General features: G+C 40.3%; 50 protein-coding genes and 1 pseudogene (1 of these 51 running past the window's edge). 24 read left to right on the top strand and 27 right to left on the bottom strand.

The window, feature by feature from the left end:
- Both ANA_RS19095 and hisIE read right to left on the bottom strand, forming a co-directional pair.
- Positions 1-1,525: the 5' portion of a DEAD/DEAH box helicase gene (locus ANA_RS19095; RefSeq protein ID WP_015083068.1), read on the bottom strand. It extends 3,371 nt beyond the left edge of the window; the window shows 1,525 of its 4,896 coding nt (coding positions 1-1,525); its start codon is at positions 1,523-1,525; the stop codon falls past the left edge of the window.
- A 591-nt stretch (positions 1,526-2,116) separates the two neighbouring features.
- Positions 2,117-2,767 (bottom strand): bifunctional phosphoribosyl-AMP cyclohydrolase/phosphoribosyl-ATP diphosphatase HisIE, encoded by a 651-nt coding sequence (hisIE, locus tag ANA_RS19090; RefSeq protein WP_015083067.1) that lies wholly within the window; start codon positions 2,765-2,767, stop codon positions 2,117-2,119.
- Between the two features lie 137 nt (positions 2,768-2,904).
- Between hisIE and hemL the strand changes: the two genes are divergently transcribed.
- On the top strand, positions 2,905-4,203 hold the full coding sequence (gene hemL / locus ANA_RS19085; RefSeq protein ID WP_015083066.1) for a glutamate-1-semialdehyde 2,1-aminomutase: 1,299 nt from the start codon (positions 2,905-2,907) through the stop codon (positions 4,201-4,203).
- Positions 4,204-4,402: 199 nt separating this feature from the next.
- Here hemL and ANA_RS19080 read toward each other — a convergent pair whose 3' ends face one another.
- Positions 4,403-4,648 (bottom strand): hypothetical protein, encoded by a 246-nt coding sequence (locus ANA_RS19080; protein ID WP_041458561.1) that lies wholly within the window; start codon positions 4,646-4,648, stop codon positions 4,403-4,405.
- A gap of 209 nt (positions 4,649-4,857) precedes the next feature.
- Here ANA_RS19080 and ANA_RS19075 point away from each other — a divergent pair, with 209 nt between their 5' ends.
- The 5 genes from ANA_RS19075 to ANA_RS19055 all read left to right on the top strand — a co-directional run bounded on the left by ANA_RS19075 (position 4,858) and on the right by ANA_RS19055 (position 9,514).
- Positions 4,858-6,054 carry an ABC exporter membrane fusion protein gene (locus tag ANA_RS19075; protein WP_015083065.1) on the top strand — a complete coding sequence of 399 codons (1,197 nt, stop codon included), beginning with the start codon at positions 4,858-4,860 and terminating at the stop codon, positions 6,052-6,054.
- A gap of 75 nt (positions 6,055-6,129) precedes the next feature.
- Positions 6,130-6,510 carry a hypothetical protein gene (locus ANA_RS19070; protein WP_041458560.1) on the top strand — a complete coding sequence of 127 codons (381 nt, stop codon included), beginning with the start codon at positions 6,130-6,132 and terminating at the stop codon, positions 6,508-6,510.
- Positions 6,503-7,678, top strand: coding sequence for an ABC transporter permease DevC (devC, locus tag ANA_RS19065; RefSeq protein ID WP_015083063.1), 1,176 nt, complete (start codon positions 6,503-6,505; stop codon positions 7,676-7,678). Before ANA_RS19070 ends, devC begins: the two co-directional genes overlap by 8 nt.
- A 380-nt stretch (positions 7,679-8,058) precedes the next feature.
- The gene (locus ANA_RS19060) at positions 8,059-8,562 is read left to right on the top strand and encodes a DUF4112 domain-containing protein (protein ID WP_015083062.1); all 504 of its coding nucleotides are present in this window, start codon (positions 8,059-8,061) and stop codon (positions 8,560-8,562) included.
- A gap of 16 nt (positions 8,563-8,578) precedes the next feature.
- On the top strand, positions 8,579-9,514 hold the full coding sequence (locus ANA_RS19055; RefSeq protein ID WP_015083061.1) for an alpha/beta fold hydrolase: 936 nt from the start codon (positions 8,579-8,581) through the stop codon (positions 9,512-9,514).
- Here the strand turns inward: ANA_RS19055 and ANA_RS19050 are convergent.
- Positions 9,511-10,311: a transposase gene (locus ANA_RS19050; RefSeq protein ID WP_015083060.1), complete on the bottom strand. Its 801-nt coding sequence runs from the start codon at positions 10,309-10,311 to the stop codon at positions 9,511-9,513. The genes ANA_RS19055 and ANA_RS19050 overlap by 4 nt on opposite strands.
- 11 nt (positions 10,312-10,322) lie before the next feature.
- Between ANA_RS19050 and ANA_RS19045 the strand changes: the two genes are divergently transcribed.
- On the top strand, positions 10,323-10,658 hold the full coding sequence (locus ANA_RS19045; RefSeq protein WP_041458559.1) for a hypothetical protein: 336 nt from the start codon (positions 10,323-10,325) through the stop codon (positions 10,656-10,658).
- 289 nt (positions 10,659-10,947) lie between these two features.
- Here the strand turns inward: ANA_RS19045 and ANA_RS23745 are convergent, their stop codons facing one another.
- The 3 genes from ANA_RS23745 to ANA_RS19030 form a co-directional block, all read right to left on the bottom strand.
- A complete protein-coding gene (locus ANA_RS23745) occupies positions 10,948-11,484 on the bottom strand; it encodes a hypothetical protein (RefSeq protein ID WP_015083058.1) in 537 nt (178 codons plus the stop codon).
- A 69-nt stretch (positions 11,485-11,553) separates the two neighbouring features.
- On the bottom strand, positions 11,554-12,615 hold the full coding sequence (locus ANA_RS19035; RefSeq protein ID WP_015083057.1) for a D-alanine--D-alanine ligase family protein: 1,062 nt from the start codon (positions 12,613-12,615) through the stop codon (positions 11,554-11,556).
- A gap of 167 nt (positions 12,616-12,782) precedes the next feature.
- On the bottom strand, positions 12,783-13,883 hold the full coding sequence (locus tag ANA_RS19030; RefSeq protein WP_015083056.1) for a hybrid sensor histidine kinase/response regulator: 1,101 nt from the start codon (positions 13,881-13,883) through the stop codon (positions 12,783-12,785).
- A gap of 239 nt (positions 13,884-14,122) precedes the next feature.
- On the opposite strand from ANA_RS19030, the gene rpsB reads away from it, so the two are divergent.
- Both rpsB and tsf read left to right on the top strand, forming a co-directional pair.
- Complete coding sequence (gene rpsB / locus ANA_RS19025) at positions 14,123-14,896, top strand: 30S ribosomal protein S2 (protein WP_015083055.1); 774 nt, start codon at positions 14,123-14,125, stop codon at positions 14,894-14,896.
- Between the two features lie 381 nt (positions 14,897-15,277).
- Positions 15,278-16,222, top strand: a complete 945-nt coding sequence (gene tsf / locus ANA_RS19020) for a translation elongation factor Ts (RefSeq protein WP_015083054.1) — start codon at positions 15,278-15,280, stop codon at positions 16,220-16,222.
- A gap of 198 nt (positions 16,223-16,420) precedes the next feature.
- On the opposite strand, the gene ANA_RS24955 is transcribed toward tsf, so the two are convergent.
- Positions 16,421-16,624 carry a hypothetical protein gene (locus ANA_RS24955; protein WP_083881533.1) on the bottom strand — a complete coding sequence of 68 codons (204 nt, stop codon included), beginning with the start codon at positions 16,622-16,624 and terminating at the stop codon, positions 16,421-16,423.
- A 45-nt stretch (positions 16,625-16,669) separates the two neighbouring features.
- Here ANA_RS24955 and ANA_RS19015 point away from each other — a divergent pair, with 45 nt between their 5' ends.
- Positions 16,670-17,506, top strand: coding sequence for a hypothetical protein (locus ANA_RS19015; protein ID WP_015083052.1), 837 nt, complete (start codon positions 16,670-16,672; stop codon positions 17,504-17,506).
- Positions 17,507-17,535: 29 nt separating this feature from the next.
- Here the strand turns inward: ANA_RS19015 and ANA_RS27850 are convergent, their stop codons facing one another.
- Positions 17,536-17,691: a hypothetical protein gene (locus ANA_RS27850; protein WP_235082108.1), complete on the bottom strand. Its 156-nt coding sequence runs from the start codon at positions 17,689-17,691 to the stop codon at positions 17,536-17,538.
- A 204-nt stretch (positions 17,692-17,895) separates the two neighbouring features.
- Here ANA_RS27850 and recG point away from each other — a divergent pair, with 204 nt between their 5' ends.
- On the top strand, positions 17,896-20,361 hold the full coding sequence (recG, locus tag ANA_RS19010) for an ATP-dependent DNA helicase RecG (RefSeq protein WP_015083051.1): 2,466 nt from the start codon (positions 17,896-17,898) through the stop codon (positions 20,359-20,361).
- Here recG and pabB read toward each other — a convergent pair.
- Together pabB and ANA_RS19000 are read right to left on the bottom strand one after the other, a co-directional pair.
- Positions 20,335-22,611, bottom strand: coding sequence for an aminodeoxychorismate synthase component I (gene pabB / locus ANA_RS19005; RefSeq protein ID WP_015083050.1), 2,277 nt, complete (start codon positions 22,609-22,611; stop codon positions 20,335-20,337). The genes recG and pabB overlap by 27 nt on opposite strands.
- A gap of 758 nt (positions 22,612-23,369) precedes the next feature.
- Positions 23,370-23,855 (bottom strand): allophycocyanin subunit alpha-B, encoded by a 486-nt coding sequence (locus tag ANA_RS19000; protein WP_015083049.1) that lies wholly within the window; start codon positions 23,853-23,855, stop codon positions 23,370-23,372.
- A 160-nt stretch (positions 23,856-24,015) separates the two neighbouring features.
- On the opposite strand from ANA_RS19000, the gene rlmD reads away from it, so the two are divergent.
- Both rlmD and ANA_RS18990 read left to right on the top strand, forming a co-directional pair.
- Positions 24,016-25,398: a 23S rRNA (uracil(1939)-C(5))-methyltransferase RlmD gene (gene rlmD / locus ANA_RS18995; protein ID WP_015083048.1), complete on the top strand. Its 1,383-nt coding sequence runs from the start codon at positions 24,016-24,018 to the stop codon at positions 25,396-25,398.
- Positions 25,399-25,811: 413 nt separating this feature from the next.
- Positions 25,812-26,261, top strand: coding sequence for an ATP-binding protein (locus ANA_RS18990; RefSeq protein WP_015083047.1), 450 nt, complete (start codon positions 25,812-25,814; stop codon positions 26,259-26,261).
- 122 nt (positions 26,262-26,383) lie between these two features.
- Here ANA_RS18990 and ANA_RS18985 read toward each other — a convergent pair whose 3' ends face one another.
- The gene (locus ANA_RS18985; protein ID WP_015083046.1) at positions 26,384-26,662 is read right to left on the bottom strand and encodes a DUF6439 family protein; all 279 of its coding nucleotides are present in this window, start codon (positions 26,660-26,662) and stop codon (positions 26,384-26,386) included.
- Between the two features lie 66 nt (positions 26,663-26,728).
- Between ANA_RS18985 and ANA_RS18980 the strand changes: the two genes are divergently transcribed.
- The gene (locus tag ANA_RS18980; protein WP_015083045.1) at positions 26,729-27,073 is read left to right on the top strand and encodes a hypothetical protein; all 345 of its coding nucleotides are present in this window, start codon (positions 26,729-26,731) and stop codon (positions 27,071-27,073) included.
- A gap of 84 nt (positions 27,074-27,157) precedes the next feature.
- Entirely contained in the window at positions 27,158-28,549 is a 1,392-nt protein-coding gene (gene asnS, locus ANA_RS18975) for an asparagine--tRNA ligase (RefSeq protein ID WP_015083044.1), read from the top strand.
- 49 nt (positions 28,550-28,598) lie between these two features.
- On the opposite strand, the pseudogene ANA_RS18970 reads toward asnS, so the two are convergent.
- From ANA_RS18970 to groES, 5 genes and pseudogenes are all read right to left on the bottom strand, one after another.
- Positions 28,599-28,895 (bottom strand): annotated as a pseudogene (locus ANA_RS18970) (DUF4351 domain-containing protein); the annotation flags it as partial.
- 18 nt (positions 28,896-28,913) lie between these two features.
- Positions 28,914-31,589, bottom strand: coding sequence for a MinD/ParA family ATP-binding protein (locus ANA_RS18965; RefSeq protein WP_015083042.1), 2,676 nt, complete (start codon positions 31,587-31,589; stop codon positions 28,914-28,916).
- A gap of 12 nt (positions 31,590-31,601) precedes the next feature.
- Positions 31,602-32,009: a hypothetical protein gene (locus ANA_RS18960; protein ID WP_235082105.1), complete on the bottom strand. Its 408-nt coding sequence runs from the start codon at positions 32,007-32,009 to the stop codon at positions 31,602-31,604.
- Between the two features lie 168 nt (positions 32,010-32,177).
- Positions 32,178-33,812, bottom strand: coding sequence for a chaperonin GroEL (groL, locus tag ANA_RS18955; protein ID WP_015083040.1), 1,635 nt, complete (start codon positions 33,810-33,812; stop codon positions 32,178-32,180).
- A gap of 107 nt (positions 33,813-33,919) precedes the next feature.
- Positions 33,920-34,231 carry a co-chaperone GroES gene (gene groES, locus ANA_RS18950; RefSeq protein WP_015083039.1) on the bottom strand — a complete coding sequence of 104 codons (312 nt, stop codon included), beginning with the start codon at positions 34,229-34,231 and terminating at the stop codon, positions 33,920-33,922.
- Positions 34,232-35,276: 1,045 nt separating this feature from the next.
- Between groES and ANA_RS18945 the strand changes: the two genes are divergently transcribed.
- Entirely contained in the window at positions 35,277-35,954 is a 678-nt protein-coding gene (locus ANA_RS18945; protein ID WP_015083038.1) for a response regulator transcription factor, read from the top strand.
- A gap of 84 nt (positions 35,955-36,038) precedes the next feature.
- On the opposite strand, the gene ANA_RS18940 is transcribed toward ANA_RS18945, so the two are convergent.
- Together ANA_RS18940 and ANA_RS18935 are read right to left on the bottom strand one after the other, a co-directional pair.
- Positions 36,039-36,329: a Uma2 family endonuclease gene (locus tag ANA_RS18940; RefSeq protein ID WP_015083037.1), complete on the bottom strand. Its 291-nt coding sequence runs from the start codon at positions 36,327-36,329 to the stop codon at positions 36,039-36,041.
- 48 nt (positions 36,330-36,377) lie between these two features.
- Positions 36,378-37,250 carry a ParA family protein gene (locus ANA_RS18935; RefSeq protein WP_015083036.1) on the bottom strand — a complete coding sequence of 291 codons (873 nt, stop codon included), beginning with the start codon at positions 37,248-37,250 and terminating at the stop codon, positions 36,378-36,380.
- A gap of 298 nt (positions 37,251-37,548) precedes the next feature.
- Here ANA_RS18935 and ANA_RS18930 point away from each other — a divergent pair, with 298 nt between their 5' ends.
- Genes ANA_RS18930 through ureC form a run of 4 tightly spaced genes read left to right on the top strand, consistent with a single transcriptional unit; the run spans position 37,549 to position 40,816 of the window.
- Entirely contained in the window at positions 37,549-38,388 is an 840-nt protein-coding gene (locus ANA_RS18930; protein ID WP_015083035.1) for an urease accessory protein UreD, read from the top strand.
- A gap of 39 nt (positions 38,389-38,427) precedes the next feature.
- Positions 38,428-38,730: an urease subunit gamma gene (gene ureA, locus ANA_RS18925; protein WP_015083034.1), complete on the top strand. Its 303-nt coding sequence runs from the start codon at positions 38,428-38,430 to the stop codon at positions 38,728-38,730.
- Between the two features lie 22 nt (positions 38,731-38,752).
- A complete protein-coding gene (locus tag ANA_RS18920; protein ID WP_015083033.1) occupies positions 38,753-39,058 on the top strand; it encodes an urease subunit beta in 306 nt (101 codons plus the stop codon).
- Positions 39,059-39,109: 51 nt separating this feature from the next.
- A complete protein-coding gene (gene ureC, locus ANA_RS18915; RefSeq protein ID WP_015083032.1) occupies positions 39,110-40,816 on the top strand; it encodes an urease subunit alpha in 1,707 nt (568 codons plus the stop codon).
- Between the two features lie 109 nt (positions 40,817-40,925).
- On the opposite strand, the gene ANA_RS18910 is transcribed toward ureC, so the two are convergent.
- The gene (locus tag ANA_RS18910) at positions 40,926-41,642 is read right to left on the bottom strand and encodes a pirin family protein (RefSeq protein WP_015083031.1); all 717 of its coding nucleotides are present in this window, start codon (positions 41,640-41,642) and stop codon (positions 40,926-40,928) included.
- Between the two features lie 321 nt (positions 41,643-41,963).
- Here ANA_RS18910 and ANA_RS18905 point away from each other — a divergent pair, with 321 nt between their 5' ends.
- Entirely contained in the window at positions 41,964-42,374 is a 411-nt protein-coding gene (locus ANA_RS18905) for a thiol-disulfide oxidoreductase DCC family protein (protein ID WP_015083030.1), read from the top strand.
- Here the strand turns inward: ANA_RS18905 and ANA_RS18900 are convergent.
- Positions 42,371-42,793, bottom strand: a complete 423-nt coding sequence (locus ANA_RS18900; protein WP_015083029.1) for a hypothetical protein — start codon at positions 42,791-42,793, stop codon at positions 42,371-42,373. The genes ANA_RS18905 and ANA_RS18900 overlap by 4 nt on opposite strands.
- Before the next feature lie 138 nt (positions 42,794-42,931).
- On the opposite strand from ANA_RS18900, the gene psbQ reads away from it, so the two are divergent.
- Entirely contained in the window at positions 42,932-43,384 is a 453-nt protein-coding gene (gene psbQ / locus ANA_RS18895; protein ID WP_015083028.1) for a photosystem II protein PsbQ, read from the top strand.
- Between the two features lie 199 nt (positions 43,385-43,583).
- Positions 43,584-44,741 carry an NAD(P)/FAD-dependent oxidoreductase gene (locus ANA_RS18890; protein WP_015083027.1) on the top strand — a complete coding sequence of 386 codons (1,158 nt, stop codon included), beginning with the start codon at positions 43,584-43,586 and terminating at the stop codon, positions 44,739-44,741.
- Positions 44,742-44,789: 48 nt separating this feature from the next.
- Here ANA_RS18890 and ANA_RS18885 read toward each other — a convergent pair whose 3' ends face one another.
- The 3 genes from ANA_RS18885 to ANA_RS18875 all read right to left on the bottom strand — a co-directional run bounded on the left by ANA_RS18885 (position 44,790) and on the right by ANA_RS18875 (position 51,444).
- On the bottom strand, positions 44,790-45,074 hold the full coding sequence (locus ANA_RS18885) for a hypothetical protein (protein ID WP_015083026.1): 285 nt from the start codon (positions 45,072-45,074) through the stop codon (positions 44,790-44,792).
- A gap of 138 nt (positions 45,075-45,212) precedes the next feature.
- Positions 45,213-49,391 (bottom strand): DNA-directed RNA polymerase subunit beta'', encoded by a 4,179-nt coding sequence (locus ANA_RS18880; RefSeq protein WP_015083025.1) that lies wholly within the window; start codon positions 49,389-49,391, stop codon positions 45,213-45,215.
- A 160-nt stretch (positions 49,392-49,551) separates the two neighbouring features.
- Entirely contained in the window at positions 49,552-51,444 is a 1,893-nt protein-coding gene (locus ANA_RS18875) for a DNA-directed RNA polymerase subunit gamma (protein ID WP_015083024.1), read from the bottom strand.
- 11 nt (positions 51,445-51,455) lie between these two features.
- Between ANA_RS18875 and ANA_RS18870 the strand changes: the two genes are divergently transcribed.
- Positions 51,456-51,698 carry a hypothetical protein gene (locus ANA_RS18870; RefSeq protein WP_051155245.1) on the top strand — a complete coding sequence of 81 codons (243 nt, stop codon included), beginning with the start codon at positions 51,456-51,458 and terminating at the stop codon, positions 51,696-51,698.
- A 162-nt stretch (positions 51,699-51,860) separates the two neighbouring features.
- Here the strand turns inward: ANA_RS18870 and rpoB are convergent, their stop codons facing one another.
- From rpoB to rpsT, 3 genes are all read right to left on the bottom strand, one after another.
- A complete protein-coding gene (gene rpoB / locus ANA_RS18865; protein WP_015083023.1) occupies positions 51,861-55,199 on the bottom strand; it encodes a DNA-directed RNA polymerase subunit beta in 3,339 nt (1,112 codons plus the stop codon).
- Between the two features lie 727 nt (positions 55,200-55,926).
- Positions 55,927-56,712, bottom strand: coding sequence for a TatD family hydrolase (locus ANA_RS18860; RefSeq protein WP_015083022.1), 786 nt, complete (start codon positions 56,710-56,712; stop codon positions 55,927-55,929).
- A gap of 114 nt (positions 56,713-56,826) precedes the next feature.
- Entirely contained in the window at positions 56,827-57,114 is a 288-nt protein-coding gene (rpsT, locus tag ANA_RS18855; RefSeq protein ID WP_015083021.1) for a 30S ribosomal protein S20, read from the bottom strand.
- Positions 57,115-57,671 lie beyond the last annotated feature (557 nt).

Genomic DNA, 57,671 nt, shown 5'->3' with positions numbered 1-57,671 from the left:
CTTCGGGGTTTAATTTTTGATAATCATTGATATTCTTAGCGAATAATTTGACAATTTTTTCTGAATCTTCAATAGTGCGACAAAACGCAACCGCGCGTTTCATTGGGGTTTTATCTTCTGTGTCGTCTCCTTCTTCATCATTAAGAATACGTTTTGCTAAACCATTCCAACAACCAATAATTTTAGCTTTATCATCTAAATTTAATACATACTTTCCATCAGAAATTTGTTGTTGAAAAGTTGCATTAACAAAATTTTTATCTACTGCTAACACCATTACTTTATAATCACTTAATAAGTCAGCACTAACAGCTTCACCAAAACCTAAACGATGAAATTCTTTACCATAAATATCTTCATCATCCATTGAACATAATAAAACATCATTTTCTTGTGCTTGATTTTTAGCATCAGGATGATAAACTTTAGGAGTTGCTGTCATATAAAGACGTTTTTTAGCTTTGATAAAATCTTGATTATGTACTCTGACAAAATAAGATTCATCTTCACCAGAAATAGTTACTCCTGTAGTTCTATGGGCTTCATCACAAATAATTAAATCAAATTCTGGTAAACCTTTTTTCTGTGCATCTGATATAGCTTGAATTGATTGATAGGTAGAAAAAATGACAGTTAAATCTTTTTGATTTTTAGATTGAATACTTTGATAGGATTTAATAATATCTTCAGCGTTAGTTGTCGGGGGAAAAGCTAAATCATTAATGGTAATATCTGCAAGATCATCATTTTTAGATTTTTTCTTATTTTTACCCACATTCACATCAGAACAAACTGCAATACTATGAAAATTAATATCACTTTCAGCAGTCCATTCTCGCAAGGTTTGGGAAAGTAAAGAAATCGAAGGAACTAAAAAGAGAATTAAATTATTTTCTCTAGGGAAATTTTCCGCAATTTTCAAAGCAGTAAAGGTTTTACCAGTACCGCAAGCCATAATTAATTTACCTCTATCTCCCGTTTTAAACCCAGCGAGGACTTTTTCTAAAGCGGTTTGTTGATGAGGACGAATTTGTTTTTTAGGTTTAAGTTCTAAATGATCAGGATTTTTGAAACTGAATTTATCCCAATCAATGGGACTATTTGCTAAATCATGAATAGTAGCAAGAATAACAGGAATTTGTTGATCTTTTAAAGCTGCTAAGGCGTGTTTACTCCATTTTGCAGTAGTAGAAATAATCATCCGTTGTTTAAATAAATTTGTCCCGGAAGCGGTGAAAAATGAATCTATATCTGATTTTTCTACAGTCTGATCTGGACTATAACATTTACATTGAATCGCCCAATAATCGCCAGTATAGCGTTCTACTGCTACTAGGTCTATACCTGTATCTGGCATATTTCCGCGTTTAGGAAAATCCATCCATAACCAAACTTGGCTAAAATGATCTTTATAAAAGTTTTCAGTTTTGAGATAAGCTAACATTAATCGTTCAAACTTATCACCTAATTCACGGGGAGACGTGGAATTTTGTCTAAATTCTGCTAAAATTGTGTTAATAGTCATTTTTAGTTTTTCCTGGTTTTTTAGAATTATGATTTACAGGATTTTAATTGTTGGTGAGTTTTATAATTTATTTGTCTGAATCAGGATAACCGGTTACTGAGCGAAGTCGAAGTACAGGATTTACAGGATGTTATTGATTAATTGATGGTTTGATTTTGTGTCTTTATTTGTCAGAATCAGGATGTCCAGGATTAAAGGATTTTCAGGATTTTGATTGTTTAATTGTTGGTGAATTTTATAATTTATTTGTCAGAATCAGGATATCCAGGATTAAAGGATTTTCAGGATGTTTATTTGTCTGTCATTGTTGAAATCATAAAATTGTGATTTTACTACCTACAATTTTCATCATCATCCTGTACATCCTCAAATCCTGGTTATCCTGATTTGTGACAATTAATATAATGTTGGGTTTCATTTCATTCTACCCAACCTACAATTTTCATCATCATCCTGTACATCCTCAAATCCTGGTTATCCTGATTCAGACAGTAAAAATGTTAACCATCAATCCTCTAAATCCTCAAATCCTGGTTATCCTGATATGGCTTGCACCACGCTACGCTATCAGACAATTATTCATAAATTAGCCTATTTCCTTCTTTCTTGCAACTTCCGATAAACTGCTTTTAAATCAACCTGATGATGCGCTAAGGCTACAAGAGTATGATAAAACAAATCTGCAACTTCACCAGCAATTCCATCGGCATCATCATCCTTGCAGGCCATGACTACCTCCGCGCTTTCCTCACCAATCTTTTTCAAGATCTTATTATCACCACCAGCCAGTAATTTACAGGTATAGGAATCTTCATTAGGATGATCGCGGCGATCGCAAATTACCGCAAACAATTGTGATAAACTATCCCCTGGTGGTGGTGTCACCGTGCCATCAACCTGGTGAAAACAACTACGTTCTCCAGTATGACAAGCTACATCACCCAACTGCTCCACCCCGATTAACAGAGCATCACTATCACAGTCATAACGAATAGTTTGTACCTTCTGAATATGTCCAGAAGTCGCGCCCTTGTGCCAAAATTCCTGCCGGGAACGACTCCAAAACCAAGTTTCCCCAGTGTCCAAAGTCCTTTGCAACGATTCCCGATTCATCCAAGCCATCATTAACACAGTTCCATCCAAATAATCTTGGATAATTGCCGGCACTAAACCCTTGTCATCGTAGCGAATTTTGTCCACAGGGATAGCAGATGAAAGCGATTTCAGTTCAGAAGAAGACATACCAGTTAATTTACAATAATTCTTTGACTCAAGATACCATTTTCAGCTAATCCCATACCAGAGAAATTCACAAGCAACTTTTCACCCTATCCTAAGATAGAAGCTCAATTTTAATCACCACCTCAGAGGAGATACCCTTGGTAAACACCACAATTAAAACCACAAAATCACAAGAAATCTTTGCTGCTGCTCAAAACCTGATGCCCGGAGGAGTCAGTTCTCCCGTTCGCGCTTTTAAATCCGTCGGTGGACAACCCATCGTATTTGATCGTGTGAATGGCGCATATATTTGGGATGTAGACGGCAACAAATACATTGACTATGTTGGGACTTGGGGCCCCGCTATTTGTGGTCATGCTCATCCAGAAGTCATATCCGCACTACACGCAGCCCTAGATAAAGGCACAAGTTTTGGCGCTCCCTGCGCTCTTGAAAACGTTTTAGCCGAAATGGTCATTGATGCCGTTCCTAGCGTCGAAATGGTCAGATTCGTTAACTCTGGCACAGAAGCTTGTATGGCGGTATTACGCCTGATGCGAGCCTTTACAAATCGAGAAAAATTGATCAAATTTGAAGGCTGCTATCACGGACACGCAGATATGTTCCTGGTCAAAGCCGGTTCTGGTGTTGCTACCCTGGGTTTACCCGACTCCCCAGGAGTACCAAAATCCGTCACAGCCAACACCTTAACCGCGCCTTTCAATGATTTGGAAGCCGTAAAAGCCTTATTTGAACAAAACCCCCACGAAATCGCCGGAGTCATTCTTGAACCCGTAGTTGGTAACGCTGGTTTTATTACCCCTGATGCTGGTTTCCTAGAAGGACTACGGGAACTTACTCAAGAATATGGGGCATTATTAGTATTTGATGAAGTCATGACAGGCTTCCGCATTGCCTACGGTGGCGCACAAGCCAAATTTGGTGTTACCCCCGATTTAACTACAATGGGTAAAGTCATTGGTGGTGGTTTACCCGTCGGCGCTTATGGTGGCCGCCGTGAGATTATGTCAATGGTTGCCCCCGCAGGCCCAGTTTATCAAGCTGGAACTCTTTCCGGTAATCCTTTAGCCATGACAGCAGGAATTAAAACCCTGGAACTACTCAACAAACCCGGTACTTATGAGTATTTAGAAAAAATTACCAAACAGTTAGCTGATGGATTGCTAAAAATCTGTGCAGATACGGGTCATGCTGCCTGTGGTGGTCATATTAGTGCCATGTTTGGGCTATTCTTTACCGCTGGACCTGTGCATAACTATGAAGATGCCAAAAAGGCAGATACAGCTAAATTTGGTCGTTTCCATCGCGGAATGTTAGAGCATGGTATTTACCTAGCCCCATCTCAATTTGAAGCTGGTTTTACTTCTTTAGCACATACTTCCGAAGATATTGAACAGACATTAGCTGCTGCTAAAGAGGTGCTATCTAATCTGTAAATAGGTAATAGGCAAGAGTAAAGATAAATTTCTTTCCTGTTCTCTTTTCCCTTTTAAGCTGTTACGCAGCTAAATTTGATAACCCTAATTTAGTAGGGATAATTCATGAATTACCCCTACTAGAGTTATAAAAATTAAATGCACTACAGCTTACCTCTGATAATTTTGGGAAATATTTAACAAAGTTTTCCGACAATAACTAAGTATAAATTTCGATTTTTCTTAATAACTTAATATTATTGTCATTAGCCTCGTTATTAATTATATTCGTGCTAAGTAGGTGAACGGCAAAAAACCGTAATATGTAACGAAAAGTAAAATCGCCCAAACCCTCTTCACTCTTGCCTCTTGCCTCTTGTCTCTTGCCTCTTGCCTCTTGCCTCTTGCCTAGTGCCATAACGACGATTTTCAATGCTAACCTACTTATTTTTATTAAAACTGTCATTGGTTAACCATCTGACTTTCTATTCTGGCATATTATCTCTAAATGTTCGTTTCTGTCAAAAATCTAGAATTGATTTGTCATCTGTAATGCAATAAATTGACTAAACCGATTTTGTCTAGATCTACATTTTTAGGTTTTCCAGGATTACGTTTTCTACCTCATATTTTTCATTAACTAATTTTGAAACAGCACTGAAAAGGTATGCAGTTGTGCAAAACCACAAGCTACAAGGTTCATTATCTTCTCAGTCTATTCTCCGATTAGCTATAGCTATTGCTATGCTGGCATCTTTATCTGTGGCTAGTATTAGTGTTTTTATTGTCCTAAAATTTCGGGATATAGATAATCAAAAATTAGCAACTGCTGCGATCGCAATACCAGAGATAAAAACAGTTACAGCCCTAGGTAGAATTGAACCAGAGGGGGAAGTAATTAAATTATCAGCACCTGTATCTGGAGAAGGAAGTCGAGTCGAAAAGATATTAATTCAGGAGGGAGATATGGTCAAAGTAGGACAGGCAATTGCTATTTTAGATAATAGCGATCGCTTGCAAGCAGAATTAACCCAAGCGCAAGCAGAAGTGAGGATAATTCAATCTAAAATAGCTCAAATTCAAGCAGGTGTTAAACAAGGAGAAATTACGGCTCAAAAAGCGATAATTGACAGATTAGCTGTAGAAAGTCAAGGTGATATTGATACTCAAAAAGCAACTATAGAAAAATTCCAGGCAGAATTACTCAATGCTGAATCTGAAAATAAACGTTATCAAGAATTATATACAGAAGGGGCAATTTCTGCGTCTCAAAGAGATAGTAAAAGCTTGAATGTAGAAACGGCTAAAAAAAGTCTTGAAGCGGCACAATCACAATTAAAAAAACTGGAATTAAGTAGCCAACAACGAAAAAAGGAAGCTTCAGCAACACTAGATCAGATTTCTGAAGTTAGGAAAGTAGATGTAGAAGCTGCAATAGCCGAATTAAATCGGGCAGAAGTATTAGTGAAAAAAGCTACTATTAATCTCCAGAAAGCTTATGTAAAATCTCCTCAAAATGGACAAGTATTTGAAATCCATACCCACCCAGGAGAATTGATTACTAATAATGGCATTGCTGACATTGGTAAAACCAGTCAAATGTATGTAGTTGCTGAAGTTTACGAAAGTGATATTACCAAAATTCTTCAAGGTAAACAGGTGCGAATAGTTGGTGATATTTTTCCTCAAGAATTGCAAGGAAAAGTAGAAAGAATCGGTTTACATGTAAGCAAGCAAAATCTCACTAATACAGATCCTTCTAGCAATATTGATAACAGAATAGTCAAGGTTCATATCCGACTAAATACAGCTTCCAGTCAGCAAGCAGCTAAATTTACTAATATGCAAGTTAAGGTAATTATTAGTCTTTAGTCAGTTGTCAGTTGTCAGTAGGGGCGAAGCATTTGGAAGATAAATTATCGGTCATTGCCAGAAATAGTTCTCCAAATGCTTCGCCCGTACAGTTGTCAGTTGTCAGTAGGGGCGAAGCATTTGGAAGATAAATTATCGGTCATTGCCAAAAATAGTTCTCCAAATGCTTCGCCCGTACAGTTGTTAGTAGGGGCGAAGCATTTGGAAGATAAATTATCGGTTATTGCCAAAAATAGTTCTCCAAATGCTTCGCCCGTACAGTTGTTAGTAGGGGCGAAGCATTTGGAAGATAAATTATCGGTTATTGCCAAAAATAGTTCTCCAAATGCTTCGCCCGTACAGTTGTTAGTAGGGGCGAAGCATTTGGAAGATAAATTATCGGTCATTGCCAAAAATAGTTCTCCAAATGCTTCGCCCGTACAGTTGTTAGTTGTCAATTATCATTCCTATGATTAGTATTTTTCAACAATTTCGACGACGAACTCCTTTGGGTTGGTTGCAACTTACTCATGAAAAAAGTCGTTTATTCGTAGCAATATCAGGTATTGCTTTCGCTGATGTTCTTATGTTTATGCAGTCAGGCTTTCAAACTGCTTTATATGACAGCAATACTAGATTACATCGCAGTTTACAAGCTGATATTATTCTCATTAGTCCCCAAGCCCGTAGTTTACAAAGTATGTCTATTTTTTCCCGGAGACGACTTTATCAAGCAATGGATATACCGGGGGTGAAATCGGCTGAAGCTATGTATTGCAATCATATTATTTGGAAGAATCCCCAAACACATTTGGAAACCGGAGTCTTAATTATTGGGATAAATCCAGATCAACCAGCTTTTGATTTACCAGAAATTAATCAACAATTACAGAAGATTAAATTACCAAATACAGTTTTATTTGATCGGGCAGCCAGAGGAGAATATCAACAAGCAATAAAGAAAATTCAAGAAGGTAAAACTGTCACAACTGAAATTAATGGTAGCACAATTACTATTGGTGGTTTATTTAAACTTGGTGCTTCCTTTGCCGCTGACGGTAGTTTAATTACCAGTGCAAATAACTTCTCCCAAATCTTTGCCAGGCAGCCTACAAGTAGTGTGAACATCGGTTTAGTTAAAATCAAGCCAGGTTATAAAACTGACCAAGTTGTTGCCCAATTAAAGGCTTATTTGAAAGATGATATTAAGGTTCTCACTCATCAGGAATTTATTGAATTTGAAAATAACTTTTGGAGTAGCAATTCTCCCATTGGGTTTATTTTTAATCTCGGTGTATCAATGGGATTTGTGGTTGGAGTAATTATTGTTTATCAAGTTCTTTCCACAGATGTTAACGCCCATTTGCGAGAATATGCAACTTTTAAAGCCATCGGATATCGTCATTTTTATTTACTAACTATTATTTTTGAAGAAGCTTTAATTTTAGCAGCTTTGGGATTTTTCCCAGGGGTAGCCGTATCTTTAGGACTTTATCAGCTAACCCGAACAGCGACAAATTTGCCCATGTATATGACCATAATTCGTGGTTTACAAGTGCTATTATTAACTATAATTATGTGTGCTATTTCCGGAGTAATTGCTACTAATAAACTCCAATCTGCTGATCCTGCGGATATGTTTTAATTGCTAGTTTACTTGCTTTCGTATTGGCAGCGCATTATTATACTTAAATTTCCCAAGTTATCTTGTTTTGGGTGGCATTTGTTCTGACTTGACCATTTGGGGCAACACTGGGGGATATTCTCACCAAACAACATGAGAAAAGCGGACTCGGTTATGCTACTATTGGCTCGTCTATAGTTAATATAGCTGTATTATGGTACTTAATTAGACATTTTTCTAAACATTAATTAAGCAAAAATACTGATAACATAAACCGATTCGACAATTATCAAAGAATAGTTAATCTAGCTACAATTTTATCAAGCAAATATAAAAAAATTTTAGTTAGATAAATGAGATAATAGAAAAGTTGATCATCAAGTCATCGAAAATTATTAATAATGCCTAATTCTTCCGAACAGTTTTCAATTACACCTGATGCTTATGCACCTAGATTAAAGCGTCTACGTCAATTTAGTAAGGTATTAGATAATATAATTACCGTTCCCGGAACACAAGTAGCAATTGGTTTAGATCCTATTATTGGATTACTTCCCATAGGAGGTGATGCTTTAGGACTCATACTTTCGTTTTATATTATCATTGAAGCTGCACAATTAGGCGTACCTACAGCCACATTAGGCAGGATGGTAATGAATGTAATTGTTGATTCCTTAGTTGGGGCTATTCCCATGTTAGGAGACTTGTTTGATTTTGCGTGGAAAGCTAATAATTACAATATTATTTTATTGGAAGAATCTTTAAAATCTCCTCAGCAAAATCAAAAAGCAGATAAATCATTTATCCTCATTTTTACTGTGGGTTTATTTCTACTGGCTATTGTCTTAATATCCATCCCCGTGATATTACTAAGAATATTATGGCAAGTCTTCACTGGTAATTAAATTATCCTAGAAAATTATGAAAGATTGGTGGCAAGATAATTTTCCTCAAGGACGGCAATATCTCGTTATTCCTGATGCTCAAGGTTATCCAATTCAAATAGCTTATGGTGAAAAAGGTCGAGGTAAACCGCTAATTCTATTACATGGTTTAGGCAGTTGGAGTTATAATTGGCGACATAGTATTGAACCATTATCTCAACATTTTCGGGTAATTTGTTGTGATTTTAAAGGTTTTGGTTTTTCCGAAAAGCCTGTATCTCGTCGAGAAGAAAATGGACATCAAATTATTGAATTAAAACGCATTATTCAAGCTTTATGTGATGAACCACCCATAATAGTAGCAGAATCTATAGGAGCATTAATTTCTTTAGGATTAGCTGGTAAAAATCCTGATTTAATCGGACGTTTAGTAGTAATTAATGCCCCTATTTTTACAGAAAGCTTACCTCATTGGTCTATGGGTTTACTGGCACAAACACCAATAGAGATTATCCATGCAGTTGATAATTTACGTCTCGCATATTGGTTTGCACCTTTAGTCAGAGAAGTTATGGGAACAGAAAGACGGAAGGTATTGTATGATCCTTCCCTGTTAACAGAGGAAGATATTTACTGGATTACTTACCCATTTATTGAAATTCCGGGAACTTTGGTAAAAGTTGCGGAAGATTTACAAATTGCTGCTCAAGAAATTGAGAGTTTGCGAACAAATCAGCCAAGTATGTTGAGTAATATTCAAAAAAATCTCAAAAATATTGAATGTCCAACTTTGGTATTATGGGGAGATCAAGATAGTTGGTTTCCTGCTAGTCATGGGGAAAAACTACATCAACATCTTCCCAATTCTCGGTTACAAATTTTGCAAAATTGCTATCATGATGCCTCAACTGGTTCTTCTACTGTTGTGAATGCCGCAATTTTGGAGTTTTTAAAAGATACCAATTTCTTTTAAATAAATCTGATTGGATTTTTATTAGATAATAATTGCATTGTCTGAAAATTAGCAGGATTTTCCTGATCTTTTACCCAATTTATCGGATTGTTGACAATGTATTCACGAATATTATTTAATGCTTCTTCATTGCGGATAATATGTTCATAATAATTACGCTGCCAAATTACATTTCCTTTAGCTTTATTCATCCGATTAATTTGGCGTGTAGAAACTGATTTATAATTTTGAGTTATTGCCGCCAAAGATTGTGGTTTTGTCCCATTAATTTTAACTGTTTCACCCGTATAGACTGTAGGGGCGAAGCATTGGCTTGATAAATTTTGTTGTTGTGAAAAATCTTGATTTGCCAATGCTTCGCCCGCCACCTCAGAAAACGATTGTGAAAAATCTTGATCTGCCAATGCTTCGCCCGCCACCTCAGAAAACAATTGTGAAAAATCTTGATTTGCCAATGCTTCGCCCACCACCTCAGAAAACAATTGTGAAAAATCTTGATTTGCCAATGCTTCGCCCACCACCTCAGAACTATCAATGATAATAATCCCATGTAAATGATTGGGCATGATCACAAATTCATCTAACTCGACATTTTTAAAATATCGAGGAATAGATAACCAAGAACCCCTTGCTATCTCGCCATTTGTATTTAATTTTATTTCACCATCTACAATTTCACCAAATAAACAATTACGTTGATGGGTGCAAATGGTGACAAAATATGCTCCCTGTTGAGTATAGTCGTATCCTTTTAATCGGATGGAACGACGGTGGTGAATATTGGAATTGTAGGGCATAAATTTAATAGATGGATTTCTTTGTCATTTTTATGGGAAAGGGTGAAGCATTCGCCAATATAGTTTATCTGTTTGTTCCATATTTTTCTCGTGGAAAGGGTGAAGCATTCGCCAATATAGTTTATCTGTTTGCTCCATATTTTTCTCGTGGAAAGGGTGAAGCATTCGCCAATATAGTTTATCTGTTTGTTCCATATTTTTCTCGTGCGAATGCTTCACCCCTACACAAAATAAAAAGAGAGTGGGAGGAGGCATACCAAAAGCCTGAAATCTCCCACTCTACATTTACTGCTGTAGCGTTTAGAAATATATACAAATACTGTCAAGTCATTGGGGGGGTAATGTAGCAAAAACAGTATCTATATGCGGTTAATATTCCCATTGCAGCAAATGTCAAACCTGATTATTGTTATTATTTTCGACTCCATCAATGGTCAATCAATTATTTGTAAATCATTGTTATTTATGCTTGAAAAATGTTAGCATAAACTCTGGTACTGCATGAAAAAAATCAATATGTAGTAGCCTCTAATAGCCACAATATTGAATTTGTTTATCTTGCATCAATGTAACTTAGGTAATTAAAACTTGGTTGCCAAGTTGGCACTTTCTTAAAAATCTTGTGTTTACAAGTTTCTAGAGGAATCGTGAATCTTGTCTGTCTCTGACAAATTCCGCATTGGTATTGAGGGGATAGATTTTCTCTGGTGGCGAAATTATGAGCAAATTTTTGCTGTCAGATGGAAAATTTGGGGATTTATGACGTTTCTGCGAGGACAATTTTTGACTATTGCGAGTGCGTTGAATAGCTTTTGTGCCTTCTCTTGAGTTTTGCAGTAGGTAGAAAATTACAAAAGAACCACTAGAACAGCAGAAGATAACTGCAATTATCAACCATAAAGGTAGAGGATTACTCGGATCGGAAAATGTGGAAATGGTTGATTGTACAGGGATAAGTGCGGTTTCTTTTTGTTCTTTTTGTGGTACATAGCTAATATAACTCAGTTGATGATATGCAAAAATTGCAACTCCTATAGGAATTAGGAACAAACTCAAGAACCAGATCCCAGGGTACTTTCTCACTAGATTGACGAGAATTTTTCTAGGATCTTTATTTTTTTTAACCTCTTGCTCATTATCCATCACGTTAATCACATCAATCACGCAAATCATTGTTTAGACAAGAGGAAAATATTTATTTTCCCCCTTTACCTAATCCGCTATCTTCTCTCCCTAATCCCCTTAATTAATTGGAGAATGTCTTGAAATTGCTAGTAGAATTAACTGATCTACTAATTTGGCAAAGGGTATATCCGTATTAGCCCAGAGTTGGGGATACATACTTGTAGAGGTAAAACCTGGAAAAGTATTAATTTCGTTGATGAAAATTTCTCCCGTAGCTTCCACATAAAAAAAGTCTACTCTGGATAACCCAGCCGCATCAACAGCCGCAAAAGCTTGTAAAGCCATATCTTGAATTTGTTGTGCTACCACCTCTGGTAAGTTTGCAGGAATGAATAAATCGGCTTTCCCTGGGGTATATTTAGTTTCGTAATCGTAAAAATCACTCTCAAAGGTAATTTCACCAATGACGGAAACTCTGGGGTTGTCGTTACCTAAAACTGCACATTCAACTTCTCTGGCCACAACTCCAGCTTCGACAATAATCCGTCTGTCATGGGTGGCTGCATTATCTAAAGCTGTTTCTAATTCTTGACGCGATCGCACTTTAGCAATTCCTACCGATGAACCTAGATTAGCAGGTTTGACAAAACAGGGATAGCCTAATGCAACTTCAATTTCATCACACAATTTGGGAAATACACAAGCATTTGACCAAACTTGCGCCCTCGTCACAGCTTTATATTTTACTTGAGGTAGTCCCGCTTGGGCAAAGGCCATTTTCATGGCAATTTTATCCATTCCCATTGCTGAACCCAATACCCCAGACCCAACAAAGGGAACTTGGGTTAAAGTCAATAAACCTTGAATTGTACCATCTTCGCCATTGGGACCGTGAAGAACGGGAAACCAAAGCTCAACTTGGGCAGTTTCGGGCGGGAATTGCCATAAATTAGGGGTTATGGAGGGGATTTCTTGGGGAACACCAGATGTTAAAACTTGTTGTGCAACTTCTCCTGCTTGCCAAACACCATCTTTTTGGATATAAAAAGCCAAAATTTCGTATTTATTAGCATTTTCCTCTAAACTGAGGGCTTGAGCGATCGCCCGTGCCGAAATTATTGAAACTTCATGTTCTCCAGAACGTCCACCAAACAGTAAACCCACCCGTAGCTTAGTCATTTTTTTCTATATCTCCACAAATCCACAATTTCCATTATAGGGAAAATGCCGAAAACCCTGACATCTTCTTCTGTTCCCTGTTCCCTTCCCAAAATGTTCGATATAGCTTTGAATATATTCTCAATGTTCTCTCTTGCTTTTCTAGTCAAGTCTATGACCAAAATTTCTTAAAATTTCGGCTGAGGAAGCACAATTCTCATAATAGTTTGCGCCCCATAGATACTCTCAATGGAAAACTCTCCTCCATGTAGTTCTACCAATCTTTTAGCAATTAATAATCCTAAACCAGAACCTTGTTGTTCATACATTTTACGTTCAAACTGGACATAAGCCCCAACATTATTAATTTGCTCCTGAGTCATACCACGTCCATAGTCAATTACAGACAAATGAAAGGCATTATTATGACTATTTCCGACAATCTTCACTGGTGTATTAGGCGGAGAAAATTTAAAGGCATTCGCAATTATTTCTTCAGTAATTTTAGCTATTTTTGCAGGAGATATTTGCGCCATACCATCTGAGATTTCAATCGTTAAATCAGCTTCTCTCCCAGCTTTTTTGGCAATTTTTAAAGCTACACTTTCAACTATTGATGTGACAAAAGTTTTAACTCCATTATTTCTCAGTGCTGCTACTTTTTCCGGGTTAGATGCTAATAACTCCAGGTCTGCATACATGATAAAATTCACAGTTAATCTATGCAAGCGTTGACCAGCTTTATGAATATGTTGTAGCATTTCTAATATTTCTGCCTGGTCAAATTCTCCATAGTTTGCCATCAATAATTCTGATATTCCTATAATATGATTGAGAGGAGTATTAATTTCATGGGGTAGTGAATTAGTAATACAACTGCGTAAATTATCCAATTTTTCCTGAGTTTTTTGCTCAAATATTGCTTGTTTATTCAGTCTGGTAGCGATCGCTTGCAATAATTGATTAGAATTAAAAGGCTTTGTTAAATAATCATCAGCACCAAGTTCCATCCCTTTACGTAAATCTGACCACTCTGATTTAGCAGTTAAGAAAATTATAGGAATTGTTGCAGTATCACTATGCTGACGCAGTTGAGTTAATACACCATAGCCATCTAACTCAGGCATCATTAAATCGCAAATTATCAAATCAGGATGTTTATCTTTAGCCAACTCTAAACCCTGTAACCCATTTTCTGCAACTAATGTATCAAAATCTGATAAGTGCAATATCTGCCTAAGATTGTTTCTGATTTGAACTTCATCTTCAATAATTAAAATCGTATTCATATAGTTTTTTATCGTAATCAAATGTTAACTATATTACTAAATTAGCATGATTTTTAGCTCTTTCAGTATCCTTAAAATAATGATACTGAAAATAAAAAATCCCAGTTCACCACAAAATTCAATATATTTGTGTTACCCTAGTACAGTTGTCTAAAATCCGCACATCTGGGAATTCGGGTGTTTCTTAAATTGAGAAATGCACCTAGATGGAGGTTTAACCCGAATAGGAGTAACAAAATATGCCAGTAGTTTCCTTGGCTCAAATGATGGAGTCAGGTGTTCACTTTGGTCACCAGACCAGACGTTGGAACCCTAAAATGGCTCCTTATATCTACACCTCACGAAATGGTGTACATATCATTGACTTGGTACAAACAGCCCAGTTGATGGATAACGCGTATAATTATATGCGGACCCAATCCGAACAAGGTAAAAAATTCCTGTTTGTTGGCACTAAGCGCCAAGCAGCCGGAATTATTGCCCAAGAAGCCCTCCGTTGTGGTTCTCACTACATTAACCAACGTTGGTTGGGTGGAATGCTCACCAACTGGGCAACGATTAAAACCAGAGCCGAGCGTCTCAAAGATTTAGAGCGGAGAGAAGAAACCGGCGCACTGGATTTATTGCCAAAGAAAGAAGCCTCTATGCTGCGTCGGGAAATGACGAAGCTACAAAAATACTTGGGCGGCATTAAAAACATGAGGAAAGTTCCCGATATCGTGGTTATTGTTGACCAGAAGCGGGAATATAACGCAGTTCAAGAATGCGAAAAATTAGGTATTCCCATTGTTTCCATGTTGGATACAAATTGTGATCCAGACGTTGTGGATATTCCTATCCCAGCCAACGACGACGCAATCAGATCCATTAAGCTAATTGTTGGTAAATTAGCAGATGCTATCTACGAAGGCCGTCACGGTCAACTAGAAGCAGAAGAAGATTACGATGATTATGCTGACGAAGATTACGAATATGATGAAAGTGATAGCACTGAATCTGAAGGCGAAGCATAAGTAGTCTGGCAAACAAGTAGGGGTTTAGCAGCTCTCATTGGTGTCAACTTAGGCTAGGGATAACTTATTTGTTTGGCTGCAACATTCCCGCCCAGAACTTAAGTTCCGGTGTAAAAGCTAAAGTGCGTTAAAACGCACTTTGGCTAACTCAAAGTCAATCATTATCCTATTTACGCTAAAATAGTCGGTTTTAACCGACTTTAGCTTTTAGACAGGAATTTATTCTCTGGCTTCAAGGGACTGCGCTTTACCCCTACATCCATACTACAGATTGGGATATTTTTTTTGATTGGAAGTCTCTTAAATGATTTTCAAATGAGTCCTGATCGTCTGATAATCTTGAATAATATTTGTATCTGTCAAGTTAAGAATTGAGGCAATATGGCGGAAATATCTGCGAAACTCGTCCAAGAGCTACGCCAAAAAACCGGTGCTGGCATGATGGACTGCAAAAAGGCACTGAAGGAAAATAATGGCGATGTCGAAGAATCCATAACCTGGCTACGGCAAAAAGGTATTGCTAAAGCTGACAAAGGAAGCGCTCGCATCGCCGCAGAAGGTCTAGTAGACACCTATATTCAAGCTGATGGACATATAGGTGTACTCATAGAGGTCAACTGCCAAACTGACTTTGTTGCCCGCAATGAAGCTTTTAAAGCCTTGGTTAAGAACTTGGCACAACAAGCTGCAACCACTGATAGTGTAGAGTCTTTATTGGCTCAACCCTATCTTGAAAAGTCCAGTGTCACTGTTGATGAATTCATCAAAGAAACAATTGCAACTCTTGGTGAAAATATTCAAGTTCGGCGCTTTGTGAATTTCTCTCTCACCACTGATACACCAGGAATAGCAGATAGCTATATTCATACTGGTGGTCGTGTTGGTGTATTATTGGAATTGACCGCTCAAAGTGCTTCAGCCGCTGCTAATGAAGAGTTCCAAAGTTTGGCTAAAAATGCAGCAATGCAAGTTGCCGCTTGTCCTAACGTTGAATACGTTAGCGTAGACCAAATCCCTGCCGAAATTGTCACTAAAGAAAAAGGCATCGAAATGGGTAAGGACGACTTAGGCAATAAACCAGAGAACATCAAAGAAAAGATTGTTCAAGGTAGAATTGATAAGCGCCTCAAAGAAATGACTTTACTAGATCAACCTTATATCCGTGATCAAAGTATTTCGGTAGAAGAATTGGTGAAACAAGTAAAATCCAAAGTTGGCGAAGAAATTCAAGTTAGTCGCTTTGTGCGTTATGTGCTAGGTGAAGGCATTGAAAAGAACGAAATGAGCTTTGCTGATGAAGTTGCTGCCCAAATGGGTGCTAAGTAATTTTGTTTTTAGTCAGTGGTCAGTTGTCAGTGGTCAGTTGTTAAGAATATATACTTAATAATTGGTTGTTGATTATGGACTTTTATTTTTGACTAATAACTATTCCCATTTACAGGCCAGCGCGTTCTGCGTGGCCTGTATTTTATTTAAATGATGATTATTTATTTAAAATCCGTATATTTGTACTACAGAAAGCAACTAACAACTGACAACTGACAACTGTACGGGCGAAGCATTTGGAGAACTATTTTTGGCAATGACCGATAATTTATCTTCCAAATGCTTCGCCCCTACTGACAACCGACAACCGACAACTGACAACTGTACGGGCGAAGCATTTGGAGAACTATTTTTGGCAATGACCGATAATTTATCTTCCAAATGCTTCGCCCCTACCGACAACTGACAACTGACAACTGACAACCGACAACTAATTAGCTTAAAGTTATGGCAAGAGCAATTGAACGGATAGAAAAAGACATTACTGAATTAAAAGAGGCGATTAGTGCGATCGCTCACGAACTCAATTTAGCCTATACTAAATATATAAATACCTTGGGATCAGCCTTACAAAAACAATTGATTTTGGCTAGTTATTACCTGTGTACCCAAGGATATCCTGATGAATTTCTGAACTTATCACTAAATCAACGGCAAAAATTACAACAAAGCCTTCGTAAATTAAGTCAACAAGCCGCTAAAGAATTAATTAGTTATATTCAACCTCCAGAAGTTACCCAAACAGAAGCAGTTGTAGAAATTGAGGAGGAAGAAGAAAACGAAGAAAACGAAGAAAACGAACAACAACCTCAAGCATTAGATCCTTCTAACCCCATAGAACTAGTTGAATGGCAACAAAATTTAGAAGAAGAGATTCAAGAAACTTTAAAAAAAGTCTCCCAATCAGCTAATATCTTCATCCAAAAAACAGGGGTTTTACCCAAAAAACTACCAGAACCGATTTTAGTCGCTGCCACCGCTGCTGCTGCTGCTTCAGAAGCTTCTAGTAATATGATACCCAGCCCTCCCAATTTATTAAACTTAGTCATAGAAATTCGTAATGAGGAAGATTCCGAAGATTCTAGCCTCACTCAGATTATGGCTATTCACTTACGACTAGGAGAAATAGAATTTGCTGAAGCAACACTATTGTCAGAACGCAAGGCAATTCGTAATATTTTAATGCAATTGAATAAACTCGGACGAGAATATCAAAAAAGACAACGAGAACTTAAAATTGCTGAAGCTGAAGCCGCTTGGCGTGCTAGTTGGTTTGAGGATTAGTACCGCAGGGCGGAATGAAAAATGCAAAATTAAAAATTAGAACCTGTATAGGTTATTGAAAATATATATCTATTAAAACTACATACTCCCTTGACAACTGACAACTGTACGGGCGAAGCATTTGGAGAACTATTTTTGGCAATGACCGATAATTTATCTTCCAAATGCTTCGCCCCTACTGACAACTAACAACTGTACGGGCGAAGCATTTGGAGAACTATTTTTGGCAATGACCGATAATTTATCTTCCAAATGCTTCGCCCCTACTGACAACTAACAACTGTACGGGCGAAGCATTTGGAGAACTATTTTTGGCAATGACCGATAATTTATCTTCCAAATGCTTCGCCCCTACTGACAACTAACAACTGAAAACTGACAATTAACCAATGACTAATGAAATGCTCGATTGGATAAGATTACATAAAGCTTTAGCATTTGAGGCAGAAAAAGGCTTTATAGATTTAGTAGGTAAGCAATATCGCTTTAGTGAATTTCTTTGTTTGACTTTTGGTAATTTCCCAACTGCTTTACCACCAAAGGAAAGACTCCGCTGGCATGAAGTAGGAATGCAATTTGCCAATTATCCAAATTTAACATTACCAGAAAGACAACATTTAGTAGCAGAAGTTAGAAGATATCTAAATCAACTTCAACAAGAGCTAGAAACAGGAGAACCTCAAATAAATTACGAATCTAAAAATCAACATCCCACAACTCCAATTGTTGCCGAAGTTAGTAAAAGACTAGCACCAACACTGGATAAACAACTGAGAGATTTACCAGAAATTGGCATCAGAAAATCCGAGAATTTAGGGCGATTAAATTTATATACAGTCCGTGATTTACTATTTTATTATCCTCGTGATCATATTGATTATGCCCGTCAAGTAAATATTAGTGAGTTAGAAGGAGGAGAAACAGTAACTATCATAGCGACGGTAAAACGGTTTAATTTTTTCACCAGTCCTAAAAATAAGAAATTATCAATTTTAGAATTAATCCTCAAAGATAATACTGGACAAATTAAAGTTACCCGTTTTTATGCAGGTGCGCGTTTTAGTAGTCGTGGTTGGCAAGAAAGTTTAAAACGCCTATATCCTGTAGGTAGTATGTTAGCAGCTTGTGGATTAGTAAAAGGTGGTAAATATGGTTTAACTTTGGATAACCCAGAATTGGAAGTTTTGGCAAATCCAGGAGATACCATTGATTCTCTCACTATTGGGCGAGTTGTTCCCATTTACGCCCTGACTGAAGGAGTAATGGCTAATACAGTCAGACAGGCAATGATGATCGCTTTAACAGCAGCAGTGAATTTAAAAGATCCTTTACCTAAAGGTTTACGAGAAAAATATGCTTTGATGGAATTGAAAGATGCAATTCCTAATATTCATTTTCCTAAAGATAGTGACTCCTTAAAAATTGCTCGTCGTCGGTTAGTATTTGATGAATTTTTCTACTTGCAACTGGGCTTATTGCAACGGCAAAAAAAAGCGCGAGAAATTCAAACTAGTGCCATACTTGCACCCACAGGTAAATTATTAGAAGAATTTAACGAAATTCTCCCTTTTCAACTGACCGGCGCACAACAACGAGTTGTTAATGAAATTCTCACCGATTTACAAAAACCTGTAGCCATGAATCGCTTAGTTCAGGGTGATGTTGGTTCAGGGAAAACTGTGGTTGCTGTTATTGCTATTTTGGCAGCAATTCAATCAGGTTATCAAGCGGCGTTAATGGCTCCCACGGAAGTATTAGCAGAACAGCATTATCGTAAGTTAGTTAGTTGGTTTAACTTGTTACATTTGCCTGTGGAATTATTAACAGGTTCGACAAAAATAGCCAAAAGGAGAGAAATTCATTCTCAGTTAGAAACAGGTGAGTTACCTTTATTAGTCGGGACTCATGCCTTAATTCAAGATAAAGTTAATTTTCAACGTTTGGGCTTAGTTGTCATAGATGAACAGCATCGTTTTGGGGTACAACAACGGGCAAAGTTACAGCAAAAAGGCGAACAACCTCATGTTTTAACCATGACAGCTACGCCCATTCCTCGGACTTTGGCATTAACTGTACATGGGGATTTAGATGTTAGTCAAATTGATGAATTACCACCGGGAAGACAACAAATTAAAACCACAATGTTAAGTGGTCAACAACGTCCCCAGGCTTACGATTTAATCCGTCGAGAAGTTGCCCAAGGTAGACAAGTTTATATAGTTTTGCCTTTGGTAGAAGAATCGGAAAAATTAGATTTACGTTCGGCTGTAGATGAACATCAAAAGTTACAAGAAAGTGTTTTTCCTGATTTTCAAATTGGGTTATTGCATGGACGCATGACTTCAGCCGAAAAAGAAGCAGCAATTCACAAATTCCGCGATAATGAAACTCAAATTATCGTTTCTACCACTGTGATTGAGGTGGGAGTGGATGTTCCTAATGCCACTGTGATGCTGATTGAACACGCGGAAAGATTTGGTTTATCACAATTGCACCAATTACGGGGGCGTGTAGGACGGGGTGCAGCGCAATCTTATTGTTTATTAATGAGTAGTTCTAGAAGTCCTGATGCTCAACAACGCTTGAAGGTGTTGGAACAGTCCCAAGATGGTTTTTTTATCTCGGAAATGGATATGCGGTTTCGCGGTCCTGGAGAAGTGATGGGAACTCGCCAATCAGGTGTAGCGGATTTTACTTTAGCTAGTTTGGTGGAAGATGAGGACATTTTGCTGTTAGCACGACAAGCAGCGGAAAAGGTGATTGAGATGGATGCAAGTTTAGCGCGTTGGCCATTAATGCAGGATGAGTTGAAGTATAGGTATGAGCGGTTAATGGGTGGCGCGATTTTGACGTAAAATCTTAGTTATCAATGTTGGCACTCCCCCCCAATTATTGAGGGGAATACAAATAGCAGGTGGTAGATCCGTAAACGCACATATCCCTGTTGTAAATTGTTCGCACTTAGGGCTTGCCACAATGCTTTGATAATTGCTTCCATTTATTGTGATCATCATTGCCTGAATCAATGCCTTAGCTTTCAGCATTATTTCTTGAAACTCCATTTGGGGATCAGAAAGTGCCACAATACCACCGCCAACACCAATGGAAGTTTGTTCTGGGGTCAGGACAGCGGTACGAATGACAATATTTAAATCGGCTGAACCATTTAATCCTAAAAAGCCAATAGACCCAGAGTAAACTCCCCGCGCTTCTTGCTCTAATTTATCAATAATTTCCAGGGTTCTAATCTTAGGTGCGCCCGTCATAGAACCCCCAGGAAAGGCGTTACGAATGCAGTCTACAGCACTCATATTAGCGCGTAATTGACCACGAATTGTTGTCACCAATTGATGTACTGTAGCGTAGGTTTCCACAGCCATTAATTTGGGAACATGAACAGTACCCACAGCACAAACCCGTCCCAGATCATTTCTCAGTAAATCCACAATCATCAGATTCTCCGCTCGATCTTTTTCGCTATTTTGCAAGCGATCGCGTAGAATAAAATCTTCTGCGGGTGTTTTTCCTCGTGGTAGAGTTCCCTTGATGGGTTTTGTTTCCACCCAACCTTGGCGATCAATTTGCAGAAATCGCTCTGGAGATGAACAGGCAATTCCCACATCACCAAAGCGCAAAAATGCCGCATAAGGAGCAGGATTGATCTGACGTAATGAACGATAGAATTCCAGAGGATCTGCTGTTGTGTCTGTGTGAATCTGGTTTGTTAAACAAACTTGATAAGTTTCTCCTTCATGAATTTCTTGCAAACATTTTTCAATATCATCAAGATAAGTCTTTTCAGACCTGCTCAATCTAAAAATAACAGGTGTTTTTTTGTTTTGAGGAACAATAGGCGACAGAGGAGGAAGATTGTCAATTTGGTTTTTGATCGCTTCAAACCAATCTTCTGCGGAGGCTGTTTTTCCTTTATGAATTAGACAAAGCAGATAGATAGTTTGCTCTTGGTGATCAATTGCAATCATTCTATCTGCTAACATAAACATGGCATCAGGTAAGGCAGATGTGTGATTGAATTTCCCTCCAGATTCTGCCTTTAATTCATAGCCAAAATAACCCACAAATCCGCAGTTAAAATCAAAAGGTAAATCATTAGATGGGCAATGTCGCCGTTCAATTTCCCGCTGGAGATAATCAAAAATTCCCTCTGTTTTGAAACTGACAGTATCGGACTGTGTAATTGTCAGTTCTTGCCCTTGCGTCCGATAATGAATTAGGAGACTGTTTTCACCACTGTTATCTCCCATGAAAGAAAAGCGAGAAAGACCAGGTTCAACCCGACTGCTATCTAACCAAAATGCACTAGCTGATTTGCCAAATAAATGCACAAACATCTGTTCGGTATCGGGACAAAGTTCGGCTTCGCTTACTGTAAACAAATTCAATTTGCGGGTACAAAGTTCAAATTCCTGTTGCTGTTTTTTCTTAGTAGAATTTGTGGGTAAAATCTCATTCCCGTTATATCCTGTCCAATAATGTTTTTTCGGACTTTTATCTCGTTCTTGGGCAAATTTTTGGGTAATCTCTTTAAAATTCTCAAACAAAGTATGTCCATACTCAGTACAGATTGACTCTGGATGAAACTGCACACCCCACATTGGTAAAGAGCGATGGCGCATTCCCATGATCAGGTTGTCCTCTGTCCACGCTATTTTTTCTAAACAGTCCGGTAGGTCATCTGCAACCAGCAAAGAATGGTAGCGCACCACAGAAAAAGGAGAAGGTATTCCTGCAAACAAATCAGTAGCAGTATGATAAACCTCACTGAGCCGACCATGCCGAACTTCAGGTGCGTGAATAACTTTTCCTCCATAGCCAAATCCTAGTCCCTGATGTCCCAAGCAAACGCCTAGAAGTGGTACTTGGGCATTTTCAATCATTTGACGACAGATCCCAAAATCTTTTGATTTCTCTGGACGGCCAGGACCTGGTGAAATTACGATGTTATCAAATTCCCATTGTTTCAGTTCATCCCATATAACTTGATCATTATAAATTACAGTGGGATACTCTCCATTAACTTCTGCAATCAATTGGTAAAGGTTAAAAGTATAAGAGTCGTAGTTATCAATAATCAGGGTTTTCATGTTTAAATCTTCCTAATTAACTCGTCGAAAGGGCTAAAGTCCAACTACATATAAAAGTTTGATAGGTTTCCAGCAATTTTTATCCATAAACTCTATCTTTTAAGATTTCAACATAATTTTGCAGCATTGATTGAATATCTTTGTAACTAAAATATGTCTCCGAAAAGTGCTGTATAGTGGTTTGCCAATTAAGTAGGTTGGCGTTAAAAATTGTCGTTATGGCAAGGACAGAGGCAAGAGTGAAGAAGTTTTGAGAGATTTTACTTTTCTTCACACATTTTGGTTATTTTACGGCCACCTATTTAGTTAAAAAAGGATACTAAGTAAAGTTTGAAATAGTTGATAGAATATAGTATCAGTTTTCACAATATTTATATTCTTTTCGATTCATTGAAGCTACGCTAGGTGTAGCTAATGTTAATAATATCAAGCTTATTAGTGTTATGGATATTCTTTGTTTTTACTGAATAAAAACCCAACTTCGATTTCAGTTGTTCCTATTAAGTGACGTAAATCACATATATATGATTTAGATCCTCCCATAGAAATCGCCATGTTGGTATAATTAATAGTAACTGAACTCTAGCCGAGTCATTAATAGGGAACAAACCAACTGCCGACAGTCTACAACCAGTCTGTCGTTTTTTTTGCTATTAGTAACGTAAAAACTGACGATAATCATAACATATCCCCACAACTGGTTAATAACCTGATGGATATTGCCATAGCCACTACCAATTGTGGGGAATTAAAGACCTTTAAGACATCGCTTGAATGATGTAATCAAAGTAAGGTGCGGTTTCCCCAGCGTCTTCTGCATTCAATAAATCCAAAGACGCTTGTTTGAGGGAAGTGATAGCTTCTACCATTCCAGGAACAGGAACACCTAGAGAGTTGTACATTTCCCGCACACCAACCAAACCAATTTTTTCAATGGGTTCTTTGTCACCAGCAAGTACACCGTAGGTAATTAGGCGTAAATACCAGCCAAAGTCCCGAATACACAAAGCCCGTTGTTTTTCGCCGTAAGCATTACCACCAGGGGAGATAAAGTCAGGGCGTTTTTGCCAAAGTTTTTTGGTAGCTTCTTGAACGATCTTTTTCTCGTTTTCTGAAAGGGTAGCAGCGATTCTTGTTCGCTTTACACCTGTTTCCAAAAATGCTTTGATGTTTTTGAGTTCGCCACTGCTGGGGTAACGCAGTTCGTCGTCAGCTTGGAGAATAACTTGGCTAATTACAGTCATGATTATCTAAATGAACTGAAATATTTATATCTGCTAGTTTACCGACTTAGAGGGACATTCGTGAAGTGTATGGGAAGATAGGGATAAATGAATTTACAATTCTACATTGGGAACTCTCCCTTCCCTGTGAAAAAGTTCCCTCTTCCCTTATAACTGACTAATGACTAATACAATGTGGCGACAAGATGAAATTATCGAACTGGAAATTACTGATTTAAGCGACACTGGTGATGGTGTGGGACGCTTTGAGCAACGGGTGGTGTTTGTTCCTGATACAGTACCAGGAGATATCCTACTTGTCAAATTATTCAATGTTAAGCCAAAATATGCTCATGGACAGGTGCAGGAATTATTGCAAGCTTCGCCTCAACGGGTGCGTCCAAGTTGTATTGTCGCTGATAAATGTGGTGGTTGTCAATGGCAACATATTAAATATGATTACCAGTTATCAGCCAAACGCAATCAAGTAACCCAAGCTTTAGAAAGAATTGGCGGTTTTGTGAATCCACCAATAGATCCAGTTTTAGTGGCTGCTGCATCCTTTGGTTATCGCAACAAAGTTACTTATCCTATTGGTATGTCCGCTACAGGTCATGTCCAAGCTGGATATTATCAAAAAGGTAGCCATAAATTAATTAACTTGAATCAATGCCCTGTGCAAGACCAGCAGTTAAATCCTTTATTAGCTGAAATAAAATTAGATATTCAAAAGCAGGGTTGGCCAATTTATGACGAAACCCGACACAAAGGCTTAATTCGCCATTTGGGTTTACGCATTGGCCGCCGCACAGGAGAAATGCTGCTAACTTTGGTCGTCAAAGATTGGAATTTACCAGGAATCGAAACCCAGGCACAGCAATGGTTACAGCGTTATCCTCAATTGGTCTGCGTGTCACTCAACCGCAATAGCGATCGCACAAATGCTATATTTGGATCAGAAACCCGTTGTCTAGCTGGAATTCCTTACCTGCGAGAAAAATTCGCCGGACTGGATTTTCAAATCGGACCAGATACCTTTTTCCAAGTGTACACAGAAACAGCCGAAGCACTTTTAGAGGTGATTCAGTCAGAACTAAATTTACAAGGTCATGAAGTCCTAGTAGATGCCTATTGTGGTATAGGAACTTTAACTTTGCCCCTGGCCAAACAAGCACGGCACGTCACCGGGTTAGAATTGCAATCAACAGCAGTAGAACAGGCAATTGTTAATGCCCAACAGAATGGAATTAATAATGTGACTTTCCAAGTCGGCCCAGTGGAAAAAATTCTCCAGAATTTGGAAATTGTACCAGATGTGGTCTTACTTGATCCGCCCCGGAAAGGATGTGAAGCTAACGTTATCAAAACATTAAGAAACCTGAAACCATCTCGCATTGTTTACGTCAGTTGTAAAGTAGCTACTCTTGCCCGTGACCTAAAATTGCTTTGTGAAGATGGGCTATATAAACTCACAAGGGTGCAACCTGCGGACTTTTTTCCGCAAACGGCTCATGTAGAAGCAGCCGCTTTTCTGGTGTTATCGGACAATGATCAGGATAGTTAATTCTTCACAAAAATAAAAATCAGAAATTTGTAGTCTAGTGGATACTCATAATGCTAGAATGAAATTACATAAAAATAGAAACTCATTTTGTTTTAAAGAAATCGAAGCTGCATAGACTCTTAATCAAGGTGAATAAAATTGTGTTAATTACAAAATGAGCAGTTAACGAGAATATCTTTCTCCTCTTGTTCAAAAATAGCAGTTTTTACTCATCTGCTAAATGAACAGATTAACTTAAGCAAACTGTAAATAAGCAATATGAATTCTCCCACTGAACTGCTATGCTCTAGCATTTTTATAAATTTAGTTTTACAGACGCAAGTTTGAAGGCAGCATGACTACCTAATTTTGATCAGAATGCCCAAAAAAGCAAACTGATGTCTAGCTAAATATAAAGCTACGGGGTTTCTCTTGTGATTACCATTTCTCTTCGTCCAGTTGGGCGTTATTGGGGGACAATTAGTTTTGCCTCCACCCTTTATCTTTGTCCAATCCTAGATTTACTCTTGACTGATATTCCGGCAAAATTACAATCTGAACTGCGACTAGGACTCCAAGAAGCCCTAGTAAATGCCGCTAAACATGGGAATAATCTTGATCCCGGCAAATTCGTCGTCGTTCGGTTCTCATTAATAGATAATCAGTATTGGTGGATTATCTCAGATCAGGGTAGCGGCTTCACTCCCTCCCTCGAAGGTGATAGTGATCCTGATGACTATTTACCACCAGACGAAGCGGAAAGTGGACGGGGTATGTCTTTACTGCATCAGATTTTTGATCAAGTAGAATGGAATCGCAAAGGTACAGAACTCACGCTTTGTAAGCAATTAGAAAGCCGTCGTTTATTATCTTTGCGACGGTGAGAGGTGACTCGAAAAAGTTCTTTTTTTTACTTTGCGCGTCTGCGGTTTTAAAGTAATTTATCTAACCACAGAGGCACAGAGGACACAGAGAAAAAATTTTTTTACTCGGCTACAGGTGAGAGTTATTCCTTTATAGTCTCACGATTGTGTCCGTGAGTTGGGCAGGGAGGGGCGGAAATTGATTTATCTAGCCAGCCTACAGCCTGTTGTAGCCTTGCCTGTGCCTCTTGGGGTTCATTTTTGACCAAAAATACCATTGCGGCGGCTGCCTGTTCACTAGCGCGGGAATTGCGGTTAGACTTGAGACGATGCCAATCATCAGGAGAGATACTCAGCCTTTCCATGAGTGCCTGTGCTAGTTCTAGAGTGCTAATTTCATTTAGTTGGCTAGTTTGTGACATAAGACTAAGTGTTGAGTTAAGAGTAAAAGTTATGATTTAATCATCATAGCCAATGACTAATCACCAATGACTAATTTAGACGAAAATCCCCAGCCAGATTTTGCACAGGAATTAGAGGAGGTAGAAACTTCACTGCGATTCTTGAAAGATAGATATACCCAAGTGCAAAATGATCAACAACAACAGGCACAATGGCAACAGGAATTAAAAAATTTAAAGCAAAATAGAAAGCAGACTCCAGAAATTAAGAACGAACTAAGCCGCCTGCAAAAACAGTTAGAAACCTTAGAAATCAACTTAGAAAGCCAGTTGTTTTCTTGGACTAGTCTGAAAAGACCTTTTTGGCAAGCTGTCCGTTTTGGAGGTTTAGGGGTTATTATAGGTTGGTTATTAAAATCTTGGGTGGGGTGATTTAAAATATCCCCGACTTCTAAGATCCCCGACTTCTTGAAGAAGTCGGGGATCTGATCCTTTAAAAAATACAAATTGTAGAAAATGCTAAATCCTCGGATTACGGAAATATTAAGAAGTGGTAAACCCGAAGAAACTTTGGTAGTCCAAGGTTGGGTAAGAACAAAACGCGAATTAAAAGGATTTGCGTTTCTGGAAGTTAATGATGGTTCATCTTTGGGGAATTTGCAAGTTGTCATTAATCAAAACTTACCAGATTATCAAGGAATATTAAAACAAATCAATACAGGTGCTTCTATAGAAGTATCAGGAGTGCTAGTAGCTTCTCAAGGAAAAGGACAAAGAATAGAATTAAAAGCAGATACAGTGAAAGTATACGGAGACGCTGATCCTGATACCTATCCTCTGCAAAAGAAACGTCATTCCTTTGAGTTTCTACGAACCATTGCCCATTTGCGTCCTCGAACTAACTCCTTTGGTGCAGTATTTCGGGTGAGAAATGCTTGCGCTACTGCTATTCACCAATTTTTTCAACAACGGGGCTTTTTATGGGTGCATACTCCCATTATTACCGCTAGTGATTGTGAAGGTGCAGGTGAATTATTTAGTGTTACCAATTTCAATTTAAAGAATGTTCCCAAAACCGAAAATCAAGAAATTGATTATAGTCAAGACTTCTTTAGTAAACCTGCATATTTAACAGTAAGTGGCCAATTAGAAGCCGAAATTATGGCTATGGCTTTTACTAATGTCTATACCTTTGGTCCCACATTCCGGGCGGAAAATTCTAATACTTCGCGTCACTTAGCCGAATTTTGGATGGTTGAACCAGAAATGGCTTTTTGTGATTTAGAAGGTGATATGGATTTGGCTGAGGAGTTTCTCAAACACATTTTTAAATATGTGATGGAAACCTGTCCTCAAGACATGGAATTTTTTAATGAACGGATTGATAATACTGTTTTAGAAACTGCAAATAACATTATTAACAATCAATTTGAACGGTTGACTTATACAGAAGCAGTCAAACTTTTAGAAAAAGCCGATGTTAAATTTGATTATCCTGTGAGTTGGGGTGCAGATTTACAATCAGAACATGAACGCTATTTAGCTGAACAACTGTTTAAAAAGCCAGTGATTGTTACAGATTATCCCGCACAAATCAAAGCTTTTTATATGCGGTTGAGTGACGATGAAAAAACCGTCCGCGCTATGGATATTCTCGCACCGAAAATAGGGGAAATTATTGGTGGTTCACAACGGGAAGAACGGTTAGATGTGTTAGAAAAACGGGTATTAGCACAAGGTATGAACCCGGAAGATTTGTGGTGGTATTTAGATTTGCGTCGTTATGGTACTGTTCCCCATGCTGGTTTTGGTTTGGGGTTTGAAAGATTGGTGCAATTTATGACGGGTATGGGGAATATTCGGGATGTGATTCCGTTCCCTCGCACACCAGAAAACGCGGAGTTTTAAGGACTTTAGAGACGTTATTTACAACGTCTCTTTTAAAAATCTTATCTTTCTAATTACTAACTTTTTGATTTAACCAAGTTACCAAATCAGCAACTTCATAAAAATCAAATAACGCTTCTCCCAAATCTTCTAAATCGTCAGCAGATAAATTTCTAATTTTGGTCATTAATGGATCATTAACATCTCCAAAACGTTTTTTTATTTGACGATTAATCATTTTCAGTGCTTCTTTTTGCACGATATCTTGATAAATGACAGACTCTTTCATAATATCCTCCCGGAGAAATTGACGAACTAAATCTTTTTCAAACCGTAAACCTGCGAGAACTTCCACACAACCAGCGATATAAAGTCAAAAATATTTTCATACAGCACCTTTACGAATCATCTCAAATCCATATACATAGATATCCGCAAATTTATAGCGTTGATCTTTCTCGCGCAATTGAATAATACCGATTTCAGTTAAAAAAGAAGCAAATTCTTCAAAGTCTGCTATATCATGTGCTGATTCTTGCCATATGCTATGTAATTCTTCTTTAGGTAAAAGAGCTGGTTTCTGCTTGAGAGAGTCAAAAAATTTAGTCAAATGACGATATTCTTCTTTGATTTCATCACAACGTTTTTCTGATGCTTTTTTCAATCCCATTTCTAAAGATTTACTGCGTAATAAACGATCTGTTGGTGTTTGAATTGATGATTTTCCTTGATAGCTTAATTCTTGTTCTTTTGCACCTGTTAATAATATACTTAAACTACGAGGAAAAGTAGTACCACTAGAATCAGTTAATCTTTCATAAACCCATCTGGATAAATATTTAGCTTTGTCTCCTCTTCTGCGACGACTTCCCCAAAGCAATTCTAAAGCTTTATCAATTGCATCTTCAGTAGTTTGATCAATTGCATCTTCAGCAATAGGAGAAAATCTATTTACCAAATCCTTAAAATCTGGAGATTGTATTGATTGACGCAAAGCTAATCTTAAAAAGTCAACCCTAGTCCATTGTAAAATAATATCGCGTCCAGTAAAATGACTTTTATTGTCAAAAATTAAACGATTCCATATATCTTCTCTCAAGAAAATCTTAAATCTAATTTCTGTTAGGCGATTTGCATCACAAGATTGAACTAATTGAAATAATCCCGATAATGCTGATTGTCTTACTTCTCCTGCTTCAGGAAAATCTTCATCTAAATCATCATAAAGAAACCAGATTTTCTGAGATTTATTTTTGGCTTCTTCATGAATGATAATGTTAATGGTATCATTGACTATTTCACTTAGTATAGAGTTAGTAGATAATTCTAACAAAACTTGATTGTACTCAAATTGCCATTTTCCTTTAGGTAAATTATTGATAATATTTTTCAGTTCACTAAATTTTTCACCTTTCCTATTTTTAGGAAAATTACATAAATTTTCCTGATGACATCTAAGGAGTAAATAAGCTCTCCAGAAAGCCTCCCATGTGCCACCCTGCTGCTGTAAATTTTCATGAATAAATTGGAATTGTCCACGAGTCGGACGACTTTCCTGATATCTACCATGTGCAGACAAAAATACAGTATTATCTAATCTACCACGAGCTAGTTTTTGAGCATCACTTTTATATTTGAGAAAAAGCCAATATAGAGCAGTTTTACCTGTTCCTTTTCTACCTCTAATTAAACAAGTTGCATGATCTAAAAATTTCTCAAAATCATTGGTACGCTGGAATAGGAGGGTGAAATCCTGTTTTTGATCTGTATCCGCAGCATTTACTTCAGGAAATTGCAAGCTTTTGATAATTTTCCAGCGTGTTTCTGAATTAGTTAAAATATTTGTTCTGTCAATTTCATCAGTTTCTTCATCAATTAAATTGACAATTTTATTATAGTAATCTAGTAAGGCTCTTACAGGGTAATTATCAGCTAAAGCAATGGGTTGAAGATAGGGAATTACTAAAGGTTCTGGTATTTCTAATTGATCATTATCATCTATTTCAGATTCTTCCTCTGTGGCTATTTTTATTTGATCTACAAAAGATTTATAAATTTCGTTTACCTTATCAAGTTTGCTAACATCAGGAACAGGAGAAAAAACAAAATTAATTGATAGATTTTTTAGGGTGTTTAGTGAGCGCAATAGTAATTCTATTCCTTGTTTATTTTGTTCATTAGGAAAAAGAAAAATAATTGCTTCATCAGCAGCTTGAATTAATGATAAAGCTCCCCATTGATTAATTCCCGTTCTCGAATCAACTAATATAACATCAGGTTTTAATTGTTCGTCAATTTCCCGCTTGAACACAGACCAAAGATTTTGATTCCCATCAATAACAGTATTAGCATGAAGATCATCAACCTTAGAAATATAATCAAGACTAAGACAACCAGCAGGAACAACAAATAATCTTCCTTTAGCGTTTTGTATTTTCACTTCACCAAATATTTCAGTAATGGAAATACTCGCTTTTATTCCTTCTGGTAAATAGGAACGTTCATAAAAATAGTCAACAATTCCATATTTTGGTTGTGGTTGTAGGTTAAATGCCGTACTTAGACCAGGTGCTTCTAAATCTAAATCTACAGCCACAACTTTACGTCCCCGCATTGCTAAAATCCAAGCAACATGAGTTAATGCTGTAGTGCGTCCTACTCCTCCTTTAAAGGAATAAAATGTCACTGTTCTGGGTAGACTAAGTTCGCGCTGAGGTGTTGTTGGTTGATTTTGTGGGTTTGCAGCTTGGATAGCTAAATCTTGCCAAGTATGTATTGATGCTGGATCAAAAATCTGTGGTGGTGAAAGATTAAGTGATTCAGCTTCTTGAAGTGTATATAGGGAGAGAAAACCAGGAGATAAATGAGGAACTTGTGATTTAAGTAAGTTAGAAATTTGTTCTTTACGTTGAGGAATAGATAAACCTATAAAGCGATCGCTTACAATAGTCAAATTCAATAAACCGGATGTAGAAATATTTACATCAACCCATTCCTGTGACTTCTGTACATACTGGTTTGTAATTTTCTGTTTTAGTAAAACCTGCCAATTTTCCTGCATTTGATCACCTCTTTAAAGTGTAGCGATTTGCTCCTGTAACCAACGAATAAGGTTCTGATATGCGTCGAACCAAAGTTGATAACTTTCATCATCAGGCTCAAGTCCAGAATAGCGTAAATCTATGAAATGTTGGCTCATTGGGTTCTCAACTGTGTTGAGCCATTCCATAACATCTGGAAACCTTTCAATTCTAGATCGAAGTCGATTATGTCGTCTCAACGCCGCATCGTATTTGTGTCCCGGATTTTTGATTGTATGTCCAGGATTATTAGAACTTGTTTTCCATTCTCGACTCGCACCATTTGGTAAAGTAGCAAAAATCATTGCTTTTAGTAAACATTCGATGGTTACACCACCAAAGTGCATAGCCCCAACTTTCCTTACAGGATGCAGTGTTTCAGTATCAGTATGGCGCTCCATAAAAGCTGCCTGGTAATCTTCCATACTTGTTAGACTTAAAATTCAAGCTTGATCAGTATATTATTAAATTAGGATTTTTTGGCTAAAAATTAACCATTAACAACAAAAAAATAGCCGCCCCCTTACGGAAGCGGCCATTATTCAAACTAGGAAAACTACGAAAAGATTTTAGTAATCGTAATCTCCACCCATACCAGCGCCAGCAGCAGGAGCGCCGTCTTTCGCTTCAGGCTTATCAACAATGATACATTCGGTTGTCAACACCATACCAGCGATAGAAGCAGCGTTTTGCAGAGCAGAACGAGTTACTTTAGCAGGGTCAACAATACCAGCAGCTAACATATCAACGAATTCGTTGGTAGAAGCATTGAAACCAATGTTGAAATCTTTTTCTTTCACTCTTTCAGCAATTACAGCGCCATTTTGACCAGCGTTTTCGGCAATTCTCTTCAGAGGAGCAGGTAAAGCCCGAACAACGATTAAAGCACCAGTCAACTCTTCATCTTTGAGGTTGCTGTGCGCCCAAGCTTCCAATTGAGGAGCGAGGTGAGCCAAGGTTGTACCACCACCGGGAACAATACCTTCTTCTACAGCAGCCTTGGTAGCGTTGATAGCATCTTCCAAGCGGAGTTTCTTGTCCTTCATTTCGGTTTCGGTAGCTGCACCAACTTTAACTACAGCAACACCACCGGACAATTTAGCCAAACGCTCTTGCAGTTTTTCTTTGTCGTAGGAAGATTCGGTTTCTTCCATCTGACGACGGATTTGCTCAACACGAGCCTTCACACCAACTTCATTACCTTCAGCCACAATTGTGGTGCTGTCTTTGGTGATGGTGATGCGGCGGGCTTTACCTAAGCTTTCTAGCTTAGTGGTATCTAGTTTCAAACCAGCGTCTTCGGTGACAAGTTGACCACCAGTTAAGACAGCGATATCTTCTAGCATAGCCTTACGGCGATCGCCAAAACCAGGAGCTTTTACAGCAGCCACGTTGAGGACACCGCGTAAACGGTTAACTACCAAAGTTGCCAAAGCTTCTTTTTCGATGTCTTCAGCAATAATTACCAAAGGACGACCGGAACGAGCTACTTGTTCGAGGACAGGAACTAAATCTTGTACCAAAGCAATCTTCTTGTCAGTTAACAAGATGTAAGGCTCATCAAAAACGGTTTCCATCCGTTCTGCATCGGTAGCGAAATAAGGGGAAATATAACCCTTATCAAAACGCATCCCTTCGGTAATTTCCAATTCGGTGGTCATAGACTTCCCTTCTTCTAGGGAAATTACGCCTTCTTTGCCCACCTTGTCCATAGCTTGAGCAATCATAGCCCCGACTTCTTCGTCGTTACCAGCAGAAATTGCCGCAACTTGTGCGATCGCTTTAGAATCTTCTACAGGGCGAGCGTGTTCAGCAATTTTTTCGACTAAAAAGGCAGATGCTTTGTCAATACCGCGCTTCAATAAAATCGCATTAGCACCAGCAGCAACGTTCCGCAAGCCTTCTTTAACAATGGCGTGAGCCAAAACGGTAGCTGTGGTTGTACCATCACCAGCAGCGTCATTGGTTTTGGAAGCAGCTTGACGAATTAGAGCTACACCAGTATTTTCGATGTGGTCTTCTAATTCAATTTCTTTAGCGATGGTGACACCATCATTAACGATTTGTGGTGCGCCAAATTTCTTTTCTAAAACTACGTTACGACCTTTGGGTCCAAGGGTAACAGCTACAGCTTCAGCGAGAATATCAATACCACGCTCTAGAGCGCGACGGGCGTTTTCGTTGTAAATAATGCGCTTTGCCATAATAAGTCTAAATCCCGGTAGTAAATTAAATTTTTCTGATTTTCAAAGAAATTGGTGAGTGGTGAACAGGTAATTCGGAAAAATCCTTACCCATCACCCATGCCCAATTAGCTGACGATTGCTAAAATGTCTTTTTCAGAAAGCAATACATATTCTTCTGTAGCCAACTTGATATCGGTGCCAGCATACTTGGAGTACAACACTTTATCGCCAACATTAATGTCCATTGTTTGACGAGTCCCGTCGTCATTGCGCTTGCCAGGTCCAACAGCGGCTATTTCGCCAACTTGGGGTTTTTCCTGAGCATTATCGGGCAAAAACAAACCGCCTGCGGTTTTTTCTTGGGGGGCGCTCACTTTGATGAAAACGCGATCGCCCAGGGGCTTAACGGTGGAAACGCTTAAAGATACGGCTGCCATACAAAATTTTTTGCTAAATTAGCACTCTCGACTCATGAGTGCTAATCTAGCTTTATATAGGACATAATAGCAATCATGACTGGTGTACGGGTTTCCGAACTAGGGCTAGGGTAGCAATACTTAAGTGCAAATATCCAATTATTTTAGTTGTCAGGGTTTGTTGCGTAGGTAATGAATATTTTGATATGGACAACTTTATTTGCAAACTTGGGAAATTGTTATAGAACTGTAATCAGGGATCTACTCAATGAGTAACAGCACCGTGATCCACGAACAGGCATCTCATCCCTAAAACTACTAGGGAACTGGGAACAGGTAACAGGGAACAGGTGACATTACCAATTACCAATTACCCATTACCAATTACCTATTGCCCAAAACAGATAAATGCTCAATTCTGTTACAAATCGGCTAGTCTAGAACTTGGTAATGCTGTTAACAAGGACTGGGGGAGCGATCAACCCATCAGTTAGCACACAGTTATTCCATAGGCATCTTCACAGCCCAAGCCAAAAACTTGCGTGTTTGTTGTTCTAGAACGATAATGGTAGTTTACCTAGATGGGGTCTGGTATCGCCAATTAAATCCAGAAGTCATGAGAGCAGGTCATCCAAGACCAGTAAATTGGCCATGAGGATGGTGAAAAAATCTGTATTTTTAACCCATGCTTTGCCAAAAAAAACTTCCCGGCTGATTTTGAACCTCTGATAGAGGCTTCACATCCTAAGGATAAGTAGAGCAGCAGTATGCCAATGAAAGCGCAGGTGAGTTTTGAACTAAGGTCATCTTGAAAAATACCGACTTGTGATTCACAAGGACGATAATTTAATCAGGGTTTTCAGCCTGCAACTTTCAAATGGATCTATAATAGCGCATTATAAAGACTACTGCTATACGTATCCTTACTAGACTTTTTCCATTCACCTGCAAGTCTGTTGAAAGTAACTAACACTTTTAAGACTTAGGGGAGTTAAAGTAAGTTAAGTGGGAAAAAAGACAACATCCTAAGTCATCCACCATACGGGATAACTATATCAATACCTTAATGGATCGAAGCGCGAGAAGTGCCACTGTTATGAAAGAACCCAGCATGAAAGACCACAAAAGACTTCTATTCATTGATGATGACCCTAACCTCATCTTGCTGGTGAAGGATTACTTAGAGTTCCGGGGCTACGAAGTCATCACGTCCGCCAATGGCAGAGAAGCCCTGGATCTTCTAGAAACCGAAGTTCCAGATATGATCATCTGTGATGTGATTATGCCGGAAATGGACGGATACACTTTTGTCGAAGAAGTCCGCAAGACTGAACGAACTAGTTGGATTCCCGTTCTTTTCCTCTCAGCTAAAGGTCAAAGTGCAGACCGAGTTAAGGGGTTAAATAAAGGTGCTGACGTATATATGATCAAGCCCTTTGAACCGGAAGAACTCGTAGCACAAGTAGAATCCTCACTCAAGCAAACTGTACGTTGGAAAGAACATCAAACCAAGGGTGGGGACAGCAGTTCTCGTATCCAAGTTCCTTTCGATGTCCAGTTAACCCCCACTGAACTGAAAGTAGTCCAGTTTGTCGCTAGGGGTTTAGCAAACCGCGAAATCGCTGAAGAATTAAATGTCAGCCAGCGGACTGTTGAAAGCCATGTGTCCAATATGTTGGGCAAAACCAATCTCCACAACCGGACTGAATTAGCACGGTGGGCGATTGAAAATCAAATGGCTTAAACAATTTTAGATTTTGGATTTTGGATTTTGGATGATTTATCTAAGGTCTAAAGTCCAAAATTTTTGATTTTGGATTTGGGAAAATTACGCTGGAGACGGAAAATCTACATCTTCATAAAGTTGCGTCATTGTTCCTGCAAAGTTAATGCTTTGTAATTGAAATGAAGTTTCTTCTCCTACATAAGACTGTAATACCCAAAGTCCATCTTCATTGCGGCGGAAACATTCAACTCTCGGTTTTTTCGGATTAATTAAAATATATTCTTGTAAAGTTTCTATGATATATCCATCAATGTATTCATACTTAATGGGGCTATTTTCTTCTAATTCTAAATATTCTTCTGGGGTGATGTAAATTTGGGAAGAAGCAAACATATTCAAAACCTCACAAATAAGATAAGATGTAGGGTTAACACCTGCTAGTCATGGTAAACTAACCATCTGTAAGAGATTAACAGAATTCTGATTTAGTCTTTGCATAAATTCCTTAGTTAATTTTACCATTGCATCATGGGTATCACCGTATTTTTGTTTGTATGTTAGCTGCATACTAAAATCTAAACTTTCAGCAACTTTTGCTCTTTCCGGGATTTTATTGGAGAAAGTTGGTGGAAAGAAAGGATTCACAATAATAAAATTTAAATTCTGTGTTTGGGCAACCGTTCCGTTATAACGAGAAATTAAAGTTCCTATCGGGTTGAGGTGATGTTCATAATCTTGATTAAACTTCTCAATCTGTTTGAGTAATAGTTCTAAACCATGAATTGACATTCTGCTAGGGACACAGGGAGTAAGACAAAAATCACTGGCATAAAACGCGCTTTTGATAATATTATTAATACTGGGTGGACAGTCTATTAAAATGTAGTCATACTCTGCTAGCAATGGAGTGATAATTTGCCGCAAAATAGAAACAGAACTTTCTGGTAAATACTCTTGCACTTCAAATAATCTTGGACTGCTAGGAATTAGATGTAGGCAATTAAAAGAGTTTTTATTTCTGACATTAGAAACTTCTTCTTTGACTATAAATTTATCATAATTACCATTTGCTAAAAAATATTCAGCATTTTTAAACAAAAAAGGCAATGTCAACCCTCGATTATTATATTGCCATTCCCAAACTTCCTCAGACATTAAGCCAGTAGTTAAGTTACTTTGGGGGTCTAAGTCAATAGCAAGAACACGCTGACCATACATTGTATCCCCTGCTAAATACTCTGCTAAGGCCATAACAAGAGTAGTTTTGCCAACTCCACCCTTAAGGTTACAAACGCTAATTACTTTGGCTGTCATATTTTTTAGTAGATGCTGTATTGATGGAAATGCTGTTCTATTTTGACCGAAAATGGTACAAAATTAACAACTAAAAAAGATCAAAATTAAATTAAAAGTGATTTTCACAAAAAAACTAATAATTCTCCTTGCTGCCATAAAATTAGGATTCCACTGAACATTACAAAGGAGATAACGAGTTGACAGAAAAGTAATAATCTGTAATTCTTGAATTTTTATCCCAAAATTATTTAAATCTATTTAGCACAATATGTTAAACCGTACAAATCAGGTGATTAATTTTTACTTTACCCCATAAATGATTGAGAACACCCAAACAATACAAGGTTGGCATGGCTTACTTAACTTAGTCTATGCTAATCGCCAAGATTCCACTCAGTTAATTTATAACCACCATCAAGCCCCATTAAAGGTACAACGCCCCTTTTACCCGGAAGGACAAGAAATTTGCCATAGTGTGATTTTACATACGGCTGGGGGCATTGTGGGGGGCGATCGCCTATCCTCTCATATTCACCTCCAACCCGATACAAACGCCTTGATTACTACAGCCGCTGCTGGTAAAATATATCGTAGTAATGGCTTACCAGCAAGACAAACCGTAAATATCCAAGTTGATAGTCACGCTTGTTTAGAATATTTGCCCCAAGAAACGATTTTATTTAATGGTGGGATTTATCGGCAAGATTTACGAGTAGAATTAGCTACGGATGCGAGTTATTTAGCTTGGGAAATTACGCGGTTTGGACGCAGTGCTAGGGGAGAAAAATTTGTACAGGGAGAGATGCGATCGCACACGGAAATCTGGCAAAATGGTATACCCCTATGGATTGATAGACAAATCGTTCCCGGTAGCGAAGAAGTGTTTCACAGTCCTCATGGTTTAAGAGACAATCCCGTTGTTGGTAGTTTTGTTGGCGTTGGTTTCCCCATATCTCCAGAAATCATCAATCAAGCACGTTCTTTAATTATTCAAAACTCTGATGCTGGAGTAACTCGCTTACAACATGGATTTTTGTGCCGATATCGTGGTAATTCTACATCCCAAGTCAGAAGTTGGTTTACAAATATTTGGCAAATGTTACGAGTATCTTGTCTAAATCGTGGTAATTGTATTCCTAGAGTATGGCAAATTTAAACGAACCACAGAGACGCAGAGAACGCAGAGGAGGGAACAATGCAGCTTACACCCCAAGAGAAAGATAAATTATTAATTTTCACCGCTGCTTTAGTGGCAGAAAGACGTAAAAATAGAGGGTTAAAATTAAATTATCCTGAAGCAGTTGCCTTTATTTCTGCGGCGATTTTGGAAGGTGCAAGAGATGGTCAAACTGTAGCAGATTTAATGAGTTATGGTACGACTTTATTAACTCGTGATGATGTTATGGAAGGGATTCCTGAAATGATTCATGATGTTCAAGTGGAAGCCACTTTTCCTGATGGTACAAAGTTGGTAACTGTACATAATCCTATTAGATAAATTTTACGCAAGGGAAAAAATTATGATACCAGGCGAAATCATCACACCCAATGGTGAAATAGAATTGAATGCAGGTCGTCCAACTACTAAAATAATAGTCGCAAATACAGGAGACAGACCAATTCAAATAGGATCACACTTTCACTTTTACGAAGTCAATACCGCTTTAAACTTCGACAGAGAAAAAACACGAGGAATGAGATTAGATATTCCCGCCGGCACAGCCGTCAGATTTGAACCAGGAGACGAAAAAGAAGTTACTCTAGTTCCTCTCGTTGGGACACGCCAAATCTACGGCTTCAACAACAAAATTGACGGAGACCTCTAAAATTCTCTCTGTCTCTCTGCCTCTAAAGCGTGATAAAAAAAGGATAAAAATATGCCCTACAAAATGAACCGCCAAGCCTACGCCGATACCTTCGGACCAACAGTAGGAGACAGAATTAGATTAGCCGATACAGAACTATTTATAGAAGTAGAAAGAGACTTTACAACCTACGGTGATGAAGTGAAATTTGGTGGGGGAAAAGTCATTAGAGATGGGATGGGACAATCCCCAATTTCTAATCATGATGGTGCAGTAGATTTAGTTATTACTAATGCTTTAATTCTCGATTGGTGGGGAATTGTCAAAGCAGATATTGGCATTAAAGACGGCAAAATTTATAAAATTGGTAAAGCCGGAAATCCCTATATTCAAGACAATATAGATATTATTATTGGACCGGGAACAGAAGCTTTAGCCGGCGAAGGAATGATTCTCACTGCGGGGGGAATAGATACCCACATCCATTTTATCTGTCCCCAACAAATTGAAGTCGCTATTGCTTCCGGTATTACCACCATGATTGGTGGTGGGACAGGCCCAGCTACGGGAACAAATGCCACAACTTGTACCCCTGGTCCCTGGAATATGTACCGAATGTTGCAAGCTGCTGACGCATTCCCTGTCAATTTAGGATTTTTGGGCAAAGGTAACACCAGTCAACCCCAAGGACTGATAGAACAAATCGAAGCCGGGGCAATGGGGTTAAAACTCCATGAAGATTGGGGAACAAATCCAGCCACAATTGATACTTGTTTGACCGTTGCTGATGAATATGATGTGCAAGTAGCAATTCATACTGATACTTTAAACGAAGCCGGCTTTGTGGAAGATACAATTGCCGCTTTTAAACATCGTGCTATTCACACTTATCACACAGAAGGGGCTGGAGGTGGTCATGCACCAGACATTATTAAAGTTTGCGGACAAAGTAACGTTTTACCATCTTCCACTAATCCTACCCGTCCTTACACCGTCAACACTCTAGATGAACATTTGGATATGTTGATGGTATGTCATCATTTAGATGCAGCTATTCCTGAAGATGTATCTTTTGCTGAATCCCGTATCCGTCGAGAAACTATTGCTGCGGAAGATATTCTGCACGATTTAGGTGCGTTTAGTATGATTGCTTCTGACTCCCAAGCAATGGGGCGTGTCGGTGAAGTAATAATTAGGACTTGGCAGACAGCACATAAAATGAAGGTGCAACGGGGAAGCCTTGCTGGTGATAGTCATGCCGATAATTTACGAGCTAAACGTTATGTTGCTAAATATACAATTAATCCGGCAATCACCCATGGTATTTCTGAATATGTGGGATCAGTAGAAGCGGGGAAATTAGCCGATTTGTGTTTGTGGAAACCTGCTTTTTTTGGTGTCAAACCGGAAATTGTCATTAAAGGCGGCATGATTGCTTGGTCACAGATGGGTGATGCTAATGCTAGTATTCCCACACCCCAACCTGTATATATGCGACCGATGTTTGGCAGTTTTGCTGGTGCTAGAAATGCAACATCATTAACTTTTGTGTCTCAAGCTGCTTTGTCCAGAGAAATTCCTCAACAATTAAAATTAGGGAAATTAGCGATCGCAGTTTCAGGAACTCGTCAAATTACTAAGCGAGATATGAAATTAAATGATGCTTTACCTCATATTGAAGTAGATCCAGAAACCTACGAAGTTCGCGCAGATGGTGAATTATTAACTTGTGAACCAGCAACCGTTTTACCAATGGCACAAAGATACTTTCTCTTTTAGAATAGATGAAGATAAGATCCCCGACTTCTGACATCAATTTATAATTTGTGGACACAATAAATAAAAGAAGTCGGGGATCTGGATATGAACGATTGCTATAACTGAATACTTAACCTAAATCAAACAGTAATATTTCTGCATTTGAATTACTGCTAATTGTTAATTTCTCTTCTCCTGTAATTTCTACTCCATCTCCAGCTTTCAATTCGTGATTATTGAAAATTACTTCACCTTTAGCTATTTGCAACCAAGCATAACGATGGTTTTGGACATGATAATTTACCACATCACCTTGTGCTAAAATTCCCGCATAGAAAGAGACATCTTGGTGAATAGTTACAGCCCCATCTCGTCCATCTTCTGCCGCAATTAAACGCAGTTTTCCCTGCTTCTCTGACCTAGGAAAAGCTTTTTGTTCATATCTAGGTTTTAGTCCTTGCTGATTTGGTAAAATCCAGATTTGTAGTAGGTGTAATTCTTCAGTTTGAGAAGGATTAAATTCGCTGTGCATAATTCCAGTTCCTGCACTCATAACTTGTGCTTCACCGGGAAGAATTACCGAACCTGTACCTAAACTATCTTTATGTTCAACCGCACCTGATAAAACATAAGTGAGAATTTCCATATCTTTATGTCCATGAGTCGGAAATCCTGCACCAGCAGCAATGCGATCATCATTAATTACTCGCAAAGAACGAAATCCCATTCGGTTGGGATCATAAAAACCGCTAAAGGAAAATGTATGATAACTATTCAGCCAATCAATATGATTATGTCCACGGGAATTGCCATCATGAATTACATAATTAATGGTATTTTGAGTCATGATTTCACATTGCTATTTAATAGTTAAGTAGGTGAACACAATAAAACCAAACTGTGTAAAGAAACGTAAAATCGCTGAAAACTTCTTTACTCTTGCCTCTTGCCTATTGCCTTGCTATAACGACAATTTTCAACGCCAACCTACTTAGTTGTACTGGAAAATTGCCAAAGCAGAATTAGTTTTTTCACTGTTTATATAGTAAAGTAGATACAGGTAAATTCACAAATATGCACTAAAAAGTAAGATACAAGAACCCCAACCCCCTCCCCGCAAGCGAGGAGCTACATCTTCAAGGGTTTTCGGCATTTCCCTTATAATTTTATGAATTACTACGTGATCTATGATGGCAACTGCAATCTTTGTGTGACTTTAGTGCAGTTGTTGGAAAATTTAGACCAAGGGAAACTGTTTCGCTACGTTTCTATGCAAGATGAGGAGACATTATCTCAATGGGGGATTACCTCGACAGATTGTCAACAGGGGATGATTTTAATTGATGGTAATGCTACAGAAAGACGTTGGCAAGGTAGTAATGCGGCTGAAGAAATTGGGCGACTATTACCTCTAGGAAGCCTGTTTGTGGATGCGTATCGGACGTTACCGGGGATCAAATGGGCAGGAGATAGGTTTTATGAACAAATTCGGGATAATCGTTATACATTGTTTGGTAAGCGTTCCCAAACCTATCAATCAGCATACTGTGTAGATGGTAGTTGTATTAATAATCCTTAGTTTCCATTAAACACCTCTAAAATTTGCCGACAAACCTGTTTTAGCTTTTCCCCAACAACAGCCGAGGGTGTGGAATCACCAACAAAACTCCAAGTTTCAACGGTAGAAAGTCGCCAAACTTCCCCACTGTGGTCAAATCCAGCAGCTTCGACACCAATGGCGCGACGGTGATGAGTGATGGGATCTTGATAAAATCGGATTTGAATTAAAATACTGCGACAGCGCCAAGATTTGCTGATACCAGGAAAGTGAAAACCAATGTCTATGGAATCTGGATCTACTAATTCTCTGGTTTCTGGGTCATTGTGCCAGGGTTTAAGATCGGATTTGACATCAGGAAATTCATATTTAAATAAATTTACTACTGTAGCAATTTTGCTGGCAAATTCTAGGTTTGTGGCTTGTTCGGCTGCGTTCACTCAATAATACTCCTCTATTCGCTTGGTCTGTGGGGAAGATCAAGACAGAAAAACCTAAGTTAATTGTAACGGTTCATTACATAGCGATCTAAAATAACACTGTTAATCTGTAAACAAATAAAAAATTAATTTTCATCTATGGTGCGTCAACGTTCTATTTTTTCACTGATTTTTGGATTATTGGCCACATTTTTGATTAGTTGTGGTAGTCCTACTGTTGCTACTGTACCACCATCTTATACAGCAGCGGAAGTTGCCAAAATTCAGGAATATGTTCCCGGAATTCAGATGGTGCGCGATCGCTCTTCAGAACTGAAAAACCTCATTTCTAAGGGTGAATGGGTGAAAGTGGGTAATTTTATCCACGGACCAATGACAGAAGCTAGGTTAAATATGACTTATATCATTCCTAATCTAGCCAAACAAAACCAAGCCAAAGCTCGACAAATCAGCAAAGATTTGTTGAATGACTTAGTAAGAATTGATCAAGCTGCTACTGCGAGCAATACTAGCCTAGCTGCGAGTAAATACAAAGAAGCTTTTGCAGATATTGACAAATTCTTAGAACTAGTTCCTGAAAAGAGTAGCTAAAGGAAAAGGCAAGAGGCAAGAGGCAAGAGGCAAGAGGCAATATTCCCCCTGCTCCCTGCTCCCTGCTCCCTGCTCCCTGCTCCCTGCTCCCTGTCCCTTGCTTCAATTCGAGTCTTGAATTACAAAATACTAGGGTGATGGAGTGATAGGGTGGAAAGGAAGACTTTTGATTCTTCACCCCTGACTCCTAGCAAAAACCATGAATATAGTAATTATCGGCTGTGGTGTGGTTGGGGCGGCGATCGCCTATGAACTCAGCCAAGTTAAAGGTTTAAACATCACCGTTTTCGAGCAAAAACAACCTGCACAAGGTTCTACCAGCGCTGCCCTCGGTGTTTTAATGGGCATAATCAGTAGTAAAACCAAGGGTATTGCTTGGCGAATGCGACAAAATAGCATCCAACGCTATGAAACTTTGATTCCTGAATTAGAAGGGATTACAGGGCGAAAAATCCCTTGTAACCGTCAAGGAATCGTGATGCTGTTGTCAGAAAATTTAGAACACCCCTTAGAAAGTGGGGTTGAGGTGCTTTCAGAATGGGAACAACTGCGAGAAATTCGCCAATCTCAAGGTTGGGAATTGCAAGTTTGGGATCAAGAACAACTGCAAAAATATTGTCCCCAAGTTAGTGATCCGCAAATTATTGGTGCTGTCTATTCTCCCCAAGACTTACAACTAAATGCTACAGCTTTAACTTTAGCCTTAGTAGATGCAGCCCAACGCAATGGGGTAAAGTTCAAATTTGGTGTATCTGTGACGGGAACAGAAACCCCACCTCCACCACCCCCAACTCCTTTACACATCAAAAAAGGATTGGGAGAACCACATAAATGTAATTTTATTGAAACTACAGAGGGCGAAGTTACCGCTGATTGGTTTATCATGTCTGCGGGTTTAGGTTCAACGGACTTAACTGCACAATTAGATCAAATGGTGAATATCCGTCCGGTGCTGGGACAAGCTTTATATTTAAGTTTAGGACGGACTTTAGGAAATCCTGATTTTCAACCGGTGATTACTGGTAATGATGTGCATATTGTACCAATGGGAAATGGTGATTATTGGATAGGAGCAACGGTAGAATTTCCTGATGATGAAGATCAAATATCTCCAAGTCAAGAATTATTGGATTCTGTCAGACAACAAGCGATCGCATTTATCCCAGATTTAGCCGCAGCTAAGGTTCTCCGCACTTGGTCAGGATTGCGCCCTCGTCCCGAAGGCAGACCAGCGCCAGTAATTGATAAGTTACCGGGTTTTACGAACATTCTTCTGGCTACGGGACACTATCGCAATGGTGTTTTACTCGCACCAGCCACAGCCACAGCGATTCGGGAAATGATTGTACCCCAATAATAATTAAGATCCCCGACTTCTTTAAGAAGTCGGGGATCTGCCAATTCATCAGTACCCATTACCCATTACCGTAGGGGGAGTAGGGTGAGTAGGGGGAGTAGGGGAGAAATTTCTTCCTTCTTCCTTCTTCCTTCTTCCTTCTTCCTTCTTCCTTCTTCCTTCTTCCTTCTTCCTTCTTCCTTCTTCCTTCTTCCTTCTTCCTTCTTCCCTACCTCCCGTACCTCCCGTACCTCCCGTACCTCCCCTACCTCCCCTACCTCTTCTTCCTCCTGAACTCCTGACTCCTGAACTCCTGACTCCTTCCTTCTGATAGCGAAGCGTGGCGTTAGCCATACTCCTGAACCATTACCTGATGACTAGTACACTGCGGCGCAAATCAACCAACAATTAAAAATTCCACAAAAAGCTTGTGTAATCTGCTTTTTTAATTTTTAATTGTTAATTTTTAATTCCGCTGTGCGGTACTAGATTTTATTCATCATCAAAGTCATCATCATCTTCCTCATCATCATCTTCCTCAAAATCTTCATCATCTTCAACAACGATATCGCTAATTTCATCAGCAATTAAATCATCATCATCATCTAAAATCAGCCTTTCTCCTATCTTGCTACCAAAAGCACCATCTCCCATTCCCGGTGCATCCAAATTATAGAGTTTCGCTGTCCGGTCATCTAACACCATATCCAATGGGTCATCAACCTCATCCAGCACCCCACTACCTGGCTCTATCACGTAATCATCAATCACTCCCGCTTCCTCATAGGTGTTGTACCCAGTCCCAGCGGGAATCAAGCGCCCAATGATCACGTTTTCCTTGAGTCCGCGCAGCCAATCCGATTTGCCCTCAATGGCAGCTTCCGTTAGTACCCGCGTGGTTTCCTGGAACGAAGCCGCAGAGATGAAACTGTCAGTATTCAACGATGCCTTGGTAATCCCTAGCAGCATGGGAGTATATTCCGCCCGCGCCCCACCAGTAATGGACATCGCCTCATTCACCTGTTCCACCTGCCGCAATTCCACCAACTCACCTGGTAGCATGGTTGTGTCGCCACCGTCATCAATCCGCACCTTATTGGTCATTTGGCGGACAATCACCTCAATGTGTTTGTCAGATATCTCAATCCCTTGGGACTGATACACCATCTGCACTTCATTCACCAAAAAGGTCTGCACCTTCTGCAACGCATGACTCGCACAAGCATAGACCCCATCCTCTGACCCCAAGCTGAAGAATATCTCCAAAATTTCATGGGGATTAGAAGGGCCATCAGTCATTGGTTGTCCAGCCACAATCTGCGCCCCGTCAGGAACAATCAAATTCTGCCCCGGTCCGAGGGGATAGTCGGTCACTGTCCCATTGGCTTCCACAATCTTAATAGAGTAGGCTTCACGAGTAACAGATGTCACCTCATCGCCATCCCCATAGACAATCTTCACTTCCCCCGGACGACGCGCCAAAATACAGCCTTCCTTGGGTTTGCGGGCTTCTAGCAGTTCCTCAATCCGGGGCAAACCTTGGATAATGTCCCCAGTCTTGGCTCGTTCAAACACCAACAACACCAAATTATCACCCCGTTGCACCAAATCCCCATCTTCGACCTGTAGCACCGCCCCAGGACTGACTCGGTAAGGACGACCAACGCGGAGAGTAATAGAGTGGGCTGAATTGTCCTTTGTCAGCGATGCACTGAGCTTGTCGAAGTGTTGTCCGTTGTCCGTTGTTTTGTCACTGACCCCTTCGGGGTTCGTCAGTCGCTCATGGGGGAAACCCCCAAGACCGCGCTGACTCACCACTGACGACTGACCACTGACGACTTCCACTACCTGACCCGATTCTGCGGCAAATATACCAGGAGCAATTTCGCTACCTTCCACTACCAAATCGCCCTTCTTGATATTCGGCAGCACATTGGTACCTATAGTTACCAAATCATTGGGACGCAGCACCAAACAACGGCGCACCGTTTCCGCCCCCTGCTGCACACCGCGAACAATTCCCCCTTCCTTACACAAAATCTTCGTCCGTGCTACCACAGCCCCCGGCTCAATGGTGTCACCGTCCGCAACTTCCAAATTAGTTTCTGTACTGCCTTGGGTCGCATCCGCTGTAATGTCGCGCCGCACTACCAAAGACTCCAAAATCACCAACTGTAACCGCTGAATTTCCTCATTTTCAGCATCAGTAATCAATTCAATGTCCGCAGCCAAAGGCGAAGCCCCGTGTTCTCCCTCCGTCTCCTGCTCAATCTCCAATACTATCTGTGTCCGCAGCAGTTCCACACCCTCCACTGACTTCACCCGCTCTGAATCCTTATAAGGAATCCTTTGCACCGCTCGTAACTGAATCGAGCGCCCTGTATCCTGACTCACCGTCGTTGTCGCTGGGACATCAGGGTGGGTTGGCACAGCAAATTCTACCACCGGACGACTCAGCAATGCCGGACCTTCGGGAGTCTCTACGTACTGGATATACCGCAACTCCGTCGCCACCATTCCTTGCAACTCTTCACCGGGCTGCAAAAATGTATTGTCATGGGCGATCGCAGTTTCCGGATCATCTACCATCAACAACTCACCCGGTTTCACCACCACTTCTCGCAAAATGTCATTCTTTTGGGTAACTTCTACCACCCCACCGGTTTGACAGAAAATGTCTTTGACCACTTCCGTTCCCGCTTCCACATACTGGCCATCCTCCACCAGCAGCAAGGAAATATCCTTGTTCACTTCATGGGTTTCTTCCGGTATCCACAGCAGCGTTCCCCCCTGCACCACCTCATAGCCCAATTTGGCTTTTCCTTTCTTCTGTACTTCCACTTGGGCAAATTTCAATAAGCCCCCGGTGGTCGTCCGGTACTGGTCATCAATCAATTCTGCCACTACCTGACCATTCTGCACCTTAGTCCCTGGAGTCGCCCGCAAATTAAATACCTGATTATTCGTGGTTGTAATCAAGTAGCTATTCCGCCCTTGGGAACTCTGGACGGTAATCGCTGCCTGATCCAATACCACAGAAGCGGTAATAATCTCGATTTCCCGCGTCCCTTTCCCGGGAATGGCCTCTGGTAATCGCACTACGCCTCCATGTACCGTTGTCAGCTTGGTTTGCGCCAATACTCCATTGGTAGCGATCGCATCCCCATTCTTGACAATCAACTCCGCCCCTGGCAGCAAGTTATATACGTCCCCCGATAGAATCCAAATCAAACCGCCTCTAGAAGCAGTAGTAGTGGTATTCCCCTGGCGGTCAGTCTTTGGTTCTGCCACCAGATCCGCAAATTTCACTTCACCAGCCAAGTCAGAAGCTACGTCTTTCACGGCTTTTTCTGTATTGGTTCTGGTGGTTCTACCTCCCAGCGCTACCTCAGCCACCAAATGCTCTGCCAATACCTGCTGACCATTGTGAATATATAGAGTTGAACCCTGGGTAACAGCAATTTCCTGGCTTTCCCCCGTTCCCGACTTCTTATCGCCCTCAATCGTCAAGGTCCCGTTGGCTTCCACATACAGGGCATCTTCACCATGACGGGTGCGATAGGGACGAGTTTGCAATTTGCGAGGAATCTTCACTGTTCCTGCCACCTTAGACCGCACCTGTTGGGCAACTTCCCCCGTGAATACGCCTCCAGTGTGGAATGTCCGCATGGTCAACTGCGTCCCTGGTTCGCCAATACTTTGGGCGGCAATAATCCCCACAGCTTCACCCAAATCTACCATCTTGGCATGGGCTAAACTCCAACCGTAGCAATGCTGACACACTGACCGGGCAGCTTCACAGGTCAAGGGACTGCGGACAGTCACCTTTTGGACTCCGGATTTTTGGATAGCGATCGCTAAATCATCATCAATGGGCGTATTCCGCAGGGCAATGATTTCCCCTGTGACGGGATGCACCACGTCCTCACCCACAACCCGACCCATCAACCGCGTTGCTAGTTTAATTAGTATCTTATTCCCTTCAACCATTGCCCCAATGGTCAAGCCCTTATTTGTGCCACAGTCAAACTCTCGCACAATCACGTCCTGGGACACATCCACCAACCGCCGGGTCAAGTACCCAGAGTCAGCAGTCCGCAGCGCCGTATCCACCAGCCCCTTCCGCGCTCCATAACTAGAAATAATATATTCGGTAACTGTCAAACCTTCTCGGAAGTTGGTTTTAATTGGTAAATCAATAATTTCCCCCTGGGGATCTGCCATTAGTCCCCGCATCCCCACCAACTGCCGCACCTGGGAAATATTCCCCCGCGCCCCGGAAAAGGCCATCATATACACGGAGTTGAGGGGATCTGTTTTCTGGAAATGCACCACCACCTCATCCTTGAGTGCTTCTGAGGTACTGTTCCAAGTATCAATTACTTTCTGAAAACGTTCAACTTCAGTAATTTCCCCCCGTTGATAGCGTTCCTCCGTTACTAAAATTTCCATCTCTGCTGCTTCCAGCATCTCTTTCTTAGCCGGAGGAATCATCAAATCATCCACACTAATAGATACTCCGGCTCTGGTAGCATAGCGAAAACCCAATTCCTTGAGTTTATCGGCCATTACTGCCGTCCGCGCTGTTCCATAATGAGTAAAAGACCAAGAAATCAGGTCTCTCAACTTAGCTTTGTTTACTACCAGATTCCGAAAAACTGCTTTAGTCATAAGTCACTTCGTTCCAATTAAAAATTACAAATTAATAATTAAAAATTAAGAGAAGAAGAAATTAAAAACAAAAGAAGTTTTTCAATTAAAAATTATCAATTTTCAATTTCCAAAGTTATTTCTTTCATTTTTAATTTTTAATTCTCAATTTTTAATTTCCCTAAGCATCTATCGCTTCCTGAATTGCCTGGTTATAAATTGCTCGTCCTGGAGTCGTATAAATATACTGAGAAATCAAATTCCCCTCCCCATCTTCCCGCACCCGTCGGAACTTATAAATCAGAGTCCGACTCATCAGCCTGCCCTTAGCGTCTTTGTCCTCAATTACCTCCACAGGTTCAGTATCCGGTTCACCCGAATCAATTTCCCCATCAAAACGCACATAAATATAGGCATGAAGCTCTACCTGTTTCGCCTCATAGGCCATAATTACATCATCCAAAGAGGAGAAATACTTACCCGCCCCCTTGGTTGCCTTGGGGTTTTCCGCTGTCAAATAATATGCTCCCAACACCATATCTTGGCTAGGAGTCACAATCGGTTTGCCCGTTGCTGGTGACAAAATATTATTAGAAGCCAGCATCAACAGCCGGGCTTCAGCTTGACTCTCCAAGGACAAGGGAACATGAACCGCCATTTGGTCACCGTCAAAGTCAGCATTAAAGGCGGGACAGACTAAAGGATGGAGTTGAATGGCTCTTCCTTCTACCAAAATCGGTTCAAAGGCCTGAATCCCCAATCGGTGCAACGTTGGCGCTCGGTTTAGCATCACTGGATGCCCCTCAATCACTTCCTGCAACACATCCCAAACACTGGCATCATTGCGAGAAATCAGCTTTTTCGCTGCCTTGATATTGTTGACCATGCCGGAACGAATCAGACGATTGATCACAAAGGGCTGAAACAACTCAATGGCCATTTCTCTGGGTAGACCGCACTGGTGAATCTTCAGATTCGGACCGACCACAATTACCGACCGTCCCGAATAGTCCACCCGTTTACCCAGCAGGTTTTGGCGGAAACGTCCTTGTTTTCCCTCAATAATATCGGACAAGGATTTCAGCGGACGGTTATTAGCCCCCACCACAGTCCGTCCCCGCCGACCATTGTCAATCAAGGCATCCACAGCCTCTTGCAGCATCCGTTTCTCGTTGCGGACAATAATCTCCGGCGCGAGAATTTCCTGAAGTCTAGCCAAACGGTTGTTGCGATTAATCACCCGGCGGTACAAATCATTTAAATCGCTGGTGGCAAATCTGCCTCCATCTAGCTGCACCATGGGGCGCAAATCTGGGGGAATGACGGGAATAATTTCCATCACCATCCATTCTGGCTGAGAACCGGTAGCGATGAAATTATCAATTACCCGTAGCCGTTTAATTAATTTTGCCCGTTTCTGACCCTTGGCCTTTTCGATTTCATCCCGCAGGGTTTCCGCTTCTTGCTCCAAATTAATATCTGCCAACAGCCGCAGCAGAGCTTCAGCGCCAATGCCAACTTCCACACCCTCTAACTGGGAATCTTCGCTGTAGATAGCATCTTCGATTTCTAACCATTGGTCTTCGCTCAACAGTTGTTTGTAACTGAGAGTATCAGCGTTGCCCGGTGCTAAAACGCAGTAGGAGTTGAAATAAACAATCTGCTCCACATCCCGCAACGGCATATCTAGGAGAATAGCAATATAGCTAGGAATCCCTTTGAGATACCAAACATGAGCCACAGGGGCAGCCAACTTAATAAAACCCATCCTGTGGCGACGGACGCGGGACTCTGTAACTTCTACACCACAGCGCTCGCAGACAATCCCTCTATGGCGCACCCGTTTGTACTTACCACAATGGCATTCCCAATCCTTAGCTGGGCCAAAGATGCGCTCGCAAAACAAACCATCCATTTCTGGTTTGAGGGTGCGGTAATTAATAGTTTCTGGCTTGGTAACTTCACCTACAAGTTGTCCATTGGGTAAAGTCCGTTCACCCCATTGACGGATGCGTTCTGGTGAAGCTATGCCAATTTTTACGTAGTCAAATTGATTAGTTTGGGGGGATCTCATGAGAATTAAGAATGAAAAAACAGGAGTCAGGAGTCAGGAGTCAGGAGTCAGGAGTCAGGAGTCAGGAGTCAGGAGTCAGGAGTCAGAAGAAGGAGTCAGAAGAAGGAGTCAGGAGTCAGGAGTCAGGAGTCAGGAGTCAGGAGTCAGGAGTCAGGAGTCAGGAGTCAGGAGTCAGGAGTCAGGAGTCAGGAGTCAGGAGTCAGAAGAAGGAGAAAGAGGAAGAGGAAGGAATAAGGAGAAAGAGGAAGGAATAAGGAGAAAGAGGAAAGAGGAAGGAGAAAGAGGAAGGAATAAGGAGAAAGAGGAAAGAGAAAGGAGAAAGAGGAAGGAATTTTTTACTTCTTCTTTCTTTCTTTCTTTCTTCTTCATTTCTCCTGACTCCTGGCTCCTGACTCCTGACTCCTTCTTCTGCCTCGCTACTCTTCCCCTTCCAGAGACTCACGAGAGAGTGACTCATAAGTCGGTCTAGGAGGTGTGCGCCGGGCAGCTTGGTCTGCCATTAGGTCTACTTCCACATCTAGGGAACTACCATCTGCTTGGGTTTCCACCTTATGCACGGCAATATCCAAACCCAAAGATTGCAACTCGCGCATCAATACTTTGAAAGATTCAGGAGTACCAGGACGGGGAATAGCCTTACCCTTGACAATGGCGTTGAGGGCTTCATTCCGTCCCTGCATATCATCGGATTTGACAGTTAACAATTCTTGCAAAGTATAAGCAGCGCCGAAAGCTTCCAACGCCCAAACTTCCATTTCTCCAAATCTTTGCCCACCCTGTTGAGCCTTACCGCCCAAAGGTTGCTGAGTCACCAGAGAATAGGGTCCAGTGGAACGGGCGTGAATTTTGTCATCAACCAAATGCACCAGCTTGAGCATATAGGCCACACCGACGGTAATAGCCCGGTCAAAGGGTTCACCAGTGCGACCATCATAGACCATGATTTTACCGGCATTGTCGGGGTTATAGATCCAGTCTTTAGTGGTTTCGTCTCTGGCTTCTTGGAGTTTGCCATGCACTAGCCGCCGGGAAGTTTCTTCGCCATACATTTCATCGAAGGGAGTAATCTTGAACCTGACTCCCAAATTATGACCAGCCCAACCCAGTAAACATTCAAACACCTGACCCACATTCATCCGGCTGGGTACACCCAAGGGATTGAGAACAATATCCACGGGTGAACCGTCAGCTAAGTAGGGCATATCTTCAGCAGCCAGAATCCGGGAAATAATCCCTTTGTTGCCATGTCTCCCTGCCATTTTGTCGCCCACTTGGATTTTGCGCTTTTGAGCCACATAAACCCGGACTACCATATTTGCTCCCGGTGGCAGTTCATCACCTTGTTCACGGGTGAACAACCGGACATCAACTACCCGACCTTTTTCACCATTGGGAACTCGCAGGGAGTTGTCGCGGACATCACGGGCTTTTTCACCAAAGATGGCGCGGAGGAGTTTTTCTTCGGGGGGTTGGTCAGATTCACCCTTGGGAGTAACTTTTCCCACGAGAATATCCCCAGCATCTACCCACGCCCCAATGCGGATAATGCCTTGTTCATCCAATTGTCTAAGGGCATCTTCACCAACGTTGGGAATTTCTCTGGTGATTTCTTCGGGTCCGAGTTTGGTTTGTCTGGCTTCGATTTCGTATTTTTCGATGTGAATGGAAGTATAGACATCTTCCTGGACCAGGCGCTCGGAAATGAGGATTGCGTCCTCGTAGTTGTAGCCTTCCCAGGGCATATAGGCGACAACTATATTTTGTCCTAGTGCCAGTTCTCCCCCTTCTGTGGAAGAACCATCTGCCAATACTTGACCGGCTACGACTTTTTCGCCAATTCTCACCAATGGTTTTTGGTTTAAACAGGTGTCTTGGTTGGAACGTTGATATTTGGAAAGTTTGTATTTAAGTTCTTGGCCTTTTTCAATAACTTGGCTACCACTGGCTGCGGACAACTGACCACTGGCGCGGACACGAATTTCTGTGGCATCAACATAGACCACATCGCCATCGGTGCGGGAAACTATGACCATGCCGGAGTCTCTGGCGGCTTGGGCCTCCAAACCGGTTCCCACCAAGGGGCGTTCTGGTCTGAGTAGGGGTACAGCTTGGCGCTGCATATTAGAACCCATGAGCGCTCGGTTAGCGTCGTCATGTTCCAAGAAGGGAATCATGCTGGTGGCTACTGAGACAATCTGCACTGGAGAAACTGCCACGTAATCCACCTGTTCGGGTCCGGTGGTTGTCCAGTCTTGGCGATAGCGCACTGGCACGTGGGGTCCTTTGATGTAACCATTTTCATCCAGGGGAACGTCACCTGTGGCTGTCCGCAGGTCGTCTTCTTCGTCTGCTGTCATGTAAACAGGCAGCACATCAAAGAGGACTTTGCCATTTTCTACTGGTCGGAAGGGTGTTTCTAGAAAACCATAGAGGTTAACGCGGGCATGGGTGGCTAATGAACCGATGAGTCCGGCATTTGGTCCTTCTGGTGTTTCAATGGGGCAAATCCGTCCGTAGTGGCTGGGGTGAATATCTCGAACTGCAAACCCGGCTCTTTCTCTGGTCAAACCACCTGGTCCCAAGGCACTGAGGCGGCGTTTATGGGTCAATTCTGCCAAGGGATTAGTTTGATCCATGAATTGACTGAGTTGGCTCGAACCAAAGAATTCTTTGATGGCTGCTACTAAGGGTTTGGGGTTAACTAGAGATGCGGGAGTGAGAGATTCGGCATCGGATACGGTCATCCGTTCTCGAATAATTCTTTCTAAGCGATTTAACCCTACTCTGACTTGATTTTGCAGTAATTCCCCAACGCTTCTGACTCGGCGATTTCCGAGGTGGTCAATGTCATCAATACTACCGATATCGTATTCTAGATTTATGAGGTAATCAATGGCGGCTAAGATGTCCCCAGGGGTGAGGACGCGCATGGTGTCGGGGGCGGAAAGACGAAGTTTTTTGTTGAGTTTATAACGTCCAACTTTACCCAGGTCATAGCGTTTAGGATCAAAGAAGCGGGAGTCTAAAAGCTGTTGTCCACCTAGGACTGTAGGCGGTTCACCGGGACGAAGTTTCCGATATAATTCCATTAGGGCTTCTTCTTCGGAAAATTGCCCTTCTTTTTCGATGGTTTTTTGGAAGTATTCTGGATGGCGCAGTGCATCAAATATCTCGTTATCTGATAATCCCAGGGCTTTTAACAGTACCTGGGCTGACAGTTTCCGGGTTTTGTCTATCCGTACCCAAACTAAGTCATTACGATCTGTTTCAAATTTCAGCCATGCCCCCCGGTTCGGAATTAAGCTGGCAGAATAAGTCCGTCGTCCGTTTTTATCAATTTCTGATTTATAGTAAACTCCAGGCGATCGCACAATTTGATTGACAATGACGCGTTCAGCACCGTTGATAATAAATGTGCCTCTATCTGTCATCAATGGCAAATCGCCAATAAATACTTCTTGTTCTTTAATGTCTCCTGTTTCTTTGTTTAGCAACCGGGTGGGGACATACATTTGCACTGCATAAGTGCTATCTCTCCGCTTGGATTCTTCAACACTGTATTTAGGTTCTTTAAGTTTATAGTTATTGCCTAAAAAGTGCAGTTCTAGTTTGCCAGTGTAGTCTGTAATTGGACTAAAGGAGTTCAGTTCTTCGATTAGCCCTTCTTCTAGAAACCAGCGAAAACTAGAACGCTGAATTTCAATCAAGTCGGGTAATAGAAAGGCGGATTCCATGTATTTATCGTCGTTAGTCATGCCTTTACCTTTATCAACCTGGTTAAACTTTCAAAGAGGTATTGGTGGAGTTCTGCCATGAAGGCTTTTCTGCATAAAATATGAATTGGTGAGTGTTGAAGTCTATTTACTTGGTAACAGCCTGCTCCACCGACAATTTAGCTGATAGCGTGGCGTTGGCTATAAGATTTTTTTTACTTCACACTTCTTCATACTTCACCCCTCACACCTTATGCCTGATACTTTATCCTTGCTGTAAGATCCCCAAACTGGGAGTTCCGCAAGAGTCGAATTCGATAGCGCAATATGGCATAAGAGCCTGCACTATGGATTTGATATGGATATGATTGTCTGGACTAGACAATTATTTTTAACGATTTTCTTTATTGTTTGATATATTGAAGGATTGCTGTTTTCAGGTTTCAAGTTTTTTTTAGTCAACCTAGGTTGCCACGGTTTGTTATCTATTGAGAGCATCCGTTTGTAGAGATTTAAGTGGATGGGCAGACAATTTTGGATTTTAGATTGGGGTCGTTGCGATTGATCAAGCTGGCTAAAACCACAAATTCCCAAACTGGCTAATATCATTTTGATAACAGCACAAATTGAGTTTTAGGAGTTATTATCCTTCCTTTACCATTATGGCTTAACCTAAATGTTTTAGAGGGAATAATTTTAGCACATTTTCATTCAATAGAAGTATCTTCTTGATGAAATCAGCGCTAATTCTTTGGGACTTGATGCTGATCTACAACGCTAGACCAAATAATCTACAGGCATTTTGGGTGGTTTTCTGGGCAATTTCCTCTATTGTTTCTTCTCGTAGTTTTGCTAATTGCTCCGCTACATAGCGAACATTGGCGGGTTCATTCCGCTTTTCGCCACGTTTGGGAACGGGTGACAGAAATGGACAATCTGTTTCTATCAGTAAGCGATCGCTATTCACCATTGCGGCAGACTCTTGAATAGTTTTGGCATTCTTGAATGTCACTGTGCCGCTAAAGCTAATATAGAAACCTAAATCTAGAAACCATTGAGTTTCTTCTGGTGTCCCTCCCCAGCAGTGCATGACACCCCGTACCTTTTCCCCATGCCAATTCCGCCATTTTTGCAATACATCCCTGACTGCTGGTGCAGCATCACGACAATGGATGATCACTGGTAAATTCAGTTCACAAGCGATCGCTAATTGTGATGCAAATACCTCATGCTGAAGCTCATAATTATCTGCTTTGTAGAAATCCAACCCCATTTCCCCAATGGCTACCACTTGAGAATGAGAACTGGCTAAAGACTTGATTTGGGCGGCTGTTTGGTCATCCCATTTATGAGCATCCAGAGGATGCAGCCCCACAGCAAAGCTAAGTTCAGGAAACTGCTCGGCTATGCGGCTAATGCTCGCAAATTCCTGGGGGTGAACACAGGAGTGGACTAATCGGACTACTCCTGCTTCTTGCCACCGAGTGCGAACGGCTGCTAAATCTGGCTGGAAAGTGTCAAAGTTAATGTGTACGTGGGTATCTATAAGTTGCATAGCTTGTCATTAATCAATGGTCAGTGGTGAGTTAGCGCGGTCTTGAAGGTTTCCCCAATGAACAAATGACTAACCCCGGAGAGGGTGAGTTGTCAACAAACCACTGACTATTGACTAAGCAGTAAGGGTTTTGTGTTTACGAGCTAAACTTGACTTTTTTCTAGCTCCATTGTTGGCATGAAGCACACCAGCCTTTACAGCTTTATCAATTTTGCTGTAAGCTTCGGACATTCTCGTTTCCACTTCCTGCTTGAGTTCTGTTGTCGGGTTGGCAGCACAAGCTTCCACAGAACTAAAGTATTTCTTCATCAGCGTTTTAACTGCTGATTTATAAGCTTTGTTACGCAGTCGGTTTCGTTCTCCGATTTGAGCGCGTTTAAGAGCAGATTTTGTATTCGCCACAGTAATTCCAAAAAAAGACTATTAATTATGTACACACACTACTAGGTTTAATAAATATAGCATTATTTTTGCTGATGTGATAATTTTTGAAAAAAAATATTTTATTTGGGCGTAAAAGCTGATGCTTACGGCTAAAAAAATAGATTAGAATGGTTTACTGACAAGGAAAACAGACCAGTTACCTCAATTCAGACAGAGGGAATATTAAATTTCTGGGGTTCCTTTTAGGAACTACGGTCAGAAACGGTAAGTTCTACCGAGATTGCCTGTGGAGCGGAAAAACCTCTTAGAAGCCATTCTAAGACCGTGATGAAGCAGGAAGTAAACACTAAGGTTATCGCTGTCCAGATGTGTCTAGACTTTGGTAATTTTGGGTAAGTTTTATAGAACGGTTGTCCGAGTTTTATAAAGTAGTATCAGAAAAAATCCAGGTTAAGCTAGAGAAGAGAATCATATCCAGCTTTAGACCCTAACACCGCAGAGCGGAAGTCAAAAGTCAAAAATCAAAGGTCAAAAAGCTTATATGTTAGGCTTTTTAGCTATTTTGAATGGTTTTT

The organism is Anabaena sp. 90 (assembly GCF_000312705.1).
Classification (GTDB): Bacteria; Cyanobacteriota; Cyanobacteriia; order Cyanobacteriales; family Nostocaceae; genus Dolichospermum; species Dolichospermum lemmermannii.
The sequence above is the reverse complement of the archived record's forward strand: the minus strand, read 5'-3'. Positions and strand labels throughout refer to the sequence as shown.

Bases quoted from the DNA above. Each gene is read 5' to 3' on its own strand.
- ANA_RS19035 (WP_015083057.1), bottom strand. From the start codon at position 12,615: ATGACTAAGCTACGGGTGGGTTTACTGTTTGGTGGACGTTCTGGAGAA.
- ANA_RS18980 (WP_015083045.1), top strand. From the start codon at position 26,729: ATGACTAATTTAGACGAAAATCCCCAGCCAGATTTTGCACAGGAATTA.
- recG (WP_015083051.1), top strand. From the start codon at position 17,896: ATGACTAATGAAATGCTCGATTGGATAAGATTACATAAAGCTTTAGCA.
- ANA_RS18860 (WP_015083022.1), bottom strand. From the start codon at position 56,712: ATGCAACTTATAGATACCCACGTACACATTAACTTTGACACTTTCCAG.
- ANA_RS18870 (WP_051155245.1), top strand. From the start codon at position 51,456: ATGAAAAAACAGGAGTCAGGAGTCAGGAGTCAGGAGTCAGGAGTCAGG.
- rlmD (WP_015083048.1), top strand. From the start codon at position 24,016: ATGACTAATACAATGTGGCGACAAGATGAAATTATCGAACTGGAAATT.
- ANA_RS18880 (WP_015083025.1), bottom strand. From the start codon at position 49,391: ATGACTAAAGCAGTTTTTCGGAATCTGGTAGTAAACAAAGCTAAGTTG.
- rpoB (WP_015083023.1), bottom strand. From the start codon at position 55,199: ATGACTAACGACGATAAATACATGGAATCCGCCTTTCTATTACCCGAC.
- groL (WP_015083040.1), bottom strand. From the start codon at position 33,812: ATGGCAAAGCGCATTATTTACAACGAAAACGCCCGTCGCGCTCTAGAG.
- ANA_RS18875 (WP_015083024.1), bottom strand. From the start codon at position 51,444: ATGAGATCCCCCCAAACTAATCAATTTGACTACGTAAAAATTGGCATA.
- ANA_RS18910 (WP_015083031.1), bottom strand. From the start codon at position 41,642: ATGACTCAAAATACCATTAATTATGTAATTCATGATGGCAATTCCCGT.
- ANA_RS18935 (WP_015083036.1), bottom strand. From the start codon at position 37,250: ATGACAGCCAAAGTAATTAGCGTTTGTAACCTTAAGGGTGGAGTTGGC.
- ANA_RS18920 (WP_015083033.1), top strand. From the start codon at position 38,753: ATGATACCAGGCGAAATCATCACACCCAATGGTGAAATAGAATTGAAT.
- ANA_RS18905 (WP_015083030.1), top strand. From the start codon at position 41,964: ATGAATTACTACGTGATCTATGATGGCAACTGCAATCTTTGTGTGACT.
- ANA_RS18960 (WP_235082105.1), bottom strand. From the start codon at position 32,009: ATGGAGCGCCATACTGATACTGAAACACTGCATCCTGTAAGGAAAGTT.
- psbQ (WP_015083028.1), top strand. From the start codon at position 42,932: ATGGTGCGTCAACGTTCTATTTTTTCACTGATTTTTGGATTATTGGCC.
- ANA_RS19030 (WP_015083056.1), bottom strand. From the start codon at position 13,883: ATGAATACGATTTTAATTATTGAAGATGAAGTTCAAATCAGAAACAAT.
- ANA_RS19000 (WP_015083049.1), bottom strand. From the start codon at position 23,855: ATGACTGTAATTAGCCAAGTTATTCTCCAAGCTGACGACGAACTGCGT.
- ANA_RS19070 (WP_041458560.1), top strand. From the start codon at position 6,130: ATGCTTCGCCCGTACAGTTGTCAGTTGTCAGTAGGGGCGAAGCATTTG.
- asnS (WP_015083044.1), top strand. From the start codon at position 27,158: ATGCTAAATCCTCGGATTACGGAAATATTAAGAAGTGGTAAACCCGAA.
- ANA_RS18965 (WP_015083042.1), bottom strand. From the start codon at position 31,589: ATGCAGGAAAATTGGCAGGTTTTACTAAAACAGAAAATTACAAACCAG.
- tsf (WP_015083054.1), top strand. From the start codon at position 15,278: ATGGCGGAAATATCTGCGAAACTCGTCCAAGAGCTACGCCAAAAAACC.
- ureA (WP_015083034.1), top strand. From the start codon at position 38,428: ATGCAGCTTACACCCCAAGAGAAAGATAAATTATTAATTTTCACCGCT.
- ANA_RS19080 (WP_041458561.1), bottom strand. From the start codon at position 4,648: ATGACAGTTTTAATAAAAATAAGTAGGTTAGCATTGAAAATCGTCGTT.
- pabB (WP_015083050.1), bottom strand. From the start codon at position 22,611: ATGAAAACCCTGATTATTGATAACTACGACTCTTATACTTTTAACCTT.
- hisIE (WP_015083067.1), bottom strand. From the start codon at position 2,767: ATGTCTTCTTCTGAACTGAAATCGCTTTCATCTGCTATCCCTGTGGAC.
- ANA_RS19050 (WP_015083060.1), bottom strand. From the start codon at position 10,311: ATGCCCTACAATTCCAATATTCACCACCGTCGTTCCATCCGATTAAAA.
- ANA_RS18885 (WP_015083026.1), bottom strand. From the start codon at position 45,074: ATGGCTAACGCCACGCTTCGCTATCAGAAGGAAGGAGTCAGGAGTTCA.
- ANA_RS18890 (WP_015083027.1), top strand. From the start codon at position 43,584: ATGAATATAGTAATTATCGGCTGTGGTGTGGTTGGGGCGGCGATCGCC.
- ANA_RS19055 (WP_015083061.1), top strand. From the start codon at position 8,579: ATGAAAGATTGGTGGCAAGATAATTTTCCTCAAGGACGGCAATATCTC.
- devC (WP_015083063.1), top strand. From the start codon at position 6,503: ATGATTAGTATTTTTCAACAATTTCGACGACGAACTCCTTTGGGTTGG.
- ANA_RS19060 (WP_015083062.1), top strand. From the start codon at position 8,059: ATGCCTAATTCTTCCGAACAGTTTTCAATTACACCTGATGCTTATGCA.
- ureC (WP_015083032.1), top strand. From the start codon at position 39,110: ATGCCCTACAAAATGAACCGCCAAGCCTACGCCGATACCTTCGGACCA.
- ANA_RS18940 (WP_015083037.1), bottom strand. From the start codon at position 36,329: ATGTTTGCTTCTTCCCAAATTTACATCACCCCAGAAGAATATTTAGAA.
- ANA_RS19045 (WP_041458559.1), top strand. From the start codon at position 10,323: ATGGATTTCTTTGTCATTTTTATGGGAAAGGGTGAAGCATTCGCCAAT.
- ANA_RS23745 (WP_015083058.1), bottom strand. From the start codon at position 11,484: ATGATTTGCGTGATTGATGTGATTAACGTGATGGATAATGAGCAAGAG.
- ANA_RS18930 (WP_015083035.1), top strand. From the start codon at position 37,549: ATGATTGAGAACACCCAAACAATACAAGGTTGGCATGGCTTACTTAAC.
- rpsB (WP_015083055.1), top strand. From the start codon at position 14,123: ATGCCAGTAGTTTCCTTGGCTCAAATGATGGAGTCAGGTGTTCACTTT.
- ANA_RS19015 (WP_015083052.1), top strand. From the start codon at position 16,670: ATGGCAAGAGCAATTGAACGGATAGAAAAAGACATTACTGAATTAAAA.
- ANA_RS18985 (WP_015083046.1), bottom strand. From the start codon at position 26,662: ATGTCACAAACTAGCCAACTAAATGAAATTAGCACTCTAGAACTAGCA.
- ANA_RS18945 (WP_015083038.1), top strand. From the start codon at position 35,277: ATGGATCGAAGCGCGAGAAGTGCCACTGTTATGAAAGAACCCAGCATG.
- groES (WP_015083039.1), bottom strand. From the start codon at position 34,231: ATGGCAGCCGTATCTTTAAGCGTTTCCACCGTTAAGCCCCTGGGCGAT.